Genomic DNA, 57,671 nt, shown 5'->3' with positions numbered 1-57,671 from the left:
CTTTGTGTGGGCCAAAATGTATATTGATACCGAGGACCATTCACACTTCCTCTCCACAGACCGGGACAACGGCAGGGTAAGAAAAACCACATTTCGAACAGAATCGCCCAGACTTAATACCTATCAATCCCTGCGCCTGGGCGATTCTCCTTCCACCCATCAGGAACGGATGCGAATAATAATAGAATACTTTGACGGTGCACACGCCCTGGTTCAGAAAGGGAGCAAAATGGCGCATCTGGAATTATTCAAGCAACAGTGGCTTGAGAATCACCACAGACCACCGCGGTTCAAATGGCTCAATCCTGATGATGAAGAGTTATGCCGCTGGTTTTGGTCCAGATTAAAAGAAAAACAACAGGCATCACAGGGAAAGACGGTTCCCGTAAGCCAATTTTTCATTCCCTCATCGGGACGTGATTATTATCTCGCTGCCCTGACGTCGTTTGATTTATGGCAAGCCCCCGAAGACAGTCGGGAGCTTTTCAAAGCACGCATTAATCACGCATGGCATCAGCAAAAGCAAAAAGAAAAGTATCGAGAAGATGACAAAAAAGCCATCAACACCTACATCAGGAAAGATGTAAAAGATATGCTCGATAAGCTGACCATGGAATATAATCTTAGAATGAGCGACATACTTGAAATGCTCATTACCGAAAAATATAAATCTTTGTAGACCTTACTCGTATTAAAAAAATCTCAGATAGATATTACCTCCATGAGAACGGCAGAAAATATCGCTGCCGTTTTGTTATTTCACTCACGGAGGTTAATGTGTCCGATAAAACCGAACAGGGTATTGACGCCCTGAAACAGCAGCTATCTCTTCTCCCCGAAGCCCTCTCCCGCACGATACTGGATCGCATCCGCAAGACCATCAATTACGAACCAGTGATTGGCATCATGGGTAAAACCGGTGCCGGTAAATCGTCACTATGCAACGCCCTCTTTCAGCAGCCCCTCAGCCCGGTCAGCGACGTGCAGGGGTGCACCCGCACACCGCTTCGTTTTACTCTCGATATGGGCGGACGCCGTATGACGCTGATTGATTTACCCGGTGTCGGTGAATCACTGGACTACGACCGGGAATATCTCCAGCTGTACAAGAACCAGCTACCGAAACTGGATCTCATTCTCTGGGTGATGAAGGCCGACGACCGCGCCTGCGCCACCGATGAAACCTTTCACCAATTTTTGCTTAAATGCGGTGTGTTGCCGGGCAGTATTGTTTTCGTCATCAACCAGGCCGACAAGGCAGAGCCCTCGCTGGAGTGGGACCGGGAAGTTTGTCAGCCCTCCCCCCGTCAGTTGCTGACGCTCACCGCCAGAAGCTCCGTTATCTCCCGCCAGTTCTCCACACCTTACCCGGTCCATGCCGTGTCGGCAAAAACCGGTTACCACCTCCCACGCCTGGTGGAAACGCTCATATTTGCCCTGCCACCGGAGGCCAGCAGTGGTGTATTTCGCCAGGTAAAGGAAGAGCACCGTACCAGGGATGCCGAAACCACCGCCAGAAAGGATTTTGGCGACCTGCTGGGGGAGCTCTTCAGTCGTATAGTGGAAGTAGTGCCGCTGCCTACGGTGGCGCGTAACGCCCTAAGCACGGTGCGTGACGGGATTGTTAATGCCGCGGCCACATTGTGGCATTGGTTTTTCTGAGTCCGGATAGAGATTAATGCCAATACTTGACAGGCCGATTCGCCTTCTGCTGCGCATTTTTGCCTGTTATATCCGCAGGCGGGCAATACGCTACATTCAATTTTACTGTTAACAATTTTGCTTGCGGGAGAAAGAGATCTGCACAGTCTGAAGCTCAGTCGTCATTCTGATTAATACTCTGCTCCGGTCACTCAAGAAAAGGGGTTATGAAACTCAATGATTCAGGTCCCCTCACTCAAACAGTTCATTTAGTGTGACTTTGCAGTGACAGGGTGTGACCACACCATGTTCGTTTTATGAACAAATAACATTAATTCCATTTTATTCAGCACGTTACCGACTGGAGAATATTTCATTTTTCCAGCCATTCGTCACGCCTGCCGGACATAACCTGTCCGGCCCATCCTGCATAATAACCTCATGAGTTATCTAACTATTTTTCACTTAGGGAGGACATATGCGCAACAGGGAACCCGCGCAACGACATGACAAACTCGCCGTCCGGCTGTCGGTCATTATCAGCCGACTTCTCACGGGTGAAACGCTTTCCCTGAAGGCGCTGTCGGACGAGTTTGGCGTTTCTGAACGAACCCTCCGCCGGGATTTTCATCAGCGGCTGATCCATCTCGATATTCTCGGAAATAACGGGATTTACCGATTGAGTGAAAACCCACTGCGCGATCACTCCCCTGGCGCATTTTCATTTATTCGTAACACTGGTATTGCACAGATCATCCCTTCGCAAAGCAGGCAGCTTATGCACCTGCTGATGGATGAATCCGGCACATCGCCCTGTTTGATCTGGCACTCCCCTCAACCGATGGGCACATCCTCAGACCGCTTTGTGCGGCTTGTCGAAGCCATTCATCACCACCGGACGATCAGCCTGCTCGTTAAGGGAATACGCCACGATCAGCTGGAGCCTTACCGGCTGATTTATCAGCATCAGCACTGGTACCTGGTCAGCAGCCAGCGTGGCGCTATCCATGTATTCAAGCTTGAAGAGGTCCTTTCTGTCTCTCTGACGGATCAGCACTTTCATCGACGAAATGAAATCGGTGCACTTATTACGGAAGAGGGCTTTATCAACGCGCTCCCGCATTTTCATTTTATCAGCAATGTCATTCACACCTTCCGGGAACAACACCCTGGACATCAATTAGGACCCAAAGGAGTCAAATAATGAAACCTATCGCAGGCCCTCTGCTACGCTTCACCCTCCTGCTGTCTGTCGTCGCCCTGAGCGGCTGCGGCGATAAAGATAAACGCGAGTTTATCCAGGGCTGCAAATCCGGCGGCGGTACCACCGCTCTCTGCGGATGTATCTGGGACAACCTCAAAACAAAATATTCCCATGGGGAGCTGCAAAGAATGAGCCAGCAGCCCGGTTATGTCCCCCCGGGCTTCATGGACAACACGCTGAGCGCCGCTCAGCAGTGCAGAAAATAAGGACATCCCTCTATGCCACTTATCATTAAATATTTCGCGATTGCCTTCGTCATCGCTCTCATTGTCGTGCTGTTTAACGTCTTCAGCGCTACAGGGGAAATCCGAAGCTTTGGGCAGGGAATGAGTTATCTGTTCTGGATGACCCTGGGGCCGGGGGGCGGTATGGCCATTGGCGCAGCTTTACGTCTCTGGCTGATGCCGGATGCGATTTATACCCGAGAAGGCGTGACGGGATTGCTAAAGGCCCGTCTTTTCTGGCTCGCCGGACCACAGTGCATTGGCTGGCTGGCCGGGCTGATAGCCGTCGGAAAACAACTAATGTGATCGCCCCGCGATTATTGTAGTACGGGTAACGAAGACCGAAAACAGGGCCCATTTGGCCCTTTTATTTAAGGAAAAAAATGAAGACACGATATTTTTCTGGCAACGTGAAATGGGGATGGCTGGCACTTTCCTTAGCCATTCTGGCAAACAGAGGTTATGCCGCAGACACCCTTAAAACAGCCGTCCAGGCCATGCGCTGTCAGCCAGCCGGTACTGAAAACGGCTTCAACGGCACCTGCCCTTATCCAACAGATCTCTATAATTCCGATCCACTTTACAAGAAGGACCTCACGGAGAGTTTGAAGGAGGTCGGGCTAGCGGGACTGTTAGGCGAAAATGCCACGCTGGCCGGTCCGGAAAGTCCGCTTGAGCCGGTGTCTGTAGCAGGAAAGACCTGGTTGCAGGGTAGCGTTTGTGAAACCGGCAACTGCGGCAACCATTATTTCAACTTTTTGTACGCCCCCGCCGAACATCTTGTCCGGGGATATTATTACGACGGTAAAGGCCATTGGGTGGGTAAGCCTGACGCAGAAGAAGTGAAAGTACTTAGTGGTAGTGAGCCCGATACGCAGGATGTTCAACCCGCAGCCGTGTCTCCTGACGCCCCGCCGCCCGATACCATCTGGGCATTTCCCGGTGAAGGCGGCCAAACGCTCTGGCAGGCCTGCGGCGGGCAAAGCAACAGCTGTTCAATTATCGCTAACACCAAATATTACGTCGCGGTCCTTAATCACAAATCGGCGCGCGGATGTGCATTTGGCGATTTCTATATCGCAGCGCGGGATACCGCATCCTGGCAGCAGTACGACACCGGCACCTGCAGCCCTGATGCCTATATCCAGAAAGGCACCATCAGCAGAGGCCAATACCTGTCGGTCGATATTAGCGTCAACGGCGTGCTGGTTAAGCAATATCCCATCGGGTACTGGTCAATGCAAAAGGAGTTCTCTGGCAGCAACCGTCCTTCATGGGATAAGGCTAAGGCCAACGCTAAAAAATCGCAGCAGTAAGGCCGCGTTCAGTTCCTGCGGATAATTCACTCCATTTTGCAGGACAGTAAGGTTATCACTGGCAACAGCAATAGCCCCATCAAAAAACATTCACTCTCAGGCCATGCCTCCTTCGGGACGCATGGCCTTTTCCTTTTATGTCGCTCCAGTAAGGATTTAATCATGAAATTAGCCAGCCGCTTTGGTCACATTAACCAGATACGCCGTGACCGCCCGTTAACCCGGGAAGAGATGATGCACCATGTCCCCAGCGTGTTCGGGGAAGACAAGCATGAATCACGCAGCCAGCACTATACCTACATCCCTACTATCACCCTGCTGGAGAACCTTCAGCGCGAAGGCTTTGAACCCTTTTTCGCCTGTCAGACCCGCGTACGCGACCCGGGCCGCCGCGAGCACACCAAGCACATGCTGCGCCTGCGCCGCGCCGGTCAGATTAACGGTCAGCAGGTGCCGGAAATCATCATTCTGAATTCGCACGGTGGCGAATCCAGTTTTCAGCTAATTCCTGGGATCTTTCGAAGCGTGTGCACTAACTCGCTCGTTTGCGGACAGTCGTTTGGTGAAATAAGGGTTCCGCACCGCGGCGATATCGTTGGAAAGGTGATTGAAGGGGCTTACGAAGTGCTCGGCGTCTTTGACCGGGTGGAGGAGAAGCGCGAGGCGATGCAGTCGCTGATACTCCCACCGCCCGCACAACACGCTCTGGCGAAAGCGGCGCTGACGTACCGGTTTGGCGAAGAGCACCAGCCGGTGACCGAGGCGCAAATACTGACCCCGCGTCGATATGAAGACCGGGAAGACGACCTGTGGTCAGTCTTCAATCGTTGCCAGGAGAATCTCAGTAAGGGCGGCCTGTCCGGGCATTCGGCGCTGGGCAAACGCAGCCGCACCCGTGCGGTCAACGGTATCGATGGCGACATCAAATTAAACCGTGCGCTGTGGGTCATGGCCGAAGAGTTGCAACAGGCCCTGATATGAGGCAGCGCCTGCCTGCACGTGCACGCCTGGCCGAGGTCTGGCCTGTACCCCTGGAAAACCACTCCGCCTGTCGTTCTGTTTCTGATGATGACCTATGCGCCTGGTGTACACATCTCTGTTACCGCCCCGGCGAACTCAGTCTGTGCCGGCAGGCTGTGGCTGACGGTATCTGGTCCTCACGATGCAATGCTGACGGCTATGCGCAATTCTGCCCGCAATTGCACCTGATCGTACCACCTGCTGATGTTACCCGCCGGTAATGCCGCTCTCCCGTAATTCCCCGAACCTTGTTTCTCGCCAGTGAGGCCCCCGTTCAACGGGTCTCTTTTATTACCTTTCAAAAGGAACAACCGATGAATAACGCCGTAAATCAGCACCTCTTTACAGATACTGAAAATACCGATGCCATCACCGCGACTCTGCTGCCCGATCACCTGCGCCCGAACTTCTGGCCGCAGCACTTTGGCACCGTTCCCCAATGGATGCTGCTCGAACCCAAAATCTTCACCTGGCTGGACCGCCTGTGCGCGGACTATCACGGCGACTTTTGGGATTTTTATACCTTACACAACGGCGGCGCGTTTATGGTCCTAGGCACGGAGCAGGACTATGCACTGTTTAACGAGCTTAACGGCAACGGGGCCACCGTCAGTCGTGAAGCCGCAGGCATTATCGCCTGCCTGATGACGTACAGCCACCACGCCTGCCTCACAGAGCACGACGACATGACCACGCATTTCTACCGGCTGCGGGAGTACGCCCTGCACCATCCCGAAAGCCGGGCCATCTTTACCCTGATTGACTGAGGTAAACGAAAGGGATCGGCTTGAATAACCACGACTTGAAGGCTCATCGCACAGGCTGCCATACCGAAAGCCTGACCCACAATTGTCAATCACAGGAATAAGACATGCAATATCAAACCCAACAGCGCGTTATCCAGATGGCGCTGACCCTGCTCGAAAAGCAAATGAAACAGAAATCAGTGGGGTTCAGTTCTACCATTGAAACAATGCAGTACCTGCGGCTTCAGTTGGAAGAGCTCGAACGTGAGGTATTTATGGTGCTGTATCTGGACAATCAGCACCGCCTTATCGCCAGCGAGACCACCTCAATGGGCACCATCAACGCCACCGCCGTTTACCCAAGGGAGATTATCAAAACAGCGCTCGGACATAACGCAGCGGCCGTAGTCGTCGCACATAACCATCCCTCGGGCGTGGCAGAGCCCAGCGACGATGACAGGAAGGTCACGAAGCGGCTCACTGAGGCGCTGTCGCTGGTTGATATCAAGGTACTGGACCACGTGATTATCGGTCACGGTGAATCGATATCGTTTGCCGAACGCGGCTGGCTGTGAGGGTTGGCGATGACAGATGCCCTGTCTGACAGTGAAAAAGTCCACGGTCGCCTCATTGCTGATGACGATCTCTGTGCCGAGTGCTATTACCTCATCCATTACCCTGGCCGTTTATCGCTGTGCAGTCGATTAATCGGCGAAGAGCGTTGGCCCTGCGCCATCAGTGCGGACAACGACACGCTTTACTGTGAACGTTTTACCGACTATCGGGGATAGCGATATTACCCGGACGACGAGCCTCCTTTCCTACAACCTCTCAAGGAATACTTACATGACGCTGCCACTCACCCTGGTCACCCAGCCGACTGTCGCCCCAGCGGGTCCGCAATGGGGGCTGGTGCACAATATCACCCCGTGCTTCGGTGCCCGCCTGGTACAGGAAGGCAATCGGCTGCATTTTCTGGCTGACCGGGCAAGCTTCAACGGTGTATTCAGCGCCGACGACGCCCTGCGGCTCGACCAGACATTTCCGCTGATAATGAAACAACTAGAACTGGCATTACTCTCCGGTGAGCTTGATCCCCGCCACCAGCGCAGTGTTACGTTGAACCATAATGGCCTGACTTGTGACGCTGATACCCTCGGGTCGCATGGCTACGTCTATATCATTATTTATCTAACACCTTCAGTGGCAGCATAAACCCCCCCATTTATCATTAGGTTACCTCAACGCCCTCACAGTCCTTTTCCTTTCAAATTACGAGATAATAACTATGCAAACGTTACCCGTATCCCTGGCGGGGGAGGCCCAGCATTGCCCGTCACCCGTGGTCTTCTGGAAACAACTTCTGACGTACCTGTTTGAGCGCCATTACGGCCTGATGCTTAATGACACCCCGTTCCACTATGAGTCAGTTATTCAGGAACATATCGAATCCGGCATTTCGTTGAAAGATGCCGTGAATTTTGTGGTCGAGCGCTATGGCCTGCTGCGCATTGATCGCAGTGGTTTTTCCTTTAATGAGCCGTCACCGTTCATTAATTTTACCGATATTCTTCGAGCCAGACGAGCAACCGGACTGATGAATACGTAAATTTTCCGAGCCTCCTTCCTGATTTTACACCCCAACTTTCTCTTATTTCTACTCGCCGCATAATGCGCCAGCCATTCCCGGCTGGCGTGTTTGCTTTTGTGCATGGAAAACTAATTATGCAGACAGAACCTGAAGTACTCACTGACCATACTGAACTCATCTGCTCGACCAATATCGAGCGGATCGTTTCCGGGCGTAACGCAGCGCTGGGACAGACTGAAGCCCTTATCTGCCAGCTTGAAGGCATCTCGGCAACCACCAGCAGTATTGGCGGTGGAATTGCAAGAGACTGAGCCATGCGACAAGACTTTCGCTGTGGCTGCTGGCTTATGGAGAAAGCAGAAACGGCAATGAAGGTGATTACCTGCAATCTTGATCGCGGTATATGGCGAGATTTGATGAAAAAATCGGGAATGCTCAGTTTGATGGACGCTCAGGCAAGGGACCAGTGGAACAAAAGCCTTGAGGGGGAGAATATTCCTGCCATCAGTGAAGCCAACATACTCAGTACCTTTGAGCAGTTGCATCAGAGCAAAGATGAGGTATTTGAGCGAGGAGTCATCAATGTTTTTAAAGGACTGTCCTGGGATTATAAAACCAATAGCCCCTGCAGCTTTGGAAAGAAAATCATCATCAACAATCTGGTGACTCACAATCGCTGGGGCTACAGTCTGAGTGGTGGCTGGCGGCGAGATCAGTTGGCCGATTTGGAAAGGATGCTATTTCTGCTGGACGGAAAATCCATTCCGGACAATCGTGGTGATATATCTACCCGGTTGATGGATCACATCAGTCTTCAGAAAGCATCACAACTCTATGAAGATGATTATTTCAATATTAGATATTTCCAGAAGGGTACCGGGCACTTGACGTCTAAGCGCCCAGAGCTAATCGACAAGATGAATGACATCATTGCGAAACACTACTCCGGAATGTTAGCGCAAAGCATCTAATCTAGGCATTTCTGAAATCTGTTTTTGTTCAAAAAAAGCACGTAAAATATCAAAACCACCAATTCACTAACTTATTGATTTTATGTTATTTTACGTCAAAATCAATTGAGTATATAAGTGAGTATACAAGGTCGTAGTGTTTCGATTTATTTACTTATAATTCAGATGGTTGAAATTGATTGGCGAGTCCGGCCTTCGCACCAACAGTATGTAAATAGACCTCAACTGAGGTCTTTTTTTATGCCTAAAATCCAGTCCCCGCAAGGCTTTGCCCCGCTTTTCAGTCAACATAAGTCAACCTGATTCAATCTACATCAACTTACTGATGTGGATACAATTGTGGGTATATCCCGCTTCGATAATGTTTGTACCCACACAGAACCTTTGAAAGGTTACTCAACATGGCTCTCAGTGATGTGAAGGTGCGTACAGCCAAGCCCGAAGCTAAAGCATATAAGCTTACCGATGGCGACGGCATGGGGTTATTAGATTGCGAGGTTTCTTTCTTAATATGATTAAATGTATATAAATAGTTATCTGGTTTTATTATTTCCAGCATGCGTCAGATCAACGCCTTTAATATAAAAGCTGAAAAATCGCTGATTAAATTCTTATAAGTGATTGTTTGCTTCAGCTTTTAATATTTAATTAAGATTTGCTTAATAATGCATTAAGTGGCTAGTTTTTCTTTGTTAATGTATTTTAATTCGACCCTGCGGAAATTACTTTTTTTTGGATTTATGTTATTTCGCGAGGCTTATTCCACTACATCCCTTTGAGCGAAAGATCTTATGCGAATTTCCAAATCAATATGCCTGTTGCAAATAGGCGTACAGTTCTTTTATTCCTCTTTGTGCGTCTACTCCTTTTCGTTTGAGGCCATAGCAAGCCCCACGTCTGAAAAGCCATCTGCACAACAGAAAGCGGTGTCGACCGGTGAACCGGCCTCCGCTTCCCCCTCTTCGGACATACAAAAAACAGATGTGGACGCTGATGTTGCTGGTATGGCTGCTCAGGCTGGCGACATGCTGCAGAACGATGACCTGAGTAGCACGATTGTCTCCGGAGCTACCGGGAAAGCGGCGCAAAGCGTGGAGGACTGGCTTAATCAGTTCGGTACGGCGCAGGTGAAAGTATCTACCGATAATAACTTCTCTTTAGAGGAAGCAGAGCTGGATCTTTTGTTACCTTTTTATGATGATAAAACGAATTTATTTTTCACCCAGCTTGGTTCGCGCCGGGTGGATGATCGTAATATTATTAATACAGGTCTGGGCTACCGCCATTTCTCTGATAAGTGGATGTGGGGGGCGAATACCTTTTATGACCGACAGATTTCAGAAAATCATCACCAGTGGCTGGGTATTGGCAGTGAATTAGGCTGGGATTATTTAAAAGTATCTGCCAATGGCTATTTACGTTTGAGTGAGTGGATGGCCTCTTCACGCTATGAAGATTATGACGAACGCGCGGCAAATGGTTTTGATATTCGCACCGAAGGTTATTTACCGGCCTGGCCGCAACTGGGTGCGAGCATTGTTTATGAACAATATTTTGGTAATAACGTCGATCTGTTTAATGACGATGATAACCGTCAGAAAGATCCTTATGCGGTCACTGTCGGTCTAAATTACACACCATTCCCTCTGATGACTGCGGGTATGAGCCAGAAGATGGGTAAAGGGGATACCCAGGATACTCAGGTAAATCTGTCCTTTAGCTACGCCCCTTCCGTCAGTCTGGATAAACAACTCGATCCTTCACAGGTGGCGGTGCGACGCTCACTGCTCGGAAGCCGTCAGGATTTAGTGAACCGTAATAACACCATTGTTCTTGATTATCGCAAGCAAGATCTGATTTCACTGGGTTTGCCGGATAAGATGCAGGGGACAGAAGGCGTCACGTTGCCTGTCCATGCGGTGGTGAACAGTAAATACGGTCTGGAACATATCGACTGGCAGGCAGCAGAACTGACTCAACACGGTGGGAAAATTACGCAGGATAAAAATTCTGGCCAGTACAGTATCACGTTACCGGCGTACCAGTATGGTGGGGAAAATAACCACTATATCGTGAGTGGTAAGGCTTACGATGCGAAAGGTAATGGTTCAAATATCAGTCAGATGAACGTCTATGTGACGGGTTATGATGCTTCCGTCTGGCAGGCTTCCACGACGGCAACGCCAACCACGCTCATTGCCGATGGCACCAGCACTTCGGTGGTCACGGTCAGGATTGCGGCGAATGGCCAGCAACCTGTCACGGGCGTCGCTAACCAACTGAGTGCAACCCTCAAACTCACCCCTTCAGCCACATCGGGCAGTGCACAGACCACCACCGCACCGGTCCAGAACGCCAAGATTTCAGGCTTTACCGAAAACGCTCCGGGCGTCTATACCAGCACCTTTACCAGCGGTAATGTGGCGGGAACAGCAGATGTTACCCCTGTCGCGAATGGCACCACGCAGCTGCCCGCCGCGCGTATTGTGCTGCAAAATGCAGACACCACACCGGTGCTCAGCACGCTGAGTGCTTCGAAAACCAGCGCACTGGCGAATGGCGTCGATGCCGTACAACTCACGGCAAAAGTGTTAACACCGGAAGGATTACCTGCTAAAGGCGTCAAGGTATCCTGGAGTGCAGACAATGCCAGTGCTCAGCTCTCATCGGCTCAAAGCGTCAGTGATGATAACGGGCTGGCCACTCTCAGTGTCAGCAGCATGAGCGTACTGAACACCACGGTTTCGGCACATCTCGAACAGGGCGAGTCACTAAAAAGTGATGTGCTGAGTTTTGGTGCTGACACGGCAACTGCGCAGGTCATGAGTCTCGGCGCAGACAAAATACAGGCGACTGCGAATAACACCGATAAAGTGACGCTGGTCGCGAATGTCGTCAATGCGCAAAACCAGCCGCTGACGGGGGCAAAAGTTGACTGGATGGTCGAACAAGGTTCGGCGACGTTAGGCGCAGAGCAAAGTACGACAGACGAGAAGGGCAACGCCCAGTTGACGATGACATCAGGCGTTGCGGGTGACGTCGTGGTCTCTGCACGTTCCGGTACGACGGAGGCTAAAAAAACGGAGGCGATAAACTTTGCCGCTGACAATGCCAGCATGGCTATCACCAGTCTGACGACGGATAAGGCCCAGGCCCTGGCGAATGGCACCGATGCTATTACTTATCGGGTTACGGTCACCGATGCGAATGGTAATAAAGTTCAAGGTGCTCCGGTGAGCTGGAGCAGTGACGTCCCGACGGCGAAACTGTCGGCCAGCAACGTCACCACGGATGCGCAGGGGGAGGCGAGTATTCAGGTCACCACGACGACCGCGAGCAATGTGATCGTCTCCGCTAAGTTAGCGGTGGGCTCTGCCAGCCCGGCACCTTCTGTCACCTTTACCGCAGATGCCAGCACGACGCAGCTTAGCGCCGTGACGGCAGACAAAACCCAGGCTCTGGCGAACGGCGCCGATCTGATTACGTTGAGCACCAAAGTGACCGACGCTCAGGGGAATATCTTAGCCAATACGGACGTGAACTGGAGCACGAACCCGGCAACCGGCACGCTGTCAGGCAGCAGTACCAAAACCAACGTGCAGGGTATTGCTACGGTGACGCTGGCCTCCAACAATGTCAGCGATTACGTCGTGACGGCTTCGGCAAACGGTGTGAGCGCGGAGTCCTCTTCTCTGGTCTTTGCCGCAGATGCCGCCACAGCGAAAATTTCTACGCTGACGGCGGATAAAACGACGGGAGTCGTGGCAGGTAAAGATAAGGTGACTCTCACCGCGATCGTCGTGGATGCGAATAACCATCCGGTGCAAGGGGCCACCGTCAACTGGAGCAGTGATAACAGCACAGGCCAGTTCACTTCGGCCTCCAGTGTCACGAATGCTGAGGGTGTGGCGACGACGCAGTTCAGTGGAACTCAGGTGCAAACCACGACGATTACTGCCGCCATGTCAGGCAGCAGCAAAACGCAGTCGATTGACCTTATTGCTGACGCCGCTACGGCAACGGTAAGCAACGTGGTTGCGAGTAAATCGCAGGCGCTGGCCAACGGCGCCGACACAGTGACCTGGACGGCAACGGTGAAAGATGCCAACCAGAACCCGCTCAATAATATGGCGGTCAACTGGAGCAGCGATAATGCCAGCCTGAAATTATCAGGCAGCAGCTCGCAGACCAACTCAGGCGGTGTGGCGACTATCACGGCAACCTCGGTGAAAACCGCCGATGCCATCATGACGGCAGCACTCACCACACCGGCAGGCAGCGCCAGTGCCAGCAAAGTGAGTTATATCGCAGATGCCAGCACGACGCAGCTTAGCGCCGTGACGGCAGACAAAACCCAGGCGCTGGCGAACGGTACCGATCTGATTACGTTGAGCACCAAAGTGACCGACGCTCAGGGGAATATCTTAGCCAATACGGACGTGAACTGGAGTACGAACCCGGCAACCGGCACGCTGTCAGGCAGCAGTACGAAAACCAACGCGCAGGGTATTGCCACGGTGACGCTGTCCTCCACCAGCGTCAGCGATTACGTCGTGACGGCTTCGACAAACGGTGTGAGCGCGAAGTCCTCTTCTCTGGTCTTTGCCGCAGATGCCGCGACAGCGAAGATTTCAACGCTGACGGCGGATAAAACGACGGGAGTCGTGGCAGGGAAAGATATTGTCACGTTGACCGCAACGTTACTGGATGCGAATAACCATCCGGTGCAAGGGGCCACCGTCAACTGGAGCAGTGATAACAGCACAGGCCAGTTCACTCCGGCTTCCAGTGTCACGAATGCTGAGGGGGTCGCTACTGCTAAGTTCAGCGAAACGAAAGCCGATCCGACGCTGATTACCGCAACCTCCGTCGGTGGGAGTAAAACACTGTCGATTGACGTTATTGCTAACGCCGCCACGGCAACGGTAAGCAACGTGGTTGCGAGTAAATCGCAGGCGCTGGCCAACGGTGCCGACACAGTGACCTGGACGGCAACGGTGAAAGATGCCAACCAGAACCCGGTCAATAATATGGCGGTCAAGTGGAGCAGCGATAATGCCAGCCTGACGTTATCAGGCAGCAGCTCGCAGACCAATACAGGCGGTGTGGCGACTATCACGGCAACCTCGGTGAAAACCGCCGATGCCATCATGACGGCAGCACTCACCACACCGGCAGGCAGCGCCAGTGCGAGCAAAGTGAGTTATATCGCGGATGCCAGCACGACGCAGCTTAGCGCCGTGACGGCAGACAAAACCCAGGCGCTGGCGAACGGTACCGATCTGATTACGTTGAGCACCAAAGTGACCGACGCTCAGGGGAATATCTTAGCCAATACGGACGTGAACTGGAGCACGAACCCGGCAACCGGCACGCTGTCAGGCAGCAGTACGAAAACCAACGAGCAGGGTATTGCCACGGTGACGCTGTCCTCCACCAATGTCAGCGATTACGTCGTGACGGCTTCGACAAACGGTGTGAGCGCGAAGTCCTCTTCTCTGGTCTTTGCCGCAGATGCCGCGACAGCGAAGATTTCTACGCTGACGGCGGATAAAACGACGGGAGTCGTGGCAGGTAAAGATACGGTGACGCTCACCGCGATCGTCGTGGATGCCGGTGATCATCCGGTACCGAATATGATGGTCACCTGGAGCAGCGATAACAATGACGGTACTTTCACTATGGTGTCTGGTTCGACAGATGCTGAGGGTGTGGCGACGGCTCAGTTCATTGCGACTAAGGTGCAGACGACAATCATTACGGTCAGGGCGGGCGATGACAGCAAAACGCAGTCGATTGACCTTATTGCTGACGCCGCTACGGCAACGGTAAGCAACGTGGTTGCGAGTAAATCGCAGGCGCTGGCCAACGGCGCCGACACAGTGACCTGGACGGCAACGGTGAAAGATGCCAACCAGAACCCGGTCAATAATATGGCGGTCAACTGGAGCAGCGATAATGCCAGCCTGAAATTATCAGGCAGCAGCTCGCAGACCAACTCAGGCGGTGTGGCTACTATCACGGCAACCTCGGTGAAAACCGCCGATGCCATCATGACGGCAGCACTCACCACACCGGCAGGCAGCGCCAGTGCCAGCAAAGTGAGTTATATCGCAGATGCCAGCACGACGCAGCTTAGCGCCGTGACGGCAGACAAAACCCAGGCGCTGGCGAACGGTACCGATCTGATTACGTTGAGCACCAAAGTGACCGACGCTCAGGGGAATATCTTAGCCAATACGGACGTGAACTGGAGCACGAACCCGGCAACCGGCACGCTGTCAGGCAGCAGTACGAAAACCAACGCGCAGGGTATTGCCACGGTGACGCTGTCCTCCACCAATGTCAGCGATTACGTCGTGACGGCTTCGGCAAACGGTGTGAGCGCGAAGTCCTCTTCTCTGGTCTTTGCCGCAGATGCCGCGACAGCGAAGATTTCTACGCTGACGGCGGATAAAACGACGGGAGTCGTGGCAGGGAAAGATATTGTCACGTTGACCGCAACGTTACTGGATGCGAATAACCATCCGGTGCAAGGGGCCACCGTCAACTGGAGCAGCGATAATGCCAGCGGCATTATCACGCCGGTGTCTGGAGTGACCAATGCCAGCGGGGTAGTCAGTGCAACTCTGACCTCAACACTTGCACAAAGTACAGTGGTGACAGCCAGTGCAGGAAGTAGCCAGAAAACGCTGCCGGTTGAGTTTATTGCTGATGCCAGCAGCGCTAAGGTGACGATTGTTGCAGATAAAACACAGGTTGTGGCGAACGGGACGGATGCGGTGACCTGGAGCGCAACGGTTCTGGATGCCAATAATAACCCGGTGAATGGCGCTAGCGTAGACTGGAGCCGTGATAATGCGAATGTGACACTGGCGGGCAGCACCAGCCAGACACAGGCAAACGGCACGGCCACCATGACCGGCACCTCGTTAAAAACGGGTACCGCTATTGCGACGGCCACCCTGACGGAGCAACAAAGTAGCGCGCAAGCCACGGCGGTGACGTACATCGCTGATGTGAGCACGGCGAAATTAAATCTGACGGTCGACCGCCCAAGTGTTTCTGCGGATGGTCAGGATTTTGCGACCTATAAAGCGACAGCGATGGATGCCAATGACAACCCGATCACCAATACCACGGTTAACTGGGCTACCACGTTGAATAAGTTAACAGCGAGCAGCAGTGTGACCGACAGCAGCGGCGTGGCGACGGTGGGTATTTCGGGGACCGCGGAGGGTAATGCAACGGTCACGGTGAGCCTTGGGGATGCCAGTCAAACTAACAGCGATGTGACCTTTGTCACAAAGGTTAATGTAGACTGGGTGATTGCCGGGTACTCAGGAAAATACTCTACTGACTATGTCAAGGGTCATCCTAACCTGGGGTTCATTGCCAACGCACCGACAACCGATCCGACTTCTATTAGTTCGGATGGCGATGGTGGAGTGTCCCCTTTGACCATACTAATGACCGATGAAAAAGGAAACGAGGTGACGGTTACTTTTGGCGGACAGCGTGAGACAGTGTGCTCTAAGGAAATATTTAACGCATCAAATAAATGTCAAAACTCGGATGATACTAGAGCTTATTTATCTTTTACAGTGGCCGATAACAAAGATTTGCCTGCTGGGGTATACCACGGGACGATCCACTTTTCTGCCAGGACATTTGATAGTAGCGTGGACATCTCTAAATATGAGGTTAATGTTCTCCTGACGGTGAAATAAGTAGTAATGCCTGAGAGGCGGGAGCGATCCCGCCTTTTTTTGTTAACTGAAAAACATGTACGGAAACTCTCGACCCTAACGGAATAGCGTTTCGCCCTATTTTATCCACCTGTAAGCTTTTTCAATACCTCCCCAGAAAAACCCCTTCACATCAAAAAATTGCTGAAAATCAGCACTGTGTCTGATGGTTATGGCTGCATGAATCCGTGCGCCTTATCATATTTAATAAGCGATTTATCCTGATCCAGCCACTTCACTATGGAGGTTGCGATTTCTACTTCGAAGTGGAAAGCAACTCGCCGAACGCGGTGCAAGAACATATGTTGACTTCTCATGTTCGGACGACGGCGTACAATCTGATGCAGGATCTTGCCTGGGGCATTAATACATCGGATAAGCCGTAATCTTCCTGGTTTTCGCCAGACCATTATTGGCTTTCTCACACAATTCAAACAGCGCAGGAATGAGGTGGGCTGATGCCTTCAGATACCCACTAACCTGCGCGATGCCCTCCGGCGGCAGCATCTCGCAGTTCTCCAGCCCTTCGCTCAGGCAGAGCAATCCCTGACACAGTCCTTCGGCGGATTCAGTGGCCAGCGCACCGAGATCGTAAAGTTGCGCTTCGGCGAAGTTGCCCAAATCCAGCTCGGCAATGAGTGAGCGGAATACGGTGATTGAGTTGGCGGTAAAAGCAGTGTTGTCGGTATCAGTCATGATGGTCATTCCATTGTCAGTGAGTTGAAATCCCATTTTCGGCAGGGATGTTGCCGCTGCGAAATGACTCTATCCCTGTTGATGCACCAAATAAATAACCTGTATGTATTTACAGTATTTTGTTGCGATAAATGGAAGGTATCTCGCAAAATTGGCGCAGCGGGCAGGGGAAATTCCTCATCAAAACCGAATTGGAGAATAATAAAATTAAAATGGTTAATAATTATCTCAGTAATCGAAATATTATTCTGATTAAGTCATGGTGCGGGGTCTGTTAAATTTTAACATGTAGCGTCTGTCACGTTATGTAATTATCACGGTGGCGTAATTTAATTATAGGTGCTATTTTACTGATGTAATTGTTATGAAATATGTCAATCATGCAAGCCTGATGGTTTGCAATTGACTTTATTATCACCACATCGTATTTTATTTATCCATAAATATACATTTTATTTCATTGTCTTACATATACAAATTAAATTGTTTGTTTATTGGTCTCTATATCACATTTTCTTATAGGGAACTTTCTGATTTATCACTTTGTCGTGCGAACTACCTATGTTAATTATTTATACGCGGCGTAAGACCGCACACACATCACATAAATAATAATGACAGGGTAATAATGAACAATTTTAAAGCGTCAATCTTAATTGGCGGCGTCGTGCTGTCGGCATTATCGGCGAGCGCGCAGGCCGAGATTACTGTTTTAGATAAAAACCCGCAGAGTAACTCTTTGCTGGCACCGTTAAGTTTACAGGTGGGCGGAAGTATCCGTCCTGAATGGATATTCAATAACGGTCCGGAGCCGGGCTATTATAAAAATGGTCATGATGGCGGCACCCGCTTCCGCTTCCGTGGCGATTATAAACTCACTGAAGACACCTCGATCATCGGTTACTACGAGCTGGGTGTGGACATGGCACACCTGCTGGGAATGGACAACCATTACGCAGAAGGTGCTCAGCGCGATACGCAACGTCAGTTATACGCCGGTATTAAAGATGACCGTTACGGGACATTAACCTACGGCCACCAGTACGGGATCTATTATTCAGTTGTCGGGATTAAAAGCGATGTCTGGGATAACGATGGTCACGCGGGCGGCACGGGCATTGGTATTAACGGCAACTACGACGGCGCCAATAAGCCCAAAAACAGTATTAAATATACCAATGATTTTGGTCCTGTGACGCTGTATGCCAACTACTTATTGCCTGAAGATGAAATTCAGGCGGGTGAGGATCAGCATTATCGCCGTAATAATGGCGGTGGTGTAGGTTTTGATTATAAACTCACCAAAGATTTAGTCTGGAGTGCGGCATACAGCCTGACGGACGCGACTGTCAAAGATAATCAATATAATGAAAAAGATTATCACCAGCAGCTGTCGGGGACGGCATTAACCTGGCAGCCTAATAACTGGTATATCGTCGGCACCGGAAGTTATTACAAAGATTTTGTGCCGAGCACACGTGAAAATCCTGTCGATCATTACTTCGCGGGCAGTGGTTATGGTGTAGAAGGGTTCGTCGGTTATACCTTTAATATCGATGCGCCGTTCCTGAAATCCGTTCAGCCATATGTCGCAGCGGACTCCCTGCAACTGAAAGGCGGGGAAGAGTATCACGCCAACCACGTTTATCTGGGCGCGGGTACCACCATCGGTTACGGATTGTCTGTTTACGTGGAGCGCACGCTGGCGCACTCATCAGATGACGAAGCCGACGCCACCTGGGTTACGGTGTTCTACGATTTCTAATCTCACACGCTTCGTGAGTCATTAAGCCAGCGCGTTTGCGCTGGCTTTTCTTCATTAGCTATGCGGCCTTAATGCGCCATTGCCTGTTCCTGCGCCATGAAAATCACTGTGCCATCATCATCGTCAATCGGCAGTTCCAGCGCCTGATTCAGCACTTCCAGCCGTTCACACAGAATATAGCTCAACAGATCTTTCGCCTGTGGATTCTCCAGCGTCACAATCGCATAAGACAGCGCACGGCAGTGATCCACGATCTCTTCCAGTTCCAGCGGGGTATTGTCGAAAAGGGTTGGCATTTTGAGTACTCCAGAAAATAGTGAGTTTGCTACCACTGGAGACGCTAACCTCGGGGTGGTAGCTCAAACAGCGTTAGCGTTACCGGTTTTCTGGATCCGGTGCTTCGTGAGAAGCCACTGTCTGAGCCACCATAATTTGGGTGAGAACAGACCGTACCACATTTCCTATTTCTTCATAGGGTTGTAGGTACCAGAAAATGACAGAACGCTAATTCTGACTGCGGATTTTGCCGCAGTGAGGAGAGTCTAATACGTGGGAATTTGTACAGTAAGTGGTTTTTTTAGGCAGTTTTCGTTCTTGCGAGATGTCTTGGAAATACATGTAAATGAGAAGAAATATCAAGAGTTGTAGTAGTAAGAAACATGAGGGTTTTGAGTTTACTTATCTAGCTGGCATAGTAACTGGAACCCCTAACATCTGATAAAACAACTGGATAAGCTTCTATGGCAGGCGTAAATCATTGGACACGTGACCAACTGCTGGTTGCGTTTACTCTTTATAGCCAAATCCCGTTTGGTAAGTTGCACTCCAAAAATCCCGACATTATTCATTATGCTAATCTCATTGGCCGGACACCTAGCGCTTTAGCCATGAAGCTAGTCAACCTGGCAAGTCTCGACCCGTTTATTATCGAGTCCGGACGGTCGGGACTGAAAGGAGCCTCAAACACTGACCGGATGTTGTGGCAAGAGATGAATCAAGACACGGAAATATTTGATTTTGAATGTTTACGTGCGATGGAGAAACTTGAGAGGCCCGCAAGAACCCTCCACGACAGTGGGCCGATAGACTTTAGTGGACGAGAAAGAACAACCATCATTAAAGCGCGAGTGGATCAGCAACTGTTTCGCAAGAATGTTCTTGCGGCCTATGAATATCGTTGTTGTCTCACTGAATTAGAAGAACCCGCATTGCTTGTTGCTAGTCATATTCGTCCATGGAGCGAGGCTGTGGAACACCGTCTAAATCCGAGTAATGGCTTATGCCTTTCAAGCCTGCATGACAAAGCTTTTGATCGCGGGTTAATTTCATTTAACGAACATCTTGAGATGATCGTCTCGCCGAAGCTTAAAAAACTCACAAGTAACATTGCGATCGAGAATTTCGAGAAATATGAAGGGAAAGCATTACGCCTTCCCATCAGTTACCCGCCGGATATGAGTCAATTGCAGTACCACAGGGAAAACATTTTTGTAGTTTGAATAACTCCAATCTCCGAAGGTGAAAACAGGCAGAAGAGTAAAGCGTCCGCGCCATGGATGGCGCGGTTCGAGCCATCAGGGATGATTTTACGGCGTCTTTACGATCTGCCTGTTTTCACCGCTGCTAATATTTCTGCGCCTCCCCCTAAAACATCTCCCCCAAATTCAACTGTCCCATCAGCAACGCATTATCACTGTAGTCCACCGGCACGGCGACGACGGCGGGGCCCTGGACGTCCATGGCGGCGCGCAGGGTGCTTTCCAGCGTGTCGGCGGAGGTGACGGCAAAACCTTTCGCACCGAAGGCGTCGGCGTAGGCTTTGAAATCTATCGGGCCGAACTGGATGCCGGAGGTGCGCTGGTATTTTTTCTGTTCCTGAATCGCCACCATGTTGTAGGCCTCATCGACCCAGATGATGTGCAGCAGATTCACGCCGAGACGGACGGCGGTTTCCAGCTCCATGCTCGATTGCATAAAGCCGCCGTCGCCGGAAACTGATACCACTTTGCGGCCAGGATCGACCAGCGCTGCGCCAATCGCCCACGGCAGGGCGACGCCCATGGTCTGCTGGCCGTTGGAAATCAGCACCTGACGCGCGCGGAAGCTGTAAAGGTAGCGGGCGATCCAGATGTGGAAACTGCCCATATCGACGCACAGCGTGACGTCGCTATTGACGATGTCCTGCATCGCGCGCACCAGACGCAGCGGGTGGATCGCAAACTGGTTCAGACTGCGGCCTTTTTGGTCTAACAGCGCGCGCTGCTGGCGGCGGTCTTCCAGAATATCGATGGAGGCCGGGCTGAGATCGATGCGCTGATGAATCTGTTCGGTCAGCAAATCCAGCGTGTCGGCGATGTCGCCCACCAGCTCGACGTCCGGCAGATAGTCACTGTCGGTCTCGGCGGGCACCACGTCGATGTGAACCAGTTCGGCATTGTCGTTGCTCCACTGCGCCGGTTCGTACTCGACCGGGCTGTAACCGATGGTGATCACCAGATCGGCGTTGCGCAGCAGGCGGTCACCGGCCTGATTGTTGAACAGTCCGACGCGGCCAGCGAAACGGTGGAATGACGCCTGGTCTATAACCCCGGCGGCCTGATAGGTGCTGGTGACCGGCAGATCGCTTTTGTGCAGTAACCGGCGGATGGCCTCGGCGTTACGCGGCTGGCTGGCCATCAGGCCGAGCAGCAGTACCGGATTTTTGGCCTGCCGCAAAAGGCGTGCGACCTGCAAGATTGCGTCGTGCGGCGCGCTCCCCAGTACCGGTGCCTGTGAGGTCAGGAGTTTACCGCTGGCCGGTTCGTTGACGATGTCCATCGGCAGGCTGATGAAAGCTGCGCCGGGGCGACCAAACTCGGCGGCGCGAAAGCCGTTTGCCAGCACTTCGGCCAGCGCGGAAGGAGAGGTGACTTCGGCGGAATACTTGGTGACCGGGCGGAACATCGCCACGGTGTCCATGGTCTGGTGAACCTGTTTCACATGATCAGCGCGTTTTACCGCGCCGCCGAGCGCGACCAGCGGATCGCCTTCTGAGGTCGCAGTGGCGACGCCTGTGATCAGGTTCGAACAACCGGGGCCGGAGGTGACCAGTGCGACGCCCGCTTTGCCGGTCAGGCGGCCGACGGCACCGGCCATAAAGGCGGCGTTGGCTTCGTGGCGCACCGGGACCAGTGTGATGCTGGAGTCGAGCAGGGAGTCGAAAACGCGGTCGATTTTAGCGCCGGGGATGCCGAAGACGTGTTTAACGCCCTGCGCTTCCAGCTGTGCGACCACCAAATCTGCACCGCAGTTCCACTCGGTTTTACTGTCTGAATTTTTCATGGAGTCACTCCTTCGTGTTTGCGGTGATTAACTTTCAACAGACTGGATGGCGTCGTTCAAATCATCCGGGCATAAATTGGCATGCAGAAAATCGCTGTCCTGCGGGAAGTCGATCAGCAGTTTTTCGACAGTGCCAAACGTCAGCGTGCCGCTCTCGACCTGATAATCCAGCACGTGCCCGCCGCTGCTGCGTTCCTGATTAATAAAGTGTTCGTGATATCCCGCGACGTTGATGCCCTGCATATACGCCGGGGTCAGAAAGCCAATCAGCACGCCCTGACTGTGTTCGATGTGGTAGGTCGGCTGGGCTTCGATGGCTTCGAGCATCGGTTTATAAGGGCGGTGTTGTTCGGGCACGGTACGCGTCTCGACCCGGCTGAACGTCCCGTCGATGCGCAGCGCACAGAAGGTGTTCTGGCTGGCGACCACGTCGTCGATCACCTTGTGGATCTGCTCGCGGCTGTGCGGGCGCTCGATGCGGTACTCATTCGTGGGATTGAAAAAAGTCATCACGGCGAACGGCGTTTTTTGGTCCGGGCTGGCACGTCGTGCGGTGCCGTCGCCGCGCAGCTGGAAGATGTTGTTGTTGAATGCAATCAGCTCGCCGTCAAGACGGTTAAAAGTGCCGAGGCCAAAATCGCCGTGTTTGAGGAGATCAGCCATAGTAGTCTCACCTTCGTACACGCCGCTCAGCAGGGCGCTCATCAGCGAAGACTGATAGAGCACGCGGTCAGGATGCTGTTGCTTAAACGCCGTGGCCGTACGGGCGATGTCGGCGACGCAGGAACAGGAATCAGAATGGTTTTTCATGCAGAGCTCCGCAGTGGAATGGTTAACTTAGCTAACTAAAGGTTGACGCCATTCCGCCCTGAGTTCCAATATGAGGAGGTGTTCACTTTGAGACGTTTTTGATATGGAACTTCGTCATCTGCGCTATTTTGTCGCGGTGGCAGAGACGGGACACTTCACCCGTGCTGCCGAACAGTTGGGGATCTCCCAGCCTCCTCTTAGCCAGCAAATACAGCGGCTTGAACATGAAATTGGTACCCCTTTACTCAAACGCCTGACCCGCGGCGTCGAACTCACCGAAGCCGGAAAAGTGCTGTACGACGACGCCCTGAACATCATCAAACTGACCGATGCCGCCCTTGAGCGTACCCGTGCGGTGGCGCGCGGCATGAACGGCACGCTGCGCATCGGCTTTGCGAACTCGACCGCGTTTAACCCGCAAGTCTTTGCGCTGCTGCACCGCTTTCGGGAGAAATATCCGGGCATGGTGATGGAGCCGCAGGAAAAGGACATGGCCGGGCTGATGACGGCGTTGGGCGAAGGCGTGCTCGACGTGGCGTTTATCCGCCTGCCGTGCGAGCGCAGCAAAGCGTTCAGTTTTAAGGTGATGGATATCGAAGAGATGATGGTGGCACTGCCGAAAACGCATCCGCTCAGTCAGGGGAAAGACGTCAGGCTGGCGGCGCTGCGGCATGACAATCTGATTACCTTCCCGCGCGACCTGTCGCCGGGGCTGTATGACGCCGTCACTCATGCCTGCGAAGAGGCCGGGTTCTCGCCGCGCTTCGGTCAGCAGTGTCCGCAAATTACCTCATCGCTGAGCATGGTGGCGACAGGATTTGGCTACGCGCTGGTGCCTGCTTCATTGGGTAAGATCGATGAGAATAATGTGCGCTGTCTGCCCATTGCCGGGCAGACATTGACGACGCAAATCGCGCTGGCGTGGCGTCGGACGGATAACTGCAAGGCCGCGCTGCATCTGGTGGGATTGTTATAAAAGGGGCGATAAGCGTTTTATCACCCGGCCATTTTCACGCGACAATACTTATACGACGATAATCACAGACACGCGGCGATTCTGCGCGCGGCCTTCCTGCGTTTTATTGCTGGCGACCGGCTGGCTCTGGCCTAATCCGCGGGTGTGAATATTGGCGCGTGGCATGCCTGCCTTCGCAAAGGCGTCGGCGACGGTGTTGGCGCGGCGCAATGAAAGATCGTTGTTGTAGCTGGCGTCGCCGTAGTTATCGGTATGGCCGTCGAGGTTCACTTTGCTCAGGCCGACGTGCAGCAGCTCGTTCGCCAGTTTTTCAACTGTCTGTTCACTTTCAGGTGACAGTTTGGCCTGATTGTTCCCGAACAGCACTTTCGCATCCAGACCCAGTTCCCAGCCGGAAGCGGTCTGGGTGAAGCCATTTTTTTGCAGCACGGCGATTTGTTCCGGAGTCAGTCCGGCGGGTTTGGTCTGACAGGCGGCCAGCAGCAAAATGCACAGTCCCATCGTGGCGAACTGGTACCAGGTTTTAAACGTTTTATACGGGTGCATGGGGGAAACTCCTTTTAGTCTTTCGTCACGACGGTCAGCGGCATACCGGTTGAGACATGCCAGCAACTGCCGGATATTTTTTTCGAGCGGTACATAGCCTCATCGGCCTTTTCGAGTAACTCTTTAGCGCTGTTTGCCTGCGATGGCGACAGCGCGATACCAATACTCAGTGAAACATCCAGCGTCTTGTTGTTGAGCAATATCACCGGTGTTTTCATGATCTCGACAATGCGTTCGGCAAAGGCCACCGACTCCGCAGTAGAGATCATCGGGTCGAGCAGAATGGCGAACTCATCGCCGCCCAGGCGCGCCAGCACGTCGCCTTCACGCAGGGTTTTAGACAGCCTTTCGCCAATCACCATCAGCACGCGATCGCCCGCTGCATGGCCCAGTGAATCGTTGATCTCTTTGAAGTTATCGACATCAATAAACAGCAGCGCCAGTGATAGCGGCGGACGCATCGGATTGAAGCACTGATTCAAGGTATCAATAAAGAACGCGCGATTATGCAGACCCGTCAGGCCGTCGTGCAACGCCTTTTTGGTCAGCGACACGTTCTCATTTTTCATGTGATTCTCCCAGGCCTCCAGCTCGGTCAGCAGGCTGTTGAAGTCCTGACTGAGCGTGTGCAGCTCAGCAATCGGCGCGGAAGGCACGCGCAAAGTGAATGAACGGTTAGCGCTCACTTCGTGCGTCACGCGCGTGATATGGCCGAGTGCATCGACGATGCCTTTTTGCATCCGTCGGGAGAAATAGAGCGCGACCAGCGCAGTCAGCACCAGACAGCCGAGCAGGCTGAGCACCGTTTCCAGCAGGAAGCCGAGCAGGCTGGTGCCGTTACCGGTGAGCCAGACAGTACCTATCACTGAACCGGAGTGGATAACCGGCAGCGTGACCGGGTCGGGGAAGGCGAGATGGCCGACGAACTGCCCGAGTTTGTCCCAGTTACCTGCCACCGGATGCTGCCATTCAGTGAAGGTATTCCCCGCCGGGGTCAGAATTTTCGCCTGCGCGAAATCGCCACGGTCGGCGATAAACACCAGCGAATCGTGCGCGGCGGAGGCGTCGTTAAATACCAGCGCGGCTTCGGTGGTGTAGCTGATCGCCCGTGCGGTGAGCTGCAAATTGCTTTCTGCGTGTGAGCGCAGCGCCAGCAGCGCCAGCATTATCAGCAAAAATCCCGCCAGTCCGATTGCCGTCAAAATCACAATCACATGGATGCGGTTCAGCGCCGCGCCTAACGTCTTACGCTGGCGTGGCTGTTCTACGTCAGGAACAGGAATATTATTTTCCATCATCACTCCTTTTCCCTGGCAAGTTGTAATACGGCGGGATTTACCCGCACGCCGCTGCGTGACAGCGTATCCAGATTTAATTTAAATCCGGTGTGTTGGGCGGTGATCACCAGACAAAATGCATTGAGTAATGCACAGGCGTCATCCTGTTCTCCAATAGTCAGCACCGCATGGCCGTCCAGCCGCTGATGTAAATCGGCCTGCTGCTCCGGCGTGGTGTAACCGGAATAAATGGCGTCACACTGTGTCGCCAGCATCGGGCTGTCGAAAGGGTAAGTCATCACGTTGAGCGATCTGCCGGAGAAGGCGCTGCCGTCGGGCGTGAGCTGCGCAGCATATTTCACTGGCGGGATGATGCACAGCCGCAGCGTGTTGGAGGTGACTTCACCCGGCGGCCAGCGGGAATAGCTGAGGATGCCGTTGACCGTCTGGGCCACGCTCGAATTCAGCGCCATATCATTATTAGTTTGCGCGGCGCTTGGGGTCAGCGGGGCAACCAGCAAAAGCATGAGCATGGCAAAGCCATACGCAGCCCGAAATAACGAGCGGGTGTGCGTCTTCACTGACAGGCAAAAAGAATGTCGGGCTTTTCCCATTGGCACGCTCTGTGTTTCATCCGGTTGAAATTGTTTCACCGGTGTAAGAATAACTTTATCGGCAATAGTTCTGAAAGCGTCAGTAAAAAATTTCCCCCCTTGCCGCAGCACTGTTTTGTGGCGTTTTGTTGACACAGATCCAGGCTCAGCGCGGGACACTGAAGAAGTATTAATGTAATAAGAATCTATGCTGTTGGTTTATTGAGCAAAGAATGTCGGGGGCTGAAGTGGATAAAAAAACCAACCTGTTTGTATTTCAACCGTTAATTAAATAATAATCACGGGGATAACAATTTATTACTAAAGAATAATGTTACCAGTCTCTCTTTTTCATGAAATTAAATTAGTGAAAATGTTAATAGATTGGAATTTAAAGGAATATTAAGCGGCTATTTTAGGATATTCGTGACCATGATCTCAATCTCAGGCGGTTACCCAGATTTTTATGCTACGGATAGGTATCATGCCCGCATTAATGGTATGTTTTATCCGTCAGGATGGTTTTTATGATGACGGGTGCAGTGAAAAAAACATCAACCATTCTGGGGAACGAAATATTTTATAATTAAGTAATGAGGGATTATGGATAACACAACAATCGGAACGCTGTCTAAACAGTCAGTAAGTTCCTGGCGTAAAACTGACACCATGTGGATGTTAGGTCTGTACGGAACGGCTATTGGTGCAGGGGTTCTTTTCTTACCTATTAATGCCGGTATTGGCGGATTAATTCCGTTAATTATTATGACAATCCTCGCATTCCCAATGACGTTTTTCGCTCACCGCGGATTAACCCGATTTGTTTTATCCGGGAAAAATGCCGGTGAAGATATTACCGAAGTTGTGGAAGAACATTTTGGTATTTCCGCCGGTAAGTTAATTACGCTGCTTTATTTCTTCGCTATTTACCCGATTCTTCTGGTGTATAGCGTCGCGATTACTAACACCGTTGAGAGCTTTATTACTCACCAGATGCATATGACTGCGCCACCTCGCGCCATTCTTTCTCTGGTGCTGTTGTTAGGCTTAATGACGCTGGTGCATTTCGGTCAGGATCTGATCGTCAAAGCCATGAGTATTTTGGTCTTCCCGTTCGTTGCCGTATTAATGGCGCTGGCGCTGTATCTGATCCCAAACTGGAACACGACGGTCTTCGAAAATGTCTCCCTGTCCGGTAACGGCGTAGGGCACGGCATGCTGATGACCCTGTGGCTGGTTATTCCGGTGATGGTGTTCTCCTTCAACCACTCGCCAATTATCTCTTCTTTCGCGGTCGCGAAACGCAAAGAGTACGGCGACGACGCTGAGAAAAAATGTTCACGCATTCTGGCATTTAGCCACATCATGATGGTGCTGACGGTGATGTTCTTCGTCTTCAGCTGCGTCCTGAGCCTGTCTCCGGCAGACCTGATGGAAGCCAAAGCGCAGAACGTTTCAATTCTGTCTTATTTAGCTAACCACTTCTCCAACCCGGTGATTGAATATATCGCGCCGTTTATTGCATTCATCGCGATTACGAAATCTTTCCTCGGCCATTATCTTGGTGCGCGTGAAGGTTTCAACGGTATGGTGATTAAATCACTGCGCAGCAAAGGGAAAACTATTCCATTACCTAAGCTGAACCGTTATACCGGTATCTTTATGTTAGTCACGGCCTGGGCGGTTGCTACTCTGAATCCAAGTATTCTGGGTATGATTGAAACCCTCGGCGGTCCGATTATTGCGATGTTATTATTCCTGATGCCTATGTATGCCATTCGCAAAGTCCCTGCGATGAGAAAATACAGCGGCCACATCAGTAATGTCTTCGTGGTAATTATGGGTCTGATTGCTATGTCAGCGATTGTATTCAGCCTGATCGGTTAATTAATAAAATCTGTTAATACAGTGAGCGAAAATAATTCGCTCACTGCTTTCTGCTACCTGTTTCTTATTCTTTCCCGTCATCCTATTCAGACATGGAGTCCACCGTGATCAGCGTCTTCGATATTTTCAAAATTGGTATTGGTCCTTCCAGTTCGCATACTGTTGGCCCGATGAAAGCCGGGAAAATATTTACTGATGAGCTTATTTCTTTAGGTCATCTCGCACAGACCACCCGCGTGGTGGTAGACGTTTACGGGTCTTTATCGTTGACCGGTAAAGGTCACCATACCGATCTGGCCATCATCATGGGGCTGGCCGGCAATATGCCAGACGACGTTGATATCGATGCGATCCCGGCGTTTATACGTCAGGTAGAAACCACCGGGCGTCTGATGCTTGGCAAAGGCGCCAAAGAGGTGGATTTCCCGGCCTGTTCCGGCATGAATTTCCACCGCAGCAATTTGCCGCTGCACGAAAACGGCATGTCGATCAGCGCCTTTAACGGCGACGAACTGCTGTACACGCAAACCTATTATTCCATTGGCGGCGGCTTTATCGTCGAAGCCAGTAAATTCGGCCTGCAGGATGAAAATCCGGTAGTGCGCCCGTACCCGTTCCACTCCGCCAGTGATTTGCAAAAGCATTGCATTGATACCGGCCTCTCGCTCTCGGCGCTGATGCTGCAAAACGAACTGGCGAGCCATTCCCGTGCAGAAATCAGCGATCACTTCGCGGCAATCTGGAACGTGATGAGCGAAGGTATTACGCGCGGTATTCACACCGAAGGGCTTCTGCCTGGGCCGATGAAAATCAACCGTCGCGCCGCCGCGCTGCGTCGCATTCTGGTGACGCAGGATAAAAACAACGTCGATCCGATGGGCGTCGTGGACTGGATCAACATGTACGCGATGGCGGTGAACGAAGAAAATGCCGCAGGTGGCCGCGTGGTTACCGCACCGACCAACGGCGCATGCGGGATTATTCCTGCGGTGCTGACCTACTACGATCAGTTTATCCGCCCGATAAGCCCTGATTCTTACAGCCGTTTCTTCCTCGCCTCCGGCGCGGTCGGCATTCTGTTCAAAATGAACGCCTCGATTTCCGGCGCAGAAGTCGGTTGTCAGGGCGAAGTCGGCGTCGCCTGTTCGATGGCGGCGGCGGGCCTGACCGAACTGCTGGGCGGCAGCACCGCGCAGGTGTTTATGGCAGCGGAAATTGCCATGGAACATCACCTCGGGTTGACCTGTGATCCGCTCGCCGGACAGGTTCAGGTGCCGTGCATCGAACGCAATGCTATCTCTGCCGTGAAAGCGGTGAACGCCTCACGCATGGCGCTGCGCCGCACCAGCGAACCGCGCGTGTGCCTCGATAAAGTCATCGAAACCATGTACGAAACCGGCAAAGATATGAACTCAAAGTATCGCGAAACGTCCACAGGCGGCCTGGCAATTAAAGTCCTCGCCTGTAACTGATTCTTTCCTCTTCATTTCCGAAAAGGCGGGAAACCGCCTTTCTCGTCTCCTTCCCGATTTTTCTCCTGTGCTATGTTTTGGTTATCAAAAAATTTATGTAGTCCCTCAAAACACCTGGAAAACAGTTAAAAGGAAACGTCCGGCATGTCTAAATTTTTCATGAATGACCGCAAGACTCTGATTAACGATGTTATCGAAGGGGTGATCCTGACCTCTCCCTACAAAAATCTGGCGAAGCTGGACGTCGATCCGGCTATCCGCGTTGTGGTGCGCCGCGACTGGGATAAGAAAAAGGTCGCGCTGATCTCCGGCGGCGGCTCGGGCCACGAACCGGCGCACGTCGGATTTGTCGGCAAAGGAATGCTCACCGCCGCGGTCTGCGGCGAAGTGTTTGCCTCGCCGAGCGTCGATGCGGTGCTGAACGCGATTGTGGCGGTGACCGGTAAAGCGGGCTGTCTGCTGATCGTCAAAAACTACACCGGCGACCGGCTGAACTTCGGGCTGGCGGCGGAGAAAGCCAAAGGTATGGGGTACAACGTCGAACTGGTCATGGTCTCCGACGATATCTCCCTGCCGGACAACAAACAGCCGCGCGGTATCGCCGGTACGGTGCTGGTGCACAAAATCGCCGGTTATGCGGCCGAGCAGGGGAAATCCCTGAAAGACGTTACCAAAATCGCGCAGCAGGCGATTGATGCCACTGCCAGCATGGGCGTGGCGATGTCCGGTTGCAGCCTGCCGGGCGGCGGCGAAGATGAAGAAGAACAGCGTATCGAATCGGGCCACGTCGAGCTGGGTCTGGGCATTCACGGCGAGCCGGGCGTGTCGAAGATGAAAACCCAGAACAGCAAAAAAGTGGTAGATACGCTGGTCGAAAAGCTTCAGGCACATGTGAAGAAATCCGACAAACTGGCGGTGCTGATCAACAACCTCGGCGGCGTGTCTCCGCTGGAGATGAGCCAGCTGACCAAAGAAGTGGTGCATTCGGCGCTGGGCGGTTCGATTCGTTATCTGATTGGGCCCGCGTCGCTGGTCAGCGCGCTGGATATGAAAGGTTTCTCGCTGTCTGTGATTGCGCTCAAAGGCGGCATTGAAGAAGCGTTGCTGGCAGACGTTGAAGCGTCCGGCTGGCAGCCTCTGGTCAAACTGGAAAAACTGGCCACGAAGAAAGGCAAGAAAATCAGCGAGAAGAAAACCGCCAAAGCCTCTTCTAACGCAGAAGTCAGCAAAATTGTCGAGACCATTACCCAGACACTTTCCGATCTGGAAGATGAGCTGAACAAGCTCGATGCCAAAGTGGGCGACGGCGACACCGGATCGACCTTTGCCACCGGCGCGCGCGATATTCAGAAACAAAACAAGGCCAAAAAGCTGCCGCTGAACAACGTAGCGGATCTGCTTGGCGTGGTCGGCGATCGTCTGGCGGTAGTGATGGGCGGATCGAGCGGCGTGCTGATGTCGATCTTCTTTACCGCTGCCGGTAAGAAATTCGAAGAAGGCGAAAAATTGCCGAAAGCGTTGCTGTTTGGTCTCGAACGCATGAAGCACTACGGCGGCGCAGATCTCGGCGATCGCACGATGATCGACGCGCTGCAACCGGCTCTGGAAGCGCTGGGCAAAAAAGATGCCCTGAAAGGGGCAGCCAAAGCCGCGGCCAAAGGCGCGAAAGACACGGCCAGCATGAAGAAAGCCAATGCCGGACGTTCGTCATACCTGAGCAGTGACAGCCTGAAAGGCGTGAAAGATCCGGGCGCCGTGGCGGTCGAAAAAGTCTTCGAGGCGCTGGCGAAAAAATAGTGTTCGGATGACAGTACTTTGCTTAATAAATCAAAGGCCTGCGGGGAAACCGGCAGGCCTTTTTATTTACTTCAGTTCGAAATGATCAGCACCCGCCCGGCCAGCGATCCAGCGTGATATTTCTGTCCGGCGCTTTGGCACCGAAATCGGACAGCACGGCTTTTACATCCGGATCGATGTAATCAGCGTTGTCGTGCTCGACACGCACCACGCTGTTATCCGGAATTTCCGCCAGCAGGCTTTGCAAACGCGGGTTGTGCAGGAAAGTCAGGTTCTGATGAAAACGCATCACGTAATGGTTTTCATAGCGCGTCAGCTGCACGGCATTGCGATGGCTTTTGTACGTGCTCGACAGCAGCTGCGCCAGTATCCCGAGACCAATCCCGGCCAGCATGCCGAAGACCAGAATGCCCATCAGCGTGGCGACAAACGGCAGGAACTGCGGCATGCCCAGACGCCACTGTGTGATGAACAGCTCCGGCGACGCCAGTTTGTAGCCGGTGTACAGCAGCACCGCCGCCAGGCAGGCCAGCGGAATGGTATTGAGCATGTCGCTGAAAAACATTCCGCACAGCAGTAGCAACACGCCGTGCAGCAGGATCGACACTTTGCTGCGCGCGCCGGTGTTAACGTTCACCGAACTGCGCACGATCACCGCGGTGATCGGCAGACCGCCGAGAAATCCGCTGATCAGATTTCCGATCCCCTGCGCGCGCATTTCCTTATTTGGCGAAGGAGCGGGCGTTTGTTCTTTCAGCTTTTTCAGCGCTTCCTGACTCAGCAAGGTTTCCAGGCTGGCAACCAGCGCCAGCGTGACGGCGATAACGTAGATCTGCGGATTATTCCACGCGCTCCAGTTGGGCTTCTCCAGTTGTGACGTGACTTCATCCACGCTGTCGAATTTCGGCAGGGCGATACGCGGTAACGATTGCATCGCGTCCGGAAAGAGACGATCGCCGAAGATCATCGCCAGACTTCCCCACAGCACGGCCACCAGCGGCCCCGGAATGTAGGTCATCAGTTTGATGCGTTTGAACGGCGGAGTGGTCCACAGCCAGAGGATAAGCAACGCCACGCCGGAAACCAGCAGCACGGTCGGCGAAAGGCTGAACGCCGGATCGCTGAAGATGCCTTTCAGACCCTCTTCCCCTTCATAGCCCAGCGCCACCGGGATCTGCTGCATGATCAGTAATATCCCGATCGCCGCCAGCATGCCCTGAATAACGGATCCGGGGATCAGCGAGACAAAGCGTCCGGCTTTGATGATACCGAAGACGATCTGCAATACGCCTGCCAGCATCAGCGCCAGCAACAGTGATGAGAAGGATCCGAGCGTTTCCATCGCGCCGACGACGATCGTCACCAGCCCGGCCGCCGGGCCGCTGACTGCAAAACGCGACGGGCTGAGTAGGGTGACGATGATACCGCCGATGACACCGGTCAGCAGGCCGACAAACGGCGGTAATCCGCTGGCCTGCGCGATGCCGAGACTTAGCGGCAGTGCCACCAGAAAGACCACGATCCCAGCCGGAATGTCGTAACGCAGGAAATTCATGTTGATACCGTTATTCGTGCTTATCGTCATGAAACAGCCTCCACGGCGCTTTGCTGCACCAGCTCTTTTAAGTGCCCGCTGTGCAGATCGTACACACAGCCATAAACGTGCAGGGAAACGCCATTTTCCCAGGCCTGCTGAACCGGGGCGGTGGCGATAAGGTGGGAAAATTGTGTCAGGACGTTGGCTTCGACCAGCTGATTTTGCCGTTCTGGCTCCTCGCCTGTACCGGTGTGAAAGTCGTCGATGTGCGGATGAAGCGCTGAACGTAACTGGTGAATTCGCCGCGAAAGCGCATTGTCTTGCTCCGCCAGCGGCATATCCGGCAATGCGACGGCGGCCTGAACGCCGCCGCAGCCGTAGTGACCGCACAGCACAATGTTGGAGACTTTCAGGTATTCCAGCGCGTATTGCAGCACGCTTTGAAAATTGTCATCTGCGTCCAGCACCATATTGGCGATGTTGCGATGCACGAACAGTTCGCCCGGATGTGCGCCGGTCAGGACTTCGGCTGGCACGCGGCTGTCGGAACAGCCGATCCACAGCGTATGTGGTTGTTGGGGTTGTGCTGTTTGCTCGAAATAGCCCGGATCGCTCTGGCTTTGTTTCAGCGCCCAGCTGCGGTTACGGGCAAGGAGTGGGATCAATGCGGTCACGATATGCTTCTCTCTGTCAGGGGGCCGGAGATTTCTCCGCTGGCCCGGTGGCGATCAACGTCTAAAGTAAGAAATTCTTTAGTTACGATTTGAAGCTTCTTGATGCACTTTCTAACATGGTAGTCGGCAATTCCGCATAAGGAAAATCTTAGAGTGATGTGGCGGCGATCACGCAAAACCGGATGCCTGGACTGAAAACCTTGATCTCACGCATGCCAAAGTCATTCCCCGCAGCAGATGAATTTTTGCCCACGTATAATCTCCGGCCTTGATTTTCTGGCTGCGAAATCACGATTTATAAGCCGTGCTTAAGCAACTTTCCTTTTATTTCAGCGAAAACTTCCTATGCCAATCAGCCTGATCCAACCCGATCGCACCCTGTTTTCTTACCCGCGTTACTGGGCCGAATGCTACGGTACTGCGCCGTTTTTCCCGATGAGTCGGGAGGAGATGAATCAGCTCGGCTGGGACAGCTGTGATGTTATCGTGGTGACCGGCGATGCGTATGTGGATCACCCGAGTTTCGGGATGGCGATCGTTGGCCGCATGCTGGAAGCGCAGGGTTTTCGCGTGGGTATCATCGCGCAGCCGGACTGGAGCAACAAAGACGATTTCATGCGTCTGGGGAAACCGAATCTGTTCTACGGCGTGACCGCGGGAAACATGGATTCGATGATCAACCGCTACACCGCTGACCGCAAACTGCGCCACGACGATGCCTATACACCAGACAACGTCGGCGGTAAGCGGCCTGATCGCGCCACGCTGGTTTATACGCAGCGCTGCAAAGAGGCGTTCAGCGATGTGCCGGTGCTGCTGGGCGGCATCGAAGCCAGCCTGCGCCGCATCGCGCATTACGATTACTGGTCAGATACCGTGCGCCGCTCGGTGCTGGTGGATTCCAAAGCCGACATGCTGATTTACGGCAACGGCGAGCGCCCGCTGGTGGAAGTCGCGCACCGTCTGGCGGCAGGCGAAGCTATTACGGATATTCACGACGTGCGCAATACCGCCGTGATGCGTAAAACGGCGCTGGTCGGCTGGAGTGGGGTGGATTCCACTCGGCTGGATAAACCGGGCCGCATCGAACCCATTATGAATCCGTACGGCGAAGATTTGCCGTGCTCAGAAGGTGAATTGCCCGCGCCGGACGCGCCGCAGCCGGTGACCGTGCGTGCGCCGAAACCGAAGCCGTGGGAGAAAACCTACGTGCTGTTGCCGTCATTTGAAAAAGTGAAGGCCGACAAAGTGCTTTACGCGCATACCTCGCGCATTCTTCACCATGAAACCAACCCCGGCTGTGCGCGGGCATTGATGCAAAAACACGGCGATCGTTACGTGTGGATCAACCCGCCGGCGATCCCGTTATCCACTGAAGAGATGGACGAAGTGTTTGCACTGCCGTTCCAGCGCGTGCCACATCCGTCTTACGGCAAGGCGACCATTCCGGCGTATGACATGATCCGTTTTTCGATCAATATCATGCGTGGCTGTTATGGCGGCTGTTCGTTCTGCTCGATCACCGAGCACGAAGGGCGGATCATTCAGAGCCGATCCGAAGAGTCGATCGTTCGTGAAATCGAAGAGATCCGCGATAACGTGCCGGGATTTACTGGCGTGATTTCCGATCTCGGCGGGCCGACCGCCAACATGTATATGCTGCGCTGTCAGTCGCCGAAAGCCGAGCAAAGCTGCCGCCGCGCCTCCTGCGTGTATCCTGAAATTTGTACGCACATGGACACCAACCATGAGCCGACCATCAATCTTTACCGCCGCACCCGCAACCTGAAAGGCATCAAGAAAATCCTGATCGCCTCGGGTGTGCGTTACGATCTGGCGGTGGAAGATCCGCGTTATATCAAAGAGCTGGCTGAACATCACGTCGGCGGATATCTGAAGATCGCGCCGGAGCATACTGAAACCGGGCCGCTGTCGAAGATGATGAAACCGGGCATGGGCAGCTATTACCGCTTCAAGGAGCTGTTCGACACCTATTCGAAACAGGCGGGCAAAGAGCAGTACCTGATCCCGTATTTTATCTCGGCACATCCGGGCACGCGTACCGAAGATATGATCAATCTGGCGCTGTGGCTCAAGCAGAACCGCTTCCGTCTGGATCAGGTGCAGAACTTCTATCCGTCGCCGCTCGCCAGCGCCACCACCATGTATTACAGCGGCAAAAATCCACTCAACAAAGTGGATTACAAAAGCGAAGACGTGGTGGTGCCGAAGGGCGATCGTCAGCGCCGGTTGCACAAGGCGCTGCTGCGTTATCACGATCCGGTGAACTGGCCTGTGATCCGCGAAGCGCTGACGGCGATGGGAATGCGCCGTCTGATTGGCGTTCGCCCGGATTGTCTGGTGCCGCCGGACGGTTTTGATCCGCGCTTTGCCCCGCCGCGCTCGGGGATCGCACGGCCTGCGGCCACGCGCTTTACGGCGTCGAAAGCACAGAATCCGGGAACGGGAAAAGGTAAAGCAGGGGAGTCACGGGCGGGTAAAAAACCGGCAGCGCAGGGAAAAGGGGCAAATCGCAGCGTTAATCGAGGTAAAAGACCGGTTTAAGATCGCTGCTTATCGGGCTGTTATCGGCATTGGCAGGCATCACGTCTGCCATATGCTTCCACCACTGCTGGCAGATATCCGTTTTTGCCACCGCATCCCATCTTTCTTCTGATTCGATTTCGACATAGCCAAACAGCAAATTACGTTTTTCATCGAGAAAAATACTGTAGTGATGGGCGCCGTGGGCTTTCAGCGTTTCCGCCAGTTCCGGCCAGATCGGAGAATGCCGACGCTGGTATTCAGCATGCGCATTCGGGTTGATCTGCATAACGAAGGATTTACGGATCATATTGGCTCCTGGTTGGATAACTCCCTCCCCCTTCGCAGGGGGAGGAGAAAAAATTACATCGCTTTTAAATATAGCTCACGCACTTCTTCCCGCGTGGGTGTTCTCGGATTGCACGGCAGGCATGGGTCGGCCAGCGCTTTATCAAGCCAGTTTTCGATATCTGCTTCCACAATTCCCAGCTCCCTGAAACCGCAGGGGATCCCCACGCGTTTCGACAATGCACGGATAGCCTCGACCGCCGCGATGCTGGCCTGCATTTCGCTGATACTTTGCGTATGTACGCCCATTGCGCGGGCGATATCGGCGAAACGCTGCGGTGCGCAAGCACGGTTAAATTCTTCCACAACCGGCAGCAAAATAGCATTGCAGACGCCGTGCGGCAGGTTGTGCGTCGCACCCGGCTGATGTGCCATCGCGTGAACTAACCCCAGACCGGCGCTGTTAAATGCCATGCCCGCCAGATATTGTCCCTGCGCCATTTTTTCGCGTGCTTCAATGTCATCACCGTGTTCGACCGCTTTCGGCAGCCATTGGGTGATGGTCGAAATCGCCGCCAGCGCCGTCGGGTCGGTCAGCGGATGTGCGCCGACGGAGACATACGCCTCGATAGCGTGGGTTAACGCATCCATGCCCGTCGCGGCTGTCACGCCTGCCGGGATCTTGAGCATAATCGACGGATCGTCCACCGCGATATCCGGGATCAGATTGGTGTCGATAATGACTTCTTTCACCTGACGCTGGCTGTCGATGATCACCGCATTGCTGGTGAGCTCGGCGGCGGTTCCTGCGGTGGTGTTAATCGCCACCAGAAATACGCCCGGTTTAGTGACGTTGCCGACGCCGGAGTAACGTGTCACCGGCCCCGGATTGGCGGTCAGGATTTTGATGCCTTTGGCGGTATCAATCGGGCTGCCGCCGCCGAAGGCGATCAGATAATCACAGTGATTTTCGCGGTACAGGCGGAAGCCTTCATCGACAATTTCTGAGGTTGGATTGGGAACGACGCCGCCGTAGAGCGCGTAAGGTAATCCGGCATTGTTGAGTGCGGAGAATAAGCCATCAAGCAGACCGAGTTCGACTAACTGACCGTCGGTGACGATCAGCGCTTTGCCGTGATCTTTGTTCGCCAGCAACGCCACCATATCGTCGATTGCGCCCTGGCCATGAAGGCTGATTTTAGGAAGTGCCAACATAAAACTCATAAAAATCCCTCTGTGAGTAAATAGAACTGATGTTCTGTGTGGCGATGCTCCAGGGTCTTTGCCAGTTCTTGCTACGGGGAACATCCTCTGTTCCCCGTGCAGGATTTATATTTTCCGGAGCAGGAACCGCCGGATCAGGCTTTTAATGCGGCCTCGAAAGGCGTGACGTCAAAACGTTTGCCGAGGGCAATCAGTTCGTCGGTCTGGATGGTTTGTTTCATGCCGCCCATGGAGATCACTTTGACCAGAATCTCCGCGGATTTTTCGGCGGTATCGATCAGGCCAAAAGCATCGTCGAGCGTCGGACCGCAGCCGAAGATGCCGTGGAACGCCCACAGCACCAGACTGTGATGCTGCATCTGATCGGAGGTCGCCGCGCCGATGCCGTCGGTACCCGGCACCATCCACGGCACAATGCCGACGCCGTCCGGGAATACCACCAGACATTCGGTGCTGCATTCCCACAGCTTGCGTGTGATCTTGGCGCTGTCGAGTTCCAGCACGTAGGTCAGTGCGATCAGGTTGGTGGCGTGGCAGTGCATGATCACGCGATCCTGCCCGTGAGTGACGCGTTTACGTACTGCGTGAGATTGCAGATGTGACGCCAGTTCGGACGTGGGTAATCCGCCCGCTGTCAGCCCCCAGAGGATGTTGTAGCTGGCGCCTTTGTCATCGAGCTGGATAACTGTCAGCGCTTCGGAAGGGGCGAGTTGCACGTTGCGAAAGAACTTACCGGAACCAGTCACGATAAAGTATTCATTCGCCAGATCCGGCGCGTGCTGCGTCAGTTCAACGCGGCGCGGCTGGGTATAAAAATCATTTTTGTACGGGGCTACGTCTTCCGGCAGCAGACGCATGCTGACGTTACCGCCGTTGCGCTCATCCCAGCCTTTCAGCCACATATCGGTGGTCGCTTTGACCATGCCTTGTACAAACCACGAGCTAAATAATGTTTTCATTAGAACTTTCCTGCAAATAAGGTGAATGCATTTCGGCGGTGCGATAAGGCATGGATCAGCGTTTTGACAGCACGCTGGTTTCATAATGGCGGACGGCATCCAGCCACTGACCGCCGACCGGCACGTCGTGGCGCTGGCAGTACATGTCCCAGACTGCCTGCCACGGCAGCGATTTTTGTTCTTCCAGAAGCGCCAGACGTGCGGTGTAGTCGCCTTCCACTTCCAGCTTTTTCAGTAAATCAGTCGGCTCAAGCAGGGCTTTGAGCAGCGCTTTTTTCATGTTGCGCGTGCCGATCACCCACGCGGCGATGCGGTTGATCGAGGCGTCGAAGAAATCCAGCCCGATGTGAACGCGGTCGAACAGGTTATGGCGCACGATTTCGCTGGCGATAGCCTGTGTTTCGTCATCCAGCAGCACTACGTGATCGCTGTCCCAGCGCACCGGACGGCTGACGTGCAGCAACAGACGCGGCACATACAGCATCGCGGCAGAAATTTTATCGGAGATGACTTCGGTCGGATGGAAATGGCCTGCATCGAGGCACAGCGCGGTGCCACGGCTGGCGGCGTAGCCAAGATAGAATTCGTTGGAGCCGACGGTGTAGCTTTCCGAACCGATGCCGAACAGCTTGCTTTCGACGGCGTCGATGTGTTCGCTGAGATCAAACTTCTCGGCAATCACTTCATCCAGCGCGCTCATCAGGCGCTGGCGCGGAGCCAGACGGTCGACGGTGACGTCTTTCATGCCGTCCGGCACCCAAATGTTCATCACCGACGGCGTGCCCAGCGCGCGGCCAAACGAAGCGGAGACGCGGCGGCTGGCCTGACAATGCTCGATCCAGAACTGGCGTACTTGCGGATTGGCGCTCGACAGCGTAAAGCCGTCTGCGCTCATCGGGTGCGAGAAGCACGAAGGGTTGAAGTCCAGACCCAGCTTGTTCTTTTTCGCCCAGTCCACCCAGCCGGTAAAGTGCTTCGGTTCGATTTCATTGCGCGCAACGGGTTTGTCAGATTCCAGATAAATGGCGTGCAGGTTCAGGCGGTTAGGCCCGGGGATCATGGAGATCGCCAGTTCTAAATCGGCGCGCAGCTGCTGCGCATTTCGCGCTTTGCCGGGATAGTTGCCGGTGGCCTGGATCCCGCCGGTCAGCCCGCCTTCGGGGTTCTCAAATCCCGCGACGTCATCTCCCTGCCAGCAATGAATGGAAACCGGCAGAGTATCGAGTTGTTTGATTGCGGCTTCGGCATCAATGCCCAGCTGCGCAAAGCGTTCTTTAGCAAGCGTCCATGCGTGATCGATTGATGAAGTCATACTGCGAGCTCCTCATTGACGTGACAGAGCGCCTCAAAACGGCGCCAGTGAATAGCGAAATCCGCGTGAATACGGGGAAGATAATGGTGTTGCTCAAAGTTCATGGCGACGATGCGGCGAAATTCAGCGGTGTCTTTGACAGCGCTGAGCGCCATCAGCTGGCAGCCGATGTTGCCAAGCGTGGAGGCTTCCACCGGCCCGGCGCTGACGTTGACCTGACAGACATCGGCGCACAGCTGATTAAGGAACTGGTTCTGACTGCCGCCGCCGACAATGTGAATGTCTTCCAGCGGTGCGCCCTGTAAATCCGCCAGCTGCAGCGCAATTTTGCGATACAGCATGGCGAGGCTGTCGAAAATACAGCGCGCCAGTTCGGCCGGTGATTCCGGTACCGCTTCGCCCGCCTGATGACAGGCTTCGCGAATGGCGCTGACCATCGACGGCGGATTTATAAAGCGGTCTTCGTTCGGGTTGATAAGATAGGTAAACGGCGGGACGTTCTTCGCCAGCGTGATCAGCGAAGGTAAATCCTGAATGTTCAGTTCGCGGCAAACGCGTTGAAAAAGCCACAATCCCATGATGTTACGCAGCACGCGAAAACTGTCATTGATGCCGCCTTCATTCGTGACGTTATCGTGTAACGCACCCGCGTGATTGAACGCTTTCGGGCTCTCGATGCCCATCAACGACCAGGTGCCGGAGCTGAGGTAGGCGCTGTGCGAACTGGTGAGCGGTGCCGCAACGACGGCGCTGGCGGTGTCATGCGTGGCGACGCTGAAAACGGGCACGCTGCGCCCGCGCGGACTGTGCCAGAGGCCGGGAGAGTTGCCCGGCTGAGTGGGTTTTTGCAGCCAGCGGCGCGGTACGCCCGCCAGTTTCAACAGATCTTCATCCCAGTCGCCGGTGGTGATATTGAGCATTTGCGTGGTGCTGGCGTTAGTGAATTCCCAGTTGAGCTGGCCGGTGAGACGGAAGAGAAAATAGTCCGGGATCATCAGCAGATGTGCGGCTTTGCTTGCGATTTCAGGCTGTTGTTCCGTCAGCGCCCGCAGCTGATACAGCGTATTAAACGGCATAAACTGGATGCCGGTTTTCTGGTAAATAACATGGCGGCCAATCTGCTTTTCCATCCGCGCCATGACGCCGTCGGTGCGGCTGTCGCGATACGCCACGGCCGGACCCACCCGCTGACCCTGTTCATCGAGCAACACGAAATCCACGCCCCAGGTATCGATGCCTATACCGTCGAGCGGAATGCCTGAAGCGTCCAGACGGTTTAATCCTTCCAGAATGTGCTTCTCGAGATCATCCAGATCCCACGTATCCATGCCATCAGTGTGCGTCAGGTTATTCGGGAAACGGTGAATTTCTTTCAGCGTCAGCGTCGCCGCTGAATCAGGTTCCTGGCGGGTAAACGTGGCCAGCATGACGCGGCCGCTGGAAGCGCCGAGATCAATAGCGGCAAGATGGTGGGTTCTCATAGCAGCCATTCCTTATTGAATATGCTGCCCAGTGTAGGGGAGGCGTTTAAGGCTCACCTTCCGGTGATTGCCACTGGTTTTAGCGGGATGGCAGCATTAAAAAGGTAGATGCGAGGCAGATCACACTTCCGCTCAAAGCCCTGCCGGACAAGGCGATGAAAACGTCGGAAACACGCAAGCGGCCTGTGTGATCTTTGCCGCAGATCCGCAACACAGCGGGGTTAATCTTAAAAAAATGACTGTTTAAGCCGTTTTTAACGCCGTGGTTTGAAGGTATGAACGCCGGGCGCAGGGTAGGGTTGTTTCACGATGAATAATGAATCCCCCGAACCGGAGGCGATAAATGACGTTACTGAAGGGTGATGATTATTTTGCGGCACCTGAGCTGACTGTGACGGTCGAGCGACGTCTTCCGCAAAGCGTATTCCCGGAGCACTACCACGATTTCCACGAGATTATGCTGGTGGAAAGCGGCTCAGGCGTGCACATCTTTAATGACCATCCCTATACTCTGACCGCCGGCACTGTCTGTTTTGTGCGTGCCAGCGATCACCACTTGTTTGAAAACGTGGAGAATCTGCGCCTCACCAACGTGTTGTTCCGCTCACCTAAAGCATTCCGGTTTATCCAGGACGTCGGCCATTTTCTGCCACAGGAACACCATTATCAGTCGCAAATTCACTGGCAGCTCAGCCCGCATGTTCTGGCGCAGGTGCTGGAGTGCATCGCGCAGCTGGAAGCGCTGCCAGACAGCATTGAGATGGAACACATCGCCACGCGCGAAAGCTTGTTTTTACAGCTGCTGATCCTGCTGTATCAGGACTGTTTCCAGCCACAATTGCGAGACACCTCTGAAAACAAGGTCAATCAACTGTTGCAATGGCTCCAGTCACATTACAGTGAAGAAGTTAACTGGACTGAGGCCGCCGAACGTTTTTCTCTGGCGCTGCGCACCCTGCACCGACAGATGAAGCATTACACCGGTCTGACGCCGCAGCGCTATCTGAACCGTCTGCGCCTGCTTGAGGCGCGCCGCCGTTTACACCATAGCGATCAAAGTATTACCGATATTGCCTATGCCTGCGGGTTCAGTGACAGTAACCACTTTTCGACGCAGTTCCGTCGGGAATTTTCGGTGTCGCCAAAACTCATGCGTGACCAGTTACGTTAAGCGACACCTCTCGCGGCTCACGGCAATGCGTGCCTGAGTCGCCTCGTTTATCTTGTTGTCAAACGGGTTTGAGATTGCTGCTATGTCGCTGAAATTGAATAAAAATGACTTCTTTCTGACCGGCATGAACTCTGTCGTGGTGGCCGAACGCCATCCGCAGGCGGATTTCCCCAGTCACGATCATGATTTCGACGAGCTGGTCATTGTCTGGCGCGGCAACGGCGTACATATCTGGAACGACATTCCTTATCCCATCACCTGCGGCGACCTGTTTTATATCAACGCCAAAGATCGTCACAGCTACGAATCCGCCAATATGCTGGCACTGGATAACGTGCTGTACTGCCGCGAACGCTTCCGGCTGGCGGCTGACTGGGAGCAACTGCTGCCCGGTGAAGATACCCCACAAGGTCAGCGCTACTGGCGGCTGAGTACGCTCGGGATGTCGGTATTGAGAGATAAAGTCGATGAGCTGGCGAAAGAGTGCATGAAGTCTGAAGCACTGTCGGTACAGCTGAGCGAAGCCCTGCTGATGCAGCTTTCACTTTTGCTGCTGCGCTTTCGTCATCAGCCAGACAGCGGCGTACTGCCCGATGCCCATCAGCTGGATTTATTGCTCATGGCGCTGCGTGCGGGGATCGCCGAGCCTTTCCACCTGGAGACGTTTTGTCGCCAGCATAAGCTCAACCCCCGTGCTTTAAGGGCGCTGTTCAAGCAACACACCGGCATGAGCGTGACGCAGTATCTGCGGCAACTGCGGATTTGCCGGGCAATGAGTTTACTGCGCTACGGCAATATGACGATCAGTGATGTTGCGGCGGAGTGCGGCTTCGATGACAGTAATTACTTCTCGGTGGTATTTAACCGCGCCTGTGGCGTATCACCCCGCGATTACCGGCAGCGTTTTACCTCTCAGGCAGGCATCGCAAGATAGGGCGAGGCACTTCACTGTTTGATGCGGCATTCTAATATCTATTTAAAACAATAAATTAGGGTGTATCGCCATGCTGTGCGCAAAATAAAAAAAGGGTCTGATTAGATGGGATAGTCGAATTCTTAATGCTTTAGGAATATCTTTATTTGGCATTATTTACGGCGGGTCAGCGGGCTATAAAACAAGAAAAAAGAAAAGTGTCTTTTGCCCGTGACATTAAACGGGATGCTTATCCCTCAGCCTCCCCTTTTTTCCGGTTATCGTTTGAATGTTTATGCAGAAAATATGAATTTTTTACCGTTACGGATAAATATCAATGAGCCAAAATGTCAGAGGAATAACATTAATAACAATAAACGCATTGTTATTAATGTTACTTTTTAGGCCAATTTTTCTTCGCTCAATGTTTGTGGTTTTTCAGTTGCTTCCCACGCATAGAATATTTTATTACGGCCACTGTTTTTGGCGTTATACAGTGAAACATCGGCCTGACCTAATGCATGAATAAAGTTACCGTCTTCAAGCGCCGCCAGCCCGGCGCTTACCGTGACATGCGTCGAGACTTCGGCATTAAAAAGATGCGGGATATTCAGCCCCAACACTTTATTCTGAATACGTTCGGCCATGCGTACGGCGTGTTCCTGTTGCACGTTGGACATCAGCACCAGAAACTCCTCGCCACCGTAGCGTACGACGACATCCCGTGATCGCACGGCGTCGCGTATCGCCGCTGACACCCGCACCAGCGCCTGATCGCCCATGCTGTGGCCGTAGTTGTCGTTATAGGCCTTGAAGTGATCGATATCGAGCAGCATCACGTAATGGCCCGAGGCCTGACTGAACAGCGTCTCCAGCTTGTTCTGCAGCCCGCGCCGGTTGTACAGTCCGGTGAGCGGATCCAGCATGCTGAGATCGCTAAACTTTTCCCGTTCACTGTAGAGATTCGCCAGCATCCTGCGGGTGAATTCATCACTGCGGCGCAGCATCAGGTGATGCAACCACAGGCCAATCAGCGGCAGCGAAACGGTGAATAAAATACGGCCAACGTGCTGAAAATCATCCAAAAACACGACGCAAAGCGTCGCTGGTACTGCGTGGAGGCAAAAAGCGAGGAAATTATCTGACAGCGCAATAGCGCTGATAAAGAAAATACTGAGCAAACTGACCAGGAGATAGTTTTTATCGACTTCGCCAATTTCCTGAAACCTTAATGCAATGAGCCACGCCCAAAATAATCCGATAATTATCGAGCACACATTCAGATGGGCCGAGTAATTTTTCTTTGAGAAAAAAGAGAATACTAATCCGGCACAGCAAAGCACAAAAATAATCACCAGCGGAGCAGGTGTCGACGTCGCTTTCTCCGGAGGATAAACCATAGAAAATAGCGCAGTGGCACTATTTAAAAAAAAGAATAACAACATAGCCAGTCGATGTTTGCTTTTTAGCAACTCATCATAGGAATGAGATATCATCAAATTTACTCTATTTTTCGTGTGTCGTTGGTCTGAAAAGATAAAAAATCTTCTCGCCCTATGCCGCTATTAATTTCCTGCGGCAGGCTAATGGTTTTTACGCGTAATTATTAGATTTGTATAAATTTTGTATGCAACGAATATCTTTTTGACGGCCTTAAAATTAGCACTTTTATCTGTAAGTGTCACCTCAACGAGGTGGCAGGCCGCAAATAGGTGGTAAATGAGAAAAAATCCTATATGATATTGGTTCTCATTATCATTGTTTGGAGCAGGGTTATGATACCGGCGATTGTCATGGCGTGTGGGATCTGGGCAGTTGTGTGGATGCTGGGTAAGCGTCTGACCAGTGGTTGGGGCGTGCTGTTGCCTTGTGCGCTGATGCCGCTGCTGGCGATGACGCATATGACGCTCGATCAGCTGCGCGTGCTGGTGGTGGTAGCAATGCTGGTCACGCTGGGTATGCTGTTCCACCGCACGTTGCGCCACTATATGCTTTTGCCTTCTTTTATGGCGCTGGCTGGCGGTCTGGCCGCTGTGACATTGAATTTTAGTCTATAGTGGAGTGAGACAAACAATAAGTGATTGTTATTTAGAAGGAATGAGCGATATGAAAAACAGAAAACACAACAAAGCCGCAGGGATTTTTTACTTTTTGAAAACAAGAGAGTTGATGCAGGAAGGGAAAGCGGAAGAACAGATTCATGTGGTGCGAAGAGAGGGACTTGAACCCTCACGTCCGTAAGAACACTAACACCTGAAGCTAGCGCGTCTACCAATTCCGCCACCTTCGCACAGATGAATTCTGCTTACTGCTGATTTATATCACCGGTTTGGTGCGAAGGGAGGGACTCGAACCCTCACATCCAAAGGACACTAACACCTGAAGCTAGCGCGTCTACCAATTCCGCCACCATCGCTTACCGTGCCGTGCAATATAAATCTTGTGATTGTATTGGTGCGAAGGGAGGGACTCGAACCCTCACATCCAAAGGACACTAACACCTGAAGCTAGCGCGTCTACCAATTCCGCCACCATCGCGTTCCAATTGATTACTGTGTCGATCCATTCATCAGAATGTCATCGGCAAGTAACACAACCACGGGGGCGAATTCTAGAGATTTTCCCACAGGCGTCAACAGTTATTTCCCCCATTCCGGACGTTTGATGTAAAAAACACCATATCCACGGTGAATAGGTCAGTGGGTGATATTTTCATCAGGTTAATTGATGGTTTATTCAACAATTTTTCCATTAAGACCCTTTTGCTCTGCAGCACAATTCTGTGCTGAGAACAGCGTGATCAGCCAATCCAGCAGTACGCGGATACGCGGTGCCAGAAAGCGGCCCGGCGGGTACATTATGTACAGCGGCATCGGCGGTGGCAGTACGTCCGGCAGCACTTCAATCAGCGTGCCGAGTGCCAGTTCCTGCTCAACCGCCAGCTTCGACACCTGAATCAGCCCAAAGCCTGCTTTCCCCGCTGCGACATAGGCGTCGGCACCGCTGACGGTCAGGGCGCTGCTGAGATAAATTTTCTCCGTCCCGCCCCCCGCAACGAATTCGAGATGCGTTTCAGCCCGCTGGTGCGCGAAAAAGTAGCCGACGGCGTGATGCGTGCTGAGATCGGCAAGCGTGAGCGGGGTGCCGAACTGCGTCAGATACGCCGCAGACGCGCAGGTAATCTGCACTAAGTCGGTCAGGTGGCGGGATTGCAGATTATCATCTTCCGATGGCCAGGCGCGCACCACGCAGTCCACTCCCTGATCCAGCAGATTGATGGCGTTGTCGTTGGCACTGAGAATAAGGTTTATCTGCGGGTAGCGCTGATAAAATTCCTTTAGCGACGGGATCACCCGTTCGCGCGCCACTGAGTGCGGCATATCAATGCGCACGGTGCCCGAGGGCTGTATTTGATGATGGGCGAACAGTGCATCCGTTTCTTCCAGTGCCGCGAGTAAATGCAGGCAGCGCTGATAATAAATTTTGCCTTCCTCAGTGATTTTCACCTGACGGGTGGTGCGCAAAAACAGGCGAACGCCCAGCCGCTGCTCCAGCCGTTTCAGTGTAGTACTGACCGTGGCGCGCGGCAGATCCAGGTCTTCCGCCGCGCGGCTGAAACTCTCCAGCTCGGCGATGCGCACAAAGATTTTCATTGCCTGAACCTGATCCATATTGTCTCCGGGATTGTTCGCGATTGATGAATAGTCTTGCACGTTTTCGCTGATTTATCTTTCCTAACACAACAACCACACTTCATGGCGTTATTTATCCCATTCATGTCATAAGGAAAGTCAGATGAAACAACGTCAGCTTGGAAAAAACGGTCCGATGGTTTCTGCGCTCGGTTTGGGCTGCATGGGCATGAGCGATTTTTACACCACCGGTCTGGATGAGAAAGAGTCGCTGGCGACGCTGGAACGTGCGCTGGAGATTGGAGTGACGATGTTCGACACCGCCGACGTTTACGGCCCGCACACTAACGAGGCGTTGCTCGGACGTTTTCTGAAAGGGCGTCGCGATAAAGTCTTCTTAGCCACCAAATTTGGCATCGTGCGCGATCCGGCCAATCCCCACGCTCGCGGCACCAACGGCCACCCGGATTATGTCCGCCAGTCCGTCGAAGGCAGCCTGAAGCGTCTGGGCACTGACGTTATCGATCTTTATTATCAGCATCGCCCGGATCCGACTGTGCCGGTGGAAGACACGGTCGGCGCACTGGCGGATCTGGTGCGAGAAGGAAAGATCCGTTACATCGGGCTGAGTGAAGTGTCAGTGAGCACGCTGGAGCGGGCGAATAAAGTTCATCCGATCACGGCGCTGCAAACCGAATATTCACTGTGGTCGCGCGATGTGGAAGCTGAGATCCTTCCTGCATGCGAACGTCTCGGCATTGGTTTTGTGCCTTACAGCCCGCTTGGACGCGGTTTCCTGACCGGACAAATCCGTTCGATTGATGATCTTGATGCGGATGATTACCGACTCGCGAGCCCGCGTTTTCAGGGGGATAACTTTGCGAAAAATTTGCAACTGGCAGAGAAAATCGGAGAGCTGGCGCAGGAAAAAGGGGTGAAACCGTCGCAGCTGGCGCTGGCGTGGGTGTTGTCGCGCGGTGAGAACATGGTGCCGATCCCTGGCACCAAACGTCGTCATTATCTTGAGGAAAACATCGCCGCGCTTGATGTCTCCCTGAGTGAAGCCGAAATCGCGGCGATCGAAGCAGTCTTTCCTTTCCGCGTGGCAGCAGGGGATCGCTACAACACAGAAATGATGCGCATCCTCAGTGCCTGATCAACATGTCCGTTTCACTAGCACAGACATGTGAGAGGCTGATTAACGTCTTTTCTTTTTCGTATCACGCGGTGCGCGACCACGAACGGCTTTGTACACTTTAAAGCGGCCGTTCTGTGCCAGCACCTCGTGGCTGCCAAACGCGTCATCGAGCAGTGCGGCGTAAGGCAGGAAGGCGTTAGCCACAATGCGCAGTTCGCCGCCGATGTTCAGATGGCTGATTGCGCCACGGATCAGCTGTTCGGACGCATGCAGGCTGGTTTGCAGGCCTTCATGGAACGGCGGATTAGAGATGATCATATCGAAACGGCCATCAATGTCGGAATAGACGTTGCTGGCAATCACCTCGCCGACCAGTTCATTGGCGGCAAGGGTGGCGCGGCTGGCTTCGATAGCGGCTGCGCTCACATCACTCAGCGTGATTTTCATCTTCGGCGAGTACGTTGCCAGCACAGACGCCAGAACGCCGGAACCACAGGCGATATCGAGCACTTTGCCCTTGATTGGCTCTTCAAACGTATTGATCAACAACAGGCTTCCGCTGTCCAGACCTTCACGGCTGAATACGCCCGGCAGGGTTTTGATGGTCACTTCCTCGACCATGTACTCATCCCACCAGCCATCAGCATCAAACTCAGGCTGCTTTTCCAGACGCCCATGATACAAACCGCAGCGACGGGCGCTGTCGATTTTGCTGACTTCACAAATGCCTTCCAGCGTGGTTTCTGCGCTACGAACGCCGCTGCGGTTTTCGCCGATGACAAATACGTCGATCCCGACTGGCAACTGCGACAGCAGGTTGAACAGCTGGAATTTGGCTTCGAGCTTGCTCTTCGGCCAGTAATAAATCAGCACATCGCAAGGCGCAATAAGCTCGGCGTCGGCGAGTAAACCGAACTGCACATTGTCGCCCAGGGTTTTGCTGAGCATCTGCCAGTGGTGATACATGTTGGTGTGGACGCGGACTTCTTCGGCGTCAATTTCAGCAGGAAGGCTGTCTTGCAGGTCGCCGGCGAACAGGACGCGGCGGCCTTCGAATTCTTCGCTATGGCGCAGTATGACTTCACTGGCCGGAGTTAATGCAGACATCAGGATAAGGCTCCTCAGGGTTTGGCTGGCGATTATAGAGGTTTATTGGCGCATGTTCGATGTGTTTGCTAGCATAGCCGGGCTTTTTAGCTATTCAACGGGCAGGGATCGGGCATGGCATCCAGAAGAGATACGCTGTTACAACAGCTGGGCATTACCCAGTGGACGCTGCGCCGGCCTGCGGTTTTGCAGGGCGAAGTCGCCGTCAGCCTGCCTGCGGACACCAAATTATTGATCGTCGCAGACGTGCCTCCCGCTGAAGATGATCCGCTGGTGCGCGACGTGTTGCTTAGTCTGGCGCTCACCGGTGAGCAGGTTTACCGCCTGACGCCGGAACAGGTGACGATGTTGCCTGAAGATACCCGCTGCAATGTCTGGCGACTGGGGTTAAGCGAACCGCTGACGCTCGCCGGAACGCAGTTATCCAGCCCGGCTCTGGCCGAGCTTTATCAAGATGCCGGCGCCAAACGCGCGCTCTGGCAGCAGATTTGTGAAAATGAACCCGATTTCTATCCTGACGCCCGCTGATCTTCCCCGCGCATTCCAGATTGAACAAGCCAGTCACGCGTTCCCGTGGACCGAAAATACCCTGGCCAGCAATCAGGGCGAGCGCTATCTGAATCTCAAAATCATGCAGGGTGATGAGATGGCCGGTTTTGCGATCACGCAAATCGTCCTCGACGAAGCCACGCTGTTCAATATCGCCATCGATCCGGCTTTCCAGCGTCAGGGATTAGGCCGCACGTTGCTGGAAGAAATCATCCAACAGCTTGAGCAAAAAGACGTTTTTACGCTCTGGCTGGAAGTGCGCGCTTCCAACACTAAAGCCATCGCGCTGTATGAAAGCCTCGGCTTTAACGAACTCTCCATCCGCCGTAATTACTATCCTGCCGCACAAGGCCGCGAAGATGCCATTATGATGGCGCTGCCGCTGGGATAGGCACAAAAAAACCATTGATTGCCCATCCCGTCTAAATCAGTGAAAATAGCTGGCTATAACTTTTATTACCGCTTTGCCTGACGTCCTTCTGACGTGATGTGAAATCCTATGCAGGGCGGACCAACCGCAGAAACGTGAAAAACATGTCTCCAAGTGAATACGCCCTTGAAGTGGCTAAGCGCCGCACATTTGCCATCATCTCTCACCCCGATGCCGGTAAAACGACCATTACTGAAAAAGTCCTGTTATTCGGACACGCTATCCAGACCGCCGGTACGGTAAAAGGCCGTGGTTCAAGCCATCACGCCAAATCTGACTGGATGGAAATGGAAAAACAACGTGGTATCTCCATCACCACGTCAGTGATGCAATTTCCCTATAAAGAGTGCCTGGTTAACCTGCTTGATACACCGGGGCATGAAGACTTCTCCGAAGATACTTATCGTACGCTGACCGCCGTTGACTGTTGTCTGATGGTCATCGACGCCGCGAAAGGGGTCGAAGATCGTACCCGCAAGCTGATGGAAGTTACCCGTCTGCGCGATACGCCGATCCTGACTTTCATGAACAAACTCGACCGCGATATTCGTGATCCGATGGAAGTCATGGATGAAGTCGAACGCGAACTGAAAATCGCCTGCTCGCCAATTACCTGGCCGATCGGCTGCGGTAAGTTATTCAAAGGGGTTTATCACCTCTATAAAGACGAAGTGTATCTGTACCAGACCGGTAAAGGTCATACCATTCAGGAAGTGCGCACGGTGAAAGGGTTGAACAATCCTGAGCTGGATGCCGCCGTTGGTGAAGATCTGGCCAAGCAACTGCGTGAAGAGCTGGAGCTGGTGCAGGGCGCGTCGCACGAATTTGAACACGAAGCTTTCCTTGCGGGTGAACTGACGCCGGTCTTCTTCGGTACCGCACTGGGTAACTTCGGTGTAGATCATATGCTCGACGGTTTGGTGGACTGGGCGCCCGCGCCGATGCCGCGTAAAACCGATGTGCGCGAAGTGAAAGCCGACGACGAGAAATTCACCGGCTTCGTGTTTAAGATCCAGGCCAACATGGATCCGAAACACCGTGACCGCGTGGCGTTTATGCGCGTGGTGTCCGGTAAATACGAAAAGGGCATGAAGCTGCGTCAGGTGCGTACTGGTAAAGACGTGGTGATTTCCGACGCACTGACCTTTATGGCCGGTGACCGTTCGCACGTGGAAGAAGCGTTCCCCGGCGACATCATTGGTCTGCACAACCACGGTACGATTCAGATCGGCGACACCTTTACCCAGGGTGAGAACATGAAGTTCACCGGCATCCCTAACTTTGCCCCTGAAATGTTCCGTCGTATCCGTCTGCGTGATCCGCTGAAACAGAAACAGTTGCTGAAAGGGCTGGTCCAGCTCTCAGAAGAGGGCGCGGTTCAGGTCTTCCGTCCAATCGCCAACAACGATCTGATCGTTGGTGCGGTGGGTGTCCTGCAGTTCGAAGTGGTTGTGGCGCGCCTGAAAAGCGAATACAACGTGGAAGCGATTTACGAATCCGTTAACGTGACCACCGCCCGCTGGGTTGAATGTGACGACGTGAAGAAATTCGAAGAATTCAAACGTAAGAACGAAACCAACCTGGCATTGGATGGCGGCGATAATTTAGCGTACATCGCCCCGACGATGGTGAACCTGAATCTGGCTTCTGAGCGTTATCCTGAAGTGAAATTCCGCAAGACCCGCGAGCATTAATTTTTGCCCGCGTGGTTTTTTTGATCTGAAGACGGCCACTGTGCCGTCTTTTTTATACACTTTTTCTTATGTTTTATTGCCCGCCTCACATTTCCCGTTGTGCGTTTTTTCTCCTTTGTGACCGGAATTCGGCCATATTTCCCGCGAAATCTTAAGACTTGTCTGCATTCGGCCCCGTAATCGGCGATCGCTCTACTCTTTTGGACATTCTTGACTATATTAAATGTGTGTTCACAAAACAGTGGCGTAAAGCACTGCTTAGAAGTGACGGCGCAGAGTGTTATATCGAAAGGCGATAAAAAGCCCGAATAAAACGACGTACTCTGCTACAAAGGAAGTAAATACAGCAGCAATACAATTTGTTAGAAGGCGTCACCACAAATGTGGCGTACCGGGTCCAAGATTAGGGCCCATAAACTGAAAGGAAGAAATCGATGAAAAACTCTAAATTTGCCTATTCAATGATGGCCGTAGTTCTGGGTACTGCACTGATGAGTGGTAGCGCTCTGGCCGCAACCACTACTGATAGCGCAGGTGCAAAAATCGATAGTTCCATGAAGAAAGTTGATAACTACATGGGCGACAGCGCCATCACAGCAAAAGTGAAAAGTGCACTGGTAGATGATAAAGCCATTAAAAGCACCGACATCTCTGTGACCACCACATCCGGTGTTGTCACCCTGAGCGGCTTCGTAGCCTCACAGGCTGAAGCTGAGCAGGCAGTTGCCGCTGCGACCAAAGTTGAAGGCGTGAAATCTGTCAGTGACAAATTGCACACCAAAGACAAAAGCGAACAAAGCGTGAAAGGCTACGCCGGTGACTCCGCCACGACGGCTTCTGTAAAAGCCAAACTGTTGGCCGACGACATCGTTCCTTCACGTAACGTGAAAGTAGAAACCACCGCGGGCGTTGTACAGCTTTCCGGTGATGTGAAAGACCAGGCACAGTCTGACCGTGCTGAAAGCGTTGCGAAGACCGTTGATGGCGTGAAAAGCGTTAAAAACGACCTGAAAGTCGCACCGTAATTTCGCAGAACGACAGCAGTAAACGGCGCCCGCCCACGGGCAGGGCGCCGGTTTGAACGACATATTTTGAACAACATATAACGATATACCGTACCTCCTGCACATTTTTCGGGACTGAAGACTTACGTAATACCGCTGTGAATATTTTTTTTGGAAAAATAAGCGTGGGTTTCGCCTAACACTTTCATTTTTCCGACTATCTTTATTAGGTAAGTGATGATTTTTATCTCCGGTAATTGCCGGCTAATAAAGTGTCACCAAGACAATGTACACAGAGACTTCAGACCGGAAGTAGGAGTGTCACCTTTTTAAACTGGCAAAGTGAATATATAGGGTAAAGGAGAAGCTTATGTTTCGTTGGGGCATTATTTTTCTAATCATCGCGCTGATCGCGGCGGCACTGGGTTTTGGTGGTTTGGCTGGTACAGCTGCCTGGGCTGCAAAAATCGTATTCGTAGTCGGTATCATTCTGTTCCTGGTCAGCCTGTTTACCGGTCGTAAACGACTCTGACAATAACGTTATGAAGTCATAACGTTAGCAGATATACCGCAGTAAAAATCGCATCGCCCTCTTGTCTGAAGATATTGCTTACTCGCAGTGTGTTCAGATAAGGGGGCGATGCTTTTTTATGGAATGATGTCTTTGATTGATGTGTTCCGTTAACAAGAAGTAACGATTTTATCCTCACATTTTGGCAAGAAACTCACTCAATCCCGGCAGACAAGGTATGCTCAGAAAAGAGGCCTGTCCGCTGAGGCTAATTGTGTGAGGATGATGCGTTGGGATACAGAATACCTGTCACGCTGGGGAATATAGAACCGCTGGCGTATAAACCTTACCGGCCGGGCAAGATTGCTCTGGTGTGCGAAGGGGGAGGGCAGAGAGGCATTTTTACCGCCGGTGTGCTGGATGAATTTCAGCGTGCCAATTTTAATCCCTTCGATTTATATCTGGGGACTTCCGCCGGTGCACAAAACCTTTCGGCCTTCGTGTGCGGACAACCCGGCTACGCCCGAAGAGTGATTACCCGCTACACCACCAGCCCTGATTTCTTCAATCCTCTGCGCTTTGTGCGTGGAGGACATCTTATCGATCTCGACTGGCTGGTGGATGAAACCGCGAAAAACATGCCGCTGGCGATGGAAAGCGCGGAGAAGCTGCTGATCGACGGTCGCGAGTTTCTGATGTGTGCCTGCCGCAGCGATGACTACACCGCCAACTATTTTGCGCCAACGCGCGAGAACTGGCTGCCGGTGATTAAAGCCTCGAGCGCCATTCCGGGATTTTACCGCATGGGCGTGGATCTGGACGGCATCAGCTATCAGGACGGCGGCATCAGTGATGCTATTCCGGTGGAAGAAGCCTACCGCCGCGGCGCGGACACTATCGTGGTGATCCGCACCGTACCGTCGGCGATGTTTTACACGCCGCAGTGGATGAAGCGCATGGAGCAATGGCTGAGTGAAAGCAGTCTCCAGCAACTGGTGCGTATGATGCAGCATCATGAAAACAGCTATCACCGCATTCAGCAGTTTATTGAAAATCCGCCGGGCGACGTGCGGATTTTCGAAATCTTCCCGCCGAAGCCGCTCGCCAGCCACGCGCTTGGCAGCCGTTTGCCGGCGCTCAATCAGGATTATCATCTGGGCCGCCGCTGTGGCCGCTATTTCCTGTCGGCAGCCGCGCACTGGCTGTTGCCGCGTGAAAACGAGCGCCCTTATCCGCAGGTGACGCCGCGTCCGGTGCGTCCTCAGCGCGTGGTCGTGCCGGCGAACGAACCGGAACACGAAACACCGCTGGCCGCCGCGGTCAGCACTGTAGAACAGATTGTCCTCGACCCTGCCGTGCTCACCGATATGGTGGCCGACGGCGGCGTGGTTCGTCCGGCCGCGTTTCAGGACAACACCAGGGGAGAGCATCGTACGCAAAACCTTTCTGCTGACATGACTCCTGTGGAGCACTACTCTGCCAGAGAAGGCGATAAGCTGTGAGTTTTCACTTTGTGGATACGCACTGCCATTTCGATTTCCCGCCGTTTACCGGCGCGGAAGCCGAAAGCCTGCGTCTGGCCGGACAGGCTGGAGTGCGGGAAATCATCGTTCCCGCGGTGACCGCCGATCGTTTTGACGGCATTCTCGCGCTGGCAAAAAAATTCCCGCCGCTGTACGCCGCGCTGGGTCTGCATCCGTTATATATCGCGCAGCATAATGATAACGATCTGCAGCAGCTGGATGCACTGCTCAGCCAGCGTTGTCCGCGTGTGGTGGCGGTCGGTGAAATCGGGCTGGATCTGTTTATGGAAACGCCGATGTTTGAGCAACAACAGCGGCTGCTGAAAGCGCAGTTCGCGCTGGCAACACGTGAGGCGCTGCCGGTGATCCTGCATTCGCGCCGCAGCCACGATCAGCTGGCAGCTATGCTGCGACAGGCGAAACTTCCTGCTACCGGGGTGGTGCACGGGTTTGCGGGCAGCCTTTCGCAGGCGCAGGCGTTTATCAAACTGGGATTTGCGATTGGCGTCGGCGGTACCATCAGCTACGAACGCGCGCAGAAAACCCGTCAGGTGATGGCGCAGTTGCCGCTCTCTTCTTTGCTGTTGGAAACAGATGCACCGGATATGCCGTTGCAGGGTTTTCAGGGGCAACCCAATCGCCCGGAACGCGCCTCCACGGTGTTTGAGGTGTTGTGCCAGTTACGCAGTGAAGCGCCGCAAGAGATTGCCGATGCGCTGCTCGCCAATACCCGTCGGGTGTTCAATCTTCCTTCCTCGCTGTAAGCCTTTCATTCATTTTGTGATTTAAATAACATTTATTCGTGCTCGTAACACCTTTATAAAGTGGGTTTACCGCGTGACAAGAATTATGTTCTCTTTGAAATGTTATTATTATAACATTGAGGGCAAGATTACCGGTCGGTGATCCCCGTGTGTCCGCCCGAACTCCGTTTGTCACGAATCGGGTATACACTCTTATATAGGCCGAATACTGAGCATAACGCCGGGTAAGTGTGATTTAGTTCTCATTTTATCAAGCAACGTTGCAAACGGTTTTCATTTTGTGTGAAATACTGCACACAGGAACCTGATGTGACGTGTTCAAATAGTCACAACGAATTGGCGTTAGCCAATCCAAGCGCGGTGAGAAGGATCTCAGTTGCCGCATAAGCCGCTAAAGCGCTTACGCACGCTATCTTCAAGGAACCAAGTCCGCTCGCCAACCGTGCAGAATTCTTCTCCGACGTTAACCGCCGAAAGGAATTCATGACTGTATGCTCAGTTCTGGCTGGTCGCTGGAATTGAAAATTGTTGGAGAGTTATATGACCGATTTAACCGCCGCAGCACAACGTGCGCTGAACCTGATGGATTTAACCACCCTGAACGAAGACGACACCGATGCAAAAGTGATCGCGCTTTGTCACCAGGCGAAAAGCCCGGCAGGTAACACTGCTGCTGTTTGTATTTATCCTCGTTTTATTCCGATTGCCCGTAAAACCCTGCGCGAGCAAGGCACGCCGGACATCCGCATTGCCACCGTGACCAACTTCCCGCACGGTAATGACGATCTCGAGATAGCACTGGCCGAAACTCGCGCCGCCATCGCCTACGGCGCTGACGAAGTGGACGTGGTTTTCCCTTACCGCGCACTGATGGCCGGTAACGAGCAGGTCGGTTTTGAGATGGTCAAACAGTGCAAAGAAGCCTGTGCTGCTGCCAACGTATTGCTGAAAGTGATCATCGAAACCGGTGAACTCAAGCAAGACGCGCTGATCCGCAAAGCCTCTGAAATCGCTATCAAAGCAGGCGCTGACTTCATCAAAACCTCCACCGGTAAAGTGCCGGAAAACGCTACATTGCACAGTGCTGAGCTGATGATGAGCGTGATCGCTGAAATGGGCGTGGGCAAAGACGTAGGTTTCAAACCTGCCGGTGGCGTGAAAACCGCTGAAGATGCTGCGCAATATCTGGCGCTGGCTGACCGTCTGCTGGGCCGCGAATGGGCTGACGCACGTCACTTCCGTTTCGGTGCATCCAGCCTGCTGGCAAGCCTGCTGACCACTCTGGGTCACGCTGGCCAGAAAGCCACCAGCAGCTATTGATCACCACGGCACCGCGTCTGCGGTGCGCATCTTTCGGGGCGCTGCCATGCGGCGCCCACACATTCAGCGTCCAGATTTTGGCGTTCAGCTCAGGCAGGGGGATACCTTGTTTCTCGCACAAGAAATTATTCGTAAAAAACGTGATGGCCATCCTTTAAGTGACGAAGAGATTCGTTTCTTTGTGAACGGTATTCGCGACAGTCAGGTTTCAGAAGGTCAGATTGCCGCACTGGCG

At 53.1% G+C, this 57,671-nt stretch carries 51 protein-coding genes, 3 tRNA genes and 1 pseudogene (2 of these 55 cut by a window edge); 35 read left to right on the top strand and 20 right to left on the bottom strand.

Going from position 1 to position 57,671, the window contains the following annotated elements; translation table 11 throughout:
- The 14 genes and pseudogenes from I2123_RS20940 to I2123_RS20875 form a co-directional block, all read left to right on the top strand.
- On the top strand, positions 1-679 hold the 3' portion of the coding sequence (locus I2123_RS20940; protein ID WP_213051435.1) for a transcriptional regulator. Its footprint begins 275 nt before the window's first position; 679 of the gene's 954 nt are visible here — the last part of the coding sequence; its start codon lies beyond the left edge, outside the window; it ends in the stop codon at positions 677-679.
- 98 nt (positions 680-777) lie between these two features.
- Positions 778-1,662 (top strand): GTPase family protein, encoded by an 885-nt coding sequence (locus I2123_RS20935; RefSeq protein ID WP_213051434.1) that lies wholly within the window; start codon positions 778-780, stop codon positions 1,660-1,662.
- A gap of 457 nt (positions 1,663-2,119) precedes the next feature.
- Positions 2,120-2,845: a helix-turn-helix transcriptional regulator gene (locus tag I2123_RS20930; protein WP_213051433.1), complete on the top strand. Its 726-nt coding sequence runs from the start codon at positions 2,120-2,122 to the stop codon at positions 2,843-2,845.
- Positions 2,845-3,111 carry a hypothetical protein gene (locus I2123_RS20925; RefSeq protein WP_213051432.1) on the top strand — a complete coding sequence of 89 codons (267 nt, stop codon included), beginning with the start codon at positions 2,845-2,847 and terminating at the stop codon, positions 3,109-3,111. The genes I2123_RS20930 and I2123_RS20925 overlap by 1 nt, the downstream gene beginning before the upstream one ends.
- A gap of 12 nt (positions 3,112-3,123) precedes the next feature.
- Positions 3,124-3,435 carry a hypothetical protein gene (locus tag I2123_RS20920; protein WP_213051431.1) on the top strand — a complete coding sequence of 104 codons (312 nt, stop codon included), beginning with the start codon at positions 3,124-3,126 and terminating at the stop codon, positions 3,433-3,435.
- Between the two features lie 77 nt (positions 3,436-3,512).
- Entirely contained in the window at positions 3,513-4,445 is a 933-nt protein-coding gene (locus I2123_RS20915) for an Ivy family c-type lysozyme inhibitor (protein ID WP_213051430.1), read from the top strand.
- 162 nt (positions 4,446-4,607) lie between these two features.
- Entirely contained in the window at positions 4,608-5,426 is an 819-nt protein-coding gene (locus I2123_RS20910; protein WP_213051429.1) for a DUF932 domain-containing protein, read from the top strand.
- Between the two features lie 353 nt (positions 5,427-5,779).
- A complete protein-coding gene (locus I2123_RS20905) occupies positions 5,780-6,232 on the top strand; it encodes an antirestriction protein (RefSeq protein WP_213051428.1) in 453 nt (150 codons plus the stop codon).
- A 104-nt stretch (positions 6,233-6,336) separates the two neighbouring features.
- Positions 6,337-6,786, top strand: coding sequence for a JAB domain-containing protein (locus I2123_RS20900; protein ID WP_213051427.1), 450 nt, complete (start codon positions 6,337-6,339; stop codon positions 6,784-6,786).
- Positions 6,787-6,795: 9 nt separating this feature from the next.
- Complete coding sequence (locus I2123_RS20895; protein ID WP_213051426.1) at positions 6,796-7,002, top strand: hypothetical protein; 207 nt, start codon at positions 6,796-6,798, stop codon at positions 7,000-7,002.
- Positions 7,003-7,057: 55 nt separating this feature from the next.
- Positions 7,058-7,426 carry a type IV toxin-antitoxin system YeeU family antitoxin gene (locus I2123_RS20890; RefSeq protein ID WP_213051425.1) on the top strand — a complete coding sequence of 123 codons (369 nt, stop codon included), beginning with the start codon at positions 7,058-7,060 and terminating at the stop codon, positions 7,424-7,426.
- A 73-nt stretch (positions 7,427-7,499) separates the two neighbouring features.
- Complete coding sequence (locus tag I2123_RS20885; RefSeq protein ID WP_213051424.1) at positions 7,500-7,820, top strand: TA system toxin CbtA family protein; 321 nt, start codon at positions 7,500-7,502, stop codon at positions 7,818-7,820.
- Positions 7,821-7,936: 116 nt separating this feature from the next.
- Positions 7,937-8,773, top strand: a pseudogene (locus tag I2123_RS20880) (DUF4942 domain-containing protein).
- A 1,025-nt stretch (positions 8,774-9,798) separates the two neighbouring features.
- The gene (locus I2123_RS20875; protein WP_213051423.1) at positions 9,799-16,503 is read left to right on the top strand and encodes an Ig-like domain-containing protein; all 6,705 of its coding nucleotides are present in this window, start codon (positions 9,799-9,801) and stop codon (positions 16,501-16,503) included.
- Between the two features lie 381 nt (positions 16,504-16,884).
- Here the strand turns inward: I2123_RS20875 and I2123_RS20870 are convergent, their stop codons facing one another.
- A complete protein-coding gene (locus tag I2123_RS20870; RefSeq protein ID WP_112168345.1) occupies positions 16,885-17,217 on the bottom strand; it encodes a hypothetical protein in 333 nt (110 codons plus the stop codon).
- A 628-nt stretch (positions 17,218-17,845) separates the two neighbouring features.
- Here I2123_RS20870 and I2123_RS20865 point away from each other — a divergent pair.
- Positions 17,846-18,982: a porin gene (locus I2123_RS20865; protein ID WP_112168346.1), complete on the top strand. Its 1,137-nt coding sequence runs from the start codon at positions 17,846-17,848 to the stop codon at positions 18,980-18,982.
- Between the two features lie 68 nt (positions 18,983-19,050).
- Here I2123_RS20865 and I2123_RS20860 read toward each other — a convergent pair whose 3' ends face one another.
- Complete coding sequence (locus I2123_RS20860) at positions 19,051-19,278, bottom strand: hypothetical protein (RefSeq protein ID WP_213051422.1); 228 nt, start codon at positions 19,276-19,278, stop codon at positions 19,051-19,053.
- A 444-nt stretch (positions 19,279-19,722) separates the two neighbouring features.
- Between I2123_RS20860 and I2123_RS20855 the strand changes: the two genes are divergently transcribed.
- Complete coding sequence (locus tag I2123_RS20855; RefSeq protein WP_213051421.1) at positions 19,723-20,481, top strand: HNH endonuclease; 759 nt, start codon at positions 19,723-19,725, stop codon at positions 20,479-20,481.
- 145 nt (positions 20,482-20,626) lie between these two features.
- On the opposite strand, the gene alsS is transcribed toward I2123_RS20855, so the two are convergent.
- Positions 20,627-22,303, bottom strand: coding sequence for an acetolactate synthase AlsS (alsS, locus tag I2123_RS20850; protein ID WP_213051420.1), 1,677 nt, complete (start codon positions 22,301-22,303; stop codon positions 20,627-20,629).
- A gap of 27 nt (positions 22,304-22,330) precedes the next feature.
- A complete protein-coding gene (budA, locus tag I2123_RS20845; RefSeq protein ID WP_213051419.1) occupies positions 22,331-23,113 on the bottom strand; it encodes an acetolactate decarboxylase in 783 nt (260 codons plus the stop codon).
- A gap of 103 nt (positions 23,114-23,216) precedes the next feature.
- On the opposite strand from budA, the gene I2123_RS20840 reads away from it, so the two are divergent.
- Positions 23,217-24,089 carry a LysR family transcriptional regulator gene (locus I2123_RS20840; protein ID WP_112168352.1) on the top strand — a complete coding sequence of 291 codons (873 nt, stop codon included), beginning with the start codon at positions 23,217-23,219 and terminating at the stop codon, positions 24,087-24,089.
- Between the two features lie 48 nt (positions 24,090-24,137).
- Here the strand turns inward: I2123_RS20840 and yfiB are convergent, their stop codons facing one another.
- From yfiB to yfiR, 3 genes are read right to left on the bottom strand one after another with little or no spacing between them, the layout of a single operon-like run.
- Positions 24,138-24,635 carry an outer membrane lipoprotein YfiB gene (yfiB, locus tag I2123_RS20835; protein ID WP_112168353.1) on the bottom strand — a complete coding sequence of 166 codons (498 nt, stop codon included), beginning with the start codon at positions 24,633-24,635 and terminating at the stop codon, positions 24,138-24,140.
- 14 nt (positions 24,636-24,649) lie between these two features.
- Positions 24,650-25,930: a diguanylate cyclase DgcN/YfiN gene (gene dgcN, locus I2123_RS20830; RefSeq protein WP_112168354.1), complete on the bottom strand. Its 1,281-nt coding sequence runs from the start codon at positions 25,928-25,930 to the stop codon at positions 24,650-24,652.
- Positions 25,931-25,932: 2 nt separating this feature from the next.
- Positions 25,933-26,445, bottom strand: coding sequence for a regulatory sequestration protein YfiR (gene yfiR / locus I2123_RS20825; protein WP_244879863.1), 513 nt, complete (start codon positions 26,443-26,445; stop codon positions 25,933-25,935).
- 663 nt (positions 26,446-27,108) lie between these two features.
- Here yfiR and I2123_RS20820 point away from each other — a divergent pair.
- From I2123_RS20820 to I2123_RS20810, 3 genes are all read left to right on the top strand, one after another.
- Complete coding sequence (locus I2123_RS20820; protein WP_213051418.1) at positions 27,109-28,392, top strand: HAAAP family serine/threonine permease; 1,284 nt, start codon at positions 27,109-27,111, stop codon at positions 28,390-28,392.
- Positions 28,393-28,496: 104 nt separating this feature from the next.
- Entirely contained in the window at positions 28,497-29,864 is a 1,368-nt protein-coding gene (locus tag I2123_RS20815) for an L-serine ammonia-lyase (RefSeq protein WP_112168357.1), read from the top strand.
- Between the two features lie 144 nt (positions 29,865-30,008).
- Entirely contained in the window at positions 30,009-31,661 is a 1,653-nt protein-coding gene (locus I2123_RS20810; protein WP_213051417.1) for a glycerone kinase, read from the top strand.
- Positions 31,662-31,746: 85 nt separating this feature from the next.
- On the opposite strand, the gene I2123_RS20805 is transcribed toward I2123_RS20810, so the two are convergent.
- Positions 31,747-33,222, bottom strand: a complete 1,476-nt coding sequence (locus I2123_RS20805) for a SulP family inorganic anion transporter (RefSeq protein ID WP_213052584.1) — start codon at positions 33,220-33,222, stop codon at positions 31,747-31,749.
- Between the two features lie 20 nt (positions 33,223-33,242).
- The gene (locus tag I2123_RS20800) at positions 33,243-33,872 is read right to left on the bottom strand and encodes a carbonic anhydrase (protein WP_112168359.1); all 630 of its coding nucleotides are present in this window, start codon (positions 33,870-33,872) and stop codon (positions 33,243-33,245) included.
- A 345-nt stretch (positions 33,873-34,217) separates the two neighbouring features.
- Between I2123_RS20800 and I2123_RS20795 the strand changes: the two genes are divergently transcribed.
- Entirely contained in the window at positions 34,218-36,437 is a 2,220-nt protein-coding gene (locus tag I2123_RS20795) for a YgiQ family radical SAM protein (protein ID WP_213051416.1), read from the top strand.
- Here the strand turns inward: I2123_RS20795 and rhaM are convergent.
- The 5 genes from rhaM to rhaB all read right to left on the bottom strand — a co-directional run bounded on the left by rhaM (position 36,412) and on the right by rhaB (position 41,680).
- Positions 36,412-36,726 carry an L-rhamnose mutarotase gene (gene rhaM, locus I2123_RS20790; protein ID WP_112168361.1) on the bottom strand — a complete coding sequence of 105 codons (315 nt, stop codon included), beginning with the start codon at positions 36,724-36,726 and terminating at the stop codon, positions 36,412-36,414. The genes I2123_RS20795 and rhaM overlap by 26 nt on opposite strands.
- A 53-nt stretch (positions 36,727-36,779) precedes the next feature.
- Positions 36,780-37,928, bottom strand: a complete 1,149-nt coding sequence (gene fucO, locus I2123_RS20785; RefSeq protein WP_213051415.1) for a lactaldehyde reductase — start codon at positions 37,926-37,928, stop codon at positions 36,780-36,782.
- Positions 37,929-38,062: 134 nt separating this feature from the next.
- On the bottom strand, positions 38,063-38,887 hold the full coding sequence (rhaD, locus tag I2123_RS20780; RefSeq protein ID WP_213051414.1) for a rhamnulose-1-phosphate aldolase: 825 nt from the start codon (positions 38,885-38,887) through the stop codon (positions 38,063-38,065).
- Between the two features lie 55 nt (positions 38,888-38,942).
- A complete protein-coding gene (locus tag I2123_RS20775; RefSeq protein ID WP_213051413.1) occupies positions 38,943-40,199 on the bottom strand; it encodes an L-rhamnose isomerase in 1,257 nt (418 codons plus the stop codon).
- Positions 40,196-41,680: a rhamnulokinase gene (gene rhaB, locus I2123_RS20770; protein ID WP_112168365.1), complete on the bottom strand. Its 1,485-nt coding sequence runs from the start codon at positions 41,678-41,680 to the stop codon at positions 40,196-40,198. The genes I2123_RS20775 and rhaB overlap by 4 nt, the downstream gene beginning before the upstream one ends.
- Before the next feature lie 343 nt (positions 41,681-42,023).
- Here rhaB and rhaS point away from each other — a divergent pair, with 343 nt between their 5' ends.
- Both rhaS and rhaR read left to right on the top strand, forming a co-directional pair.
- Positions 42,024-42,851 (top strand): HTH-type transcriptional activator RhaS, encoded by an 828-nt coding sequence (gene rhaS, locus I2123_RS20765; RefSeq protein ID WP_213051412.1) that lies wholly within the window; start codon positions 42,024-42,026, stop codon positions 42,849-42,851.
- A gap of 82 nt (positions 42,852-42,933) precedes the next feature.
- Positions 42,934-43,785, top strand: a complete 852-nt coding sequence (gene rhaR, locus I2123_RS20760; protein WP_213051411.1) for an HTH-type transcriptional activator RhaR — start codon at positions 42,934-42,936, stop codon at positions 43,783-43,785.
- Positions 43,786-44,165: 380 nt separating this feature from the next.
- On the opposite strand, the gene I2123_RS20755 is transcribed toward rhaR, so the two are convergent.
- Positions 44,166-45,260 carry a GGDEF domain-containing protein gene (locus I2123_RS20755; RefSeq protein ID WP_112168368.1) on the bottom strand — a complete coding sequence of 365 codons (1,095 nt, stop codon included), beginning with the start codon at positions 45,258-45,260 and terminating at the stop codon, positions 44,166-44,168.
- 279 nt (positions 45,261-45,539) lie between these two features.
- Between I2123_RS20755 and I2123_RS20750 the strand changes: the two genes are divergently transcribed.
- Both I2123_RS20750 and I2123_RS25685 read left to right on the top strand, forming a co-directional pair.
- Positions 45,540-45,821, top strand: a complete 282-nt coding sequence (locus I2123_RS20750) for a DUF1435 domain-containing protein (RefSeq protein WP_112168369.1) — start codon at positions 45,540-45,542, stop codon at positions 45,819-45,821.
- Positions 45,822-45,870: 49 nt separating this feature from the next.
- Complete coding sequence (locus I2123_RS25685; protein WP_274611815.1) at positions 45,871-46,005, top strand: hypothetical protein; 135 nt, start codon at positions 45,871-45,873, stop codon at positions 46,003-46,005.
- Here the strand turns inward: I2123_RS25685 and I2123_RS20745 are convergent.
- The 4 genes from I2123_RS20745 to I2123_RS20730 form a co-directional block, all read right to left on the bottom strand.
- Positions 45,968-46,054 (bottom strand) — tRNA-Leu (locus tag I2123_RS20745). The genes I2123_RS25685 and I2123_RS20745 overlap by 38 nt on opposite strands.
- Before the next feature lie 40 nt (positions 46,055-46,094).
- Positions 46,095-46,180 (bottom strand) — tRNA-Leu (locus tag I2123_RS20740).
- 36 nt (positions 46,181-46,216) lie between these two features.
- Positions 46,217-46,302: transfer RNA gene (locus I2123_RS20735), tRNA-Leu, on the bottom strand.
- Positions 46,303-46,496: 194 nt separating this feature from the next.
- A complete protein-coding gene (locus I2123_RS20730) occupies positions 46,497-47,435 on the bottom strand; it encodes a LysR family transcriptional regulator (protein WP_112168164.1) in 939 nt (312 codons plus the stop codon).
- 124 nt (positions 47,436-47,559) lie between these two features.
- Between I2123_RS20730 and I2123_RS20725 the strand changes: the two genes are divergently transcribed.
- Positions 47,560-48,552, top strand: coding sequence for an aldo/keto reductase (locus I2123_RS20725; protein WP_213051410.1), 993 nt, complete (start codon positions 47,560-47,562; stop codon positions 48,550-48,552).
- Positions 48,553-48,594: 42 nt separating this feature from the next.
- On the opposite strand, the gene rsmC is transcribed toward I2123_RS20725, so the two are convergent.
- Positions 48,595-49,641: a 16S rRNA (guanine(1207)-N(2))-methyltransferase RsmC gene (gene rsmC / locus I2123_RS20720; RefSeq protein ID WP_112168166.1), complete on the bottom strand. Its 1,047-nt coding sequence runs from the start codon at positions 49,639-49,641 to the stop codon at positions 48,595-48,597.
- Positions 49,642-49,755: 114 nt separating this feature from the next.
- On the opposite strand from rsmC, the gene I2123_RS20715 reads away from it, so the two are divergent.
- From I2123_RS20715 to deoA, 9 genes are all read left to right on the top strand, one after another.
- Complete coding sequence (locus I2123_RS20715; protein WP_112168167.1) at positions 49,756-50,169, top strand: DNA polymerase III subunit psi; 414 nt, start codon at positions 49,756-49,758, stop codon at positions 50,167-50,169.
- Positions 50,138-50,581, top strand: coding sequence for a ribosomal protein S18-alanine N-acetyltransferase (rimI, locus tag I2123_RS20710; protein ID WP_112168168.1), 444 nt, complete (start codon positions 50,138-50,140; stop codon positions 50,579-50,581). Before I2123_RS20715 ends, rimI begins: the two co-directional genes overlap by 32 nt.
- A gap of 143 nt (positions 50,582-50,724) precedes the next feature.
- Complete coding sequence (gene prfC / locus I2123_RS20705; RefSeq protein WP_112168169.1) at positions 50,725-52,314, top strand: peptide chain release factor 3; 1,590 nt, start codon at positions 50,725-50,727, stop codon at positions 52,312-52,314.
- Positions 52,315-52,748: 434 nt separating this feature from the next.
- Positions 52,749-53,339, top strand: coding sequence for a molecular chaperone OsmY (osmY, locus tag I2123_RS20700; RefSeq protein ID WP_112168170.1), 591 nt, complete (start codon positions 52,749-52,751; stop codon positions 53,337-53,339).
- Positions 53,340-53,688: 349 nt separating this feature from the next.
- Positions 53,689-53,850, top strand: coding sequence for a DUF1328 domain-containing protein (locus I2123_RS20695; protein ID WP_013577105.1), 162 nt, complete (start codon positions 53,689-53,691; stop codon positions 53,848-53,850).
- A gap of 269 nt (positions 53,851-54,119) precedes the next feature.
- Positions 54,120-55,331, top strand: coding sequence for a patatin-like phospholipase family protein (locus I2123_RS20690; protein WP_213051409.1), 1,212 nt, complete (start codon positions 54,120-54,122; stop codon positions 55,329-55,331).
- Positions 55,328-56,116 carry a TatD family hydrolase gene (locus tag I2123_RS20685; protein ID WP_213051408.1) on the top strand — a complete coding sequence of 263 codons (789 nt, stop codon included), beginning with the start codon at positions 55,328-55,330 and terminating at the stop codon, positions 56,114-56,116. The genes I2123_RS20690 and I2123_RS20685 overlap by 4 nt, the downstream gene beginning before the upstream one ends.
- A gap of 540 nt (positions 56,117-56,656) precedes the next feature.
- Positions 56,657-57,436 (top strand): deoxyribose-phosphate aldolase, encoded by a 780-nt coding sequence (gene deoC, locus I2123_RS20680; protein ID WP_112168173.1) that lies wholly within the window; start codon positions 56,657-56,659, stop codon positions 57,434-57,436.
- Between the two features lie 46 nt (positions 57,437-57,482).
- Positions 57,483-57,671 carry the 5' end (the start) of a thymidine phosphorylase gene (gene deoA / locus I2123_RS20675; protein ID WP_213051407.1) on the top strand. It continues 1,200 nt past the right edge of the window, so only the first 189 of its 1,389 coding nucleotides appear in the window; the start codon lies at positions 57,483-57,485; its stop codon lies off the right edge, out of view.

The sequence above is a fragment of the Rahnella inusitata genome (assembly GCF_018288855.1).
Classification (GTDB): Bacteria; Pseudomonadota; Gammaproteobacteria; order Enterobacterales; family Enterobacteriaceae; genus Rahnella; species Rahnella inusitata.
Note: the sequence above shows the minus strand (reverse complement) of the source record. Positions and strands in the feature narration are given on the sequence as shown.

Coding starts and splice junctions, on each gene's coding strand:
- I2123_RS20930 (WP_213051433.1), top strand. CDS start 2,120: ATGCGCAACAGGGAACCCGCGCAACGACATGACAAACTCGCCGTCCGG.
- I2123_RS20925 (WP_213051432.1), top strand. CDS start 2,845: ATGAAACCTATCGCAGGCCCTCTGCTACGCTTCACCCTCCTGCTGTCT.
- I2123_RS20920 (WP_213051431.1), top strand. CDS start 3,124: ATGCCACTTATCATTAAATATTTCGCGATTGCCTTCGTCATCGCTCTC.
- I2123_RS20915 (WP_213051430.1), top strand. CDS start 3,513: ATGAAGACACGATATTTTTCTGGCAACGTGAAATGGGGATGGCTGGCA.
- I2123_RS20910 (WP_213051429.1), top strand. CDS start 4,608: ATGAAATTAGCCAGCCGCTTTGGTCACATTAACCAGATACGCCGTGAC.
- I2123_RS20905 (WP_213051428.1), top strand. CDS start 5,780: ATGAATAACGCCGTAAATCAGCACCTCTTTACAGATACTGAAAATACC.
- I2123_RS20900 (WP_213051427.1), top strand. CDS start 6,337: ATGCAATATCAAACCCAACAGCGCGTTATCCAGATGGCGCTGACCCTG.
- I2123_RS20895 (WP_213051426.1), top strand. CDS start 6,796: ATGACAGATGCCCTGTCTGACAGTGAAAAAGTCCACGGTCGCCTCATT.
- I2123_RS20890 (WP_213051425.1), top strand. CDS start 7,058: ATGACGCTGCCACTCACCCTGGTCACCCAGCCGACTGTCGCCCCAGCG.
- I2123_RS20885 (WP_213051424.1), top strand. CDS start 7,500: ATGCAAACGTTACCCGTATCCCTGGCGGGGGAGGCCCAGCATTGCCCG.
- I2123_RS20875 (WP_213051423.1), top strand. CDS start 9,799: ATGCTGCAGAACGATGACCTGAGTAGCACGATTGTCTCCGGAGCTACC.
- I2123_RS20870 (WP_112168345.1), bottom strand. CDS start 17,217: ATGACTGATACCGACAACACTGCTTTTACCGCCAACTCAATCACCGTA.
- I2123_RS20865 (WP_112168346.1), top strand. CDS start 17,846: ATGAACAATTTTAAAGCGTCAATCTTAATTGGCGGCGTCGTGCTGTCG.
- I2123_RS20860 (WP_213051422.1), bottom strand. CDS start 19,278: ATGCCAACCCTTTTCGACAATACCCCGCTGGAACTGGAAGAGATCGTG.
- I2123_RS20855 (WP_213051421.1), top strand. CDS start 19,723: ATGGCAGGCGTAAATCATTGGACACGTGACCAACTGCTGGTTGCGTTT.
- alsS (WP_213051420.1), bottom strand. CDS start 22,303: ATGAAAAATTCAGACAGTAAAACCGAGTGGAACTGCGGTGCAGATTTG.
- budA (WP_213051419.1), bottom strand. CDS start 23,113: ATGAAAAACCATTCTGATTCCTGTTCCTGCGTCGCCGACATCGCCCGT.
- I2123_RS20840 (WP_112168352.1), top strand. CDS start 23,217: ATGGAACTTCGTCATCTGCGCTATTTTGTCGCGGTGGCAGAGACGGGA.
- yfiB (WP_112168353.1), bottom strand. CDS start 24,635: ATGCACCCGTATAAAACGTTTAAAACCTGGTACCAGTTCGCCACGATG.
- dgcN (WP_112168354.1), bottom strand. CDS start 25,930: ATGGAAAATAATATTCCTGTTCCTGACGTAGAACAGCCACGCCAGCGT.
- yfiR (WP_244879863.1), bottom strand. CDS start 26,445: ATGCTCATGCTTTTGCTGGTTGCCCCGCTGACCCCAAGCGCCGCGCAA.
- I2123_RS20820 (WP_213051418.1), top strand. CDS start 27,109: ATGGATAACACAACAATCGGAACGCTGTCTAAACAGTCAGTAAGTTCC.
- I2123_RS20810 (WP_213051417.1), top strand. CDS start 30,009: ATGTCTAAATTTTTCATGAATGACCGCAAGACTCTGATTAACGATGTT.
- I2123_RS20795 (WP_213051416.1), top strand. CDS start 34,218: ATGCCAATCAGCCTGATCCAACCCGATCGCACCCTGTTTTCTTACCCG.
- rhaM (WP_112168361.1), bottom strand. CDS start 36,726: ATGATCCGTAAATCCTTCGTTATGCAGATCAACCCGAATGCGCATGCT.
- fucO (WP_213051415.1), bottom strand. CDS start 37,928: ATGAGTTTTATGTTGGCACTTCCTAAAATCAGCCTTCATGGCCAGGGC.
- rhaD (WP_213051414.1), bottom strand. CDS start 38,887: ATGAAAACATTATTTAGCTCGTGGTTTGTACAAGGCATGGTCAAAGCG.
- I2123_RS20775 (WP_213051413.1), bottom strand. CDS start 40,199: ATGACTTCATCAATCGATCACGCATGGACGCTTGCTAAAGAACGCTTT.
- rhaB (WP_112168365.1), bottom strand. CDS start 41,680: ATGAGAACCCACCATCTTGCCGCTATTGATCTCGGCGCTTCCAGCGGC.
- rhaS (WP_213051412.1), top strand. CDS start 42,024: ATGACGTTACTGAAGGGTGATGATTATTTTGCGGCACCTGAGCTGACT.
- rhaR (WP_213051411.1), top strand. CDS start 42,934: ATGTCGCTGAAATTGAATAAAAATGACTTCTTTCTGACCGGCATGAAC.
- I2123_RS20755 (WP_112168368.1), bottom strand. CDS start 45,260: ATGATATCTCATTCCTATGATGAGTTGCTAAAAAGCAAACATCGACTG.
- I2123_RS20750 (WP_112168369.1), top strand. CDS start 45,540: ATGATACCGGCGATTGTCATGGCGTGTGGGATCTGGGCAGTTGTGTGG.
- I2123_RS25685 (WP_274611815.1), top strand. CDS start 45,871: ATGAAAAACAGAAAACACAACAAAGCCGCAGGGATTTTTTACTTTTTG.
- I2123_RS20730 (WP_112168164.1), bottom strand. CDS start 47,435: ATGGATCAGGTTCAGGCAATGAAAATCTTTGTGCGCATCGCCGAGCTG.
- I2123_RS20725 (WP_213051410.1), top strand. CDS start 47,560: ATGAAACAACGTCAGCTTGGAAAAAACGGTCCGATGGTTTCTGCGCTC.
- rsmC (WP_112168166.1), bottom strand. CDS start 49,641: ATGTCTGCATTAACTCCGGCCAGTGAAGTCATACTGCGCCATAGCGAA.
- I2123_RS20715 (WP_112168167.1), top strand. CDS start 49,756: ATGGCATCCAGAAGAGATACGCTGTTACAACAGCTGGGCATTACCCAG.
- rimI (WP_112168168.1), top strand. CDS start 50,138: ATGAACCCGATTTCTATCCTGACGCCCGCTGATCTTCCCCGCGCATTC.
- prfC (WP_112168169.1), top strand. CDS start 50,725: ATGTCTCCAAGTGAATACGCCCTTGAAGTGGCTAAGCGCCGCACATTT.
- osmY (WP_112168170.1), top strand. CDS start 52,749: ATGAAAAACTCTAAATTTGCCTATTCAATGATGGCCGTAGTTCTGGGT.
- I2123_RS20695 (WP_013577105.1), top strand. CDS start 53,689: ATGTTTCGTTGGGGCATTATTTTTCTAATCATCGCGCTGATCGCGGCG.
- deoC (WP_112168173.1), top strand. CDS start 56,657: ATGACCGATTTAACCGCCGCAGCACAACGTGCGCTGAACCTGATGGAT.